49 protein-coding genes and 1 tRNA gene (2 of these 50 cut by a window edge) are annotated in these 57,526 nt (G+C 67.3%); 22 read left to right on the forward strand and 28 right to left on the reverse strand.

Going from position 1 to position 57,526, the window contains the following annotated elements; all coding sequences use genetic code 11:
* A protein-coding gene (locus tag ABLE38_RS13750; protein WP_348974796.1) for a Type II secretory pathway component PulK-like protein crosses the window boundary here: on the forward strand, positions 1–290 show its end. It extends 586 nt beyond the left edge of the window; only the last 290 of its 876 coding nucleotides appear in the window; the start codon falls outside the window, past its left edge; its stop codon occupies positions 288–290.
* A 64-nt stretch (positions 291–354) separates the two neighbouring features.
* Positions 355–1,419, forward strand: coding sequence for an acyltransferase (locus ABLE38_RS13755; protein ID WP_348974797.1), 1,065 nt, complete (start codon positions 355–357; stop codon positions 1,417–1,419).
* Here the strand turns inward: ABLE38_RS13755 and ABLE38_RS13760 are convergent.
* Together ABLE38_RS13760 and ABLE38_RS13765 are read right to left on the reverse strand one after the other, a co-directional pair.
* A complete protein-coding gene (locus ABLE38_RS13760; RefSeq protein ID WP_348974798.1) occupies positions 1,416–2,741 on the reverse strand; it encodes an ATP-binding protein in 1,326 nt (441 codons plus the stop codon). The two genes, ABLE38_RS13755 and ABLE38_RS13760, sit on opposite strands and share 4 nt — an antisense overlap.
* Positions 2,731–4,131 (reverse strand): sigma-54 dependent transcriptional regulator, encoded by a 1,401-nt coding sequence (locus ABLE38_RS13765; RefSeq protein ID WP_348974799.1) that lies wholly within the window; start codon positions 4,129–4,131, stop codon positions 2,731–2,733. Before ABLE38_RS13765 ends, ABLE38_RS13760 begins: the two co-directional genes overlap by 11 nt.
* A 216-nt stretch (positions 4,132–4,347) precedes the next feature.
* Here ABLE38_RS13765 and ABLE38_RS13770 point away from each other — a divergent pair, with 216 nt between their 5' ends.
* From ABLE38_RS13770 to pelA, 6 genes are all read left to right on the forward strand, one after another.
* The gene (locus ABLE38_RS13770; RefSeq protein ID WP_348974800.1) at positions 4,348–4,539 is read left to right on the forward strand and encodes a hypothetical protein; all 192 of its coding nucleotides are present in this window, start codon (positions 4,348–4,350) and stop codon (positions 4,537–4,539) included.
* Positions 4,540–4,602: 63 nt separating this feature from the next.
* Positions 4,603–5,904, forward strand: a complete 1,302-nt coding sequence (locus ABLE38_RS13775; RefSeq protein WP_348974801.1) for an efflux RND transporter periplasmic adaptor subunit — start codon at positions 4,603–4,605, stop codon at positions 5,902–5,904.
* 20 nt (positions 5,905–5,924) lie between these two features.
* Positions 5,925–6,605, forward strand: coding sequence for an ABC transporter ATP-binding protein (locus ABLE38_RS13780; RefSeq protein WP_348974802.1), 681 nt, complete (start codon positions 5,925–5,927; stop codon positions 6,603–6,605).
* A 26-nt stretch (positions 6,606–6,631) separates the two neighbouring features.
* Entirely contained in the window at positions 6,632–9,130 is a 2,499-nt protein-coding gene (locus ABLE38_RS13785; RefSeq protein ID WP_348974803.1) for an FtsX-like permease family protein, read from the forward strand.
* A 26-nt stretch (positions 9,131–9,156) separates the two neighbouring features.
* Positions 9,157–11,637, forward strand: coding sequence for an ABC transporter permease (locus tag ABLE38_RS13790; RefSeq protein ID WP_348974804.1), 2,481 nt, complete (start codon positions 9,157–9,159; stop codon positions 11,635–11,637).
* A gap of 466 nt (positions 11,638–12,103) precedes the next feature.
* Entirely contained in the window at positions 12,104–13,387 is a 1,284-nt protein-coding gene (pelA, locus tag ABLE38_RS13795; protein WP_348974805.1) for a pectate lyase, read from the forward strand.
* Between the two features lie 165 nt (positions 13,388–13,552).
* On the opposite strand, the gene ABLE38_RS13800 is transcribed toward pelA, so the two are convergent.
* The 3 genes from ABLE38_RS13800 to ABLE38_RS13810 form a co-directional block, all read right to left on the reverse strand.
* A complete protein-coding gene (locus ABLE38_RS13800) occupies positions 13,553–15,409 on the reverse strand; it encodes an ABC-F family ATP-binding cassette domain-containing protein (RefSeq protein WP_348974806.1) in 1,857 nt (618 codons plus the stop codon).
* A 96-nt stretch (positions 15,410–15,505) separates the two neighbouring features.
* Positions 15,506–15,582, reverse strand: a tRNA-Pro gene (locus tag ABLE38_RS13805).
* An 89-nt stretch (positions 15,583–15,671) separates the two neighbouring features.
* Entirely contained in the window at positions 15,672–16,967 is a 1,296-nt protein-coding gene (locus ABLE38_RS13810) for an FAD-dependent oxidoreductase (protein ID WP_348974807.1), read from the reverse strand.
* A gap of 99 nt (positions 16,968–17,066) precedes the next feature.
* On the opposite strand from ABLE38_RS13810, the gene pnuC reads away from it, so the two are divergent.
* The 3 genes from pnuC (at position 17,067) to ABLE38_RS13825 (ending at position 20,663) form a co-directional block, all read left to right on the forward strand.
* Positions 17,067–17,621: a nicotinamide riboside transporter PnuC gene (pnuC, locus tag ABLE38_RS13815; RefSeq protein WP_348974808.1), complete on the forward strand. Its 555-nt coding sequence runs from the start codon at positions 17,067–17,069 to the stop codon at positions 17,619–17,621.
* Positions 17,618–18,169, forward strand: a complete 552-nt coding sequence (locus tag ABLE38_RS13820) for an ATP-binding protein (protein WP_348974809.1) — start codon at positions 17,618–17,620, stop codon at positions 18,167–18,169. The genes pnuC and ABLE38_RS13820 overlap by 4 nt, the downstream gene beginning before the upstream one ends.
* 181 nt (positions 18,170–18,350) lie before the next feature.
* Positions 18,351–20,663: a TonB-dependent receptor gene (locus ABLE38_RS13825; protein WP_348974810.1), complete on the forward strand. Its 2,313-nt coding sequence runs from the start codon at positions 18,351–18,353 to the stop codon at positions 20,661–20,663.
* Positions 20,664–20,768: 105 nt separating this feature from the next.
* On the opposite strand, the gene ABLE38_RS13830 is transcribed toward ABLE38_RS13825, so the two are convergent.
* Complete coding sequence (locus ABLE38_RS13830) at positions 20,769–21,749, reverse strand: CsgG/HfaB family protein (protein WP_348974811.1); 981 nt, start codon at positions 21,747–21,749, stop codon at positions 20,769–20,771.
* Positions 21,750–21,837: 88 nt separating this feature from the next.
* The gene (locus ABLE38_RS13835) at positions 21,838–22,557 is read right to left on the reverse strand and encodes a DUF72 domain-containing protein (RefSeq protein WP_348974812.1); all 720 of its coding nucleotides are present in this window, start codon (positions 22,555–22,557) and stop codon (positions 21,838–21,840) included.
* A 67-nt stretch (positions 22,558–22,624) separates the two neighbouring features.
* Here ABLE38_RS13835 and lepA point away from each other — a divergent pair, with 67 nt between their 5' ends.
* Positions 22,625–24,433, forward strand: a complete 1,809-nt coding sequence (lepA, locus tag ABLE38_RS13840; protein WP_348974813.1) for a translation elongation factor 4 — start codon at positions 22,625–22,627, stop codon at positions 24,431–24,433.
* A gap of 75 nt (positions 24,434–24,508) precedes the next feature.
* On the opposite strand, the gene ABLE38_RS13845 is transcribed toward lepA, so the two are convergent.
* From ABLE38_RS13845 to ABLE38_RS13910, 14 genes are all read right to left on the reverse strand, one after another.
* On the reverse strand, positions 24,509–24,688 hold the full coding sequence (locus tag ABLE38_RS13845; RefSeq protein WP_348974814.1) for a hypothetical protein: 180 nt from the start codon (positions 24,686–24,688) through the stop codon (positions 24,509–24,511).
* A gap of 96 nt (positions 24,689–24,784) precedes the next feature.
* Complete coding sequence (locus tag ABLE38_RS13850) at positions 24,785–24,961, reverse strand: hypothetical protein (RefSeq protein WP_348974815.1); 177 nt, start codon at positions 24,959–24,961, stop codon at positions 24,785–24,787.
* Entirely contained in the window at positions 24,958–25,173 is a 216-nt protein-coding gene (locus ABLE38_RS13855) for a hypothetical protein (protein WP_348974816.1), read from the reverse strand. Before ABLE38_RS13855 ends, ABLE38_RS13850 begins: the two co-directional genes overlap by 4 nt.
* Positions 25,174–25,208: 35 nt before the next feature.
* Positions 25,209–25,421 (reverse strand): hypothetical protein, encoded by a 213-nt coding sequence (locus ABLE38_RS13860; protein ID WP_348974817.1) that lies wholly within the window; start codon positions 25,419–25,421, stop codon positions 25,209–25,211.
* Between the two features lie 112 nt (positions 25,422–25,533).
* Positions 25,534–25,701 carry a hypothetical protein gene (locus tag ABLE38_RS13865; RefSeq protein ID WP_348974818.1) on the reverse strand — a complete coding sequence of 56 codons (168 nt, stop codon included), beginning with the start codon at positions 25,699–25,701 and terminating at the stop codon, positions 25,534–25,536.
* A 46-nt stretch (positions 25,702–25,747) separates the two neighbouring features.
* Entirely contained in the window at positions 25,748–25,933 is a 186-nt protein-coding gene (locus ABLE38_RS13870) for a hypothetical protein (protein ID WP_348974819.1), read from the reverse strand.
* 128 nt (positions 25,934–26,061) lie between these two features.
* Positions 26,062–26,256 (reverse strand): hypothetical protein, encoded by a 195-nt coding sequence (locus ABLE38_RS13875; RefSeq protein ID WP_348974820.1) that lies wholly within the window; start codon positions 26,254–26,256, stop codon positions 26,062–26,064.
* 89 nt (positions 26,257–26,345) lie between these two features.
* The gene (locus tag ABLE38_RS13880; RefSeq protein WP_348974821.1) at positions 26,346–26,516 is read right to left on the reverse strand and encodes a hypothetical protein; all 171 of its coding nucleotides are present in this window, start codon (positions 26,514–26,516) and stop codon (positions 26,346–26,348) included.
* Between the two features lie 52 nt (positions 26,517–26,568).
* On the reverse strand, positions 26,569–26,775 hold the full coding sequence (locus ABLE38_RS13885) for a hypothetical protein (protein WP_348974822.1): 207 nt from the start codon (positions 26,773–26,775) through the stop codon (positions 26,569–26,571).
* 18 nt (positions 26,776–26,793) lie between these two features.
* Entirely contained in the window at positions 26,794–27,033 is a 240-nt protein-coding gene (locus ABLE38_RS13890; RefSeq protein ID WP_348974823.1) for a hypothetical protein, read from the reverse strand.
* 218 nt (positions 27,034–27,251) lie between these two features.
* On the reverse strand, positions 27,252–29,405 hold the full coding sequence (locus ABLE38_RS13895; RefSeq protein WP_348974824.1) for a peptidase domain-containing ABC transporter: 2,154 nt from the start codon (positions 29,403–29,405) through the stop codon (positions 27,252–27,254).
* A complete protein-coding gene (locus ABLE38_RS13900) occupies positions 29,402–30,655 on the reverse strand; it encodes an HlyD family efflux transporter periplasmic adaptor subunit (RefSeq protein WP_348974825.1) in 1,254 nt (417 codons plus the stop codon). The genes ABLE38_RS13895 and ABLE38_RS13900 overlap by 4 nt, the downstream gene beginning before the upstream one ends.
* A gap of 361 nt (positions 30,656–31,016) precedes the next feature.
* Positions 31,017–33,632: a transferrin-binding protein-like solute binding protein gene (locus tag ABLE38_RS13905; RefSeq protein WP_348974826.1), complete on the reverse strand. Its 2,616-nt coding sequence runs from the start codon at positions 33,630–33,632 to the stop codon at positions 31,017–31,019.
* A 13-nt stretch (positions 33,633–33,645) separates the two neighbouring features.
* Positions 33,646–34,968 carry a surface lipoprotein assembly modifier gene (locus tag ABLE38_RS13910; protein ID WP_348974827.1) on the reverse strand — a complete coding sequence of 441 codons (1,323 nt, stop codon included), beginning with the start codon at positions 34,966–34,968 and terminating at the stop codon, positions 33,646–33,648.
* 191 nt (positions 34,969–35,159) lie between these two features.
* On the opposite strand from ABLE38_RS13910, the gene modA reads away from it, so the two are divergent.
* The 3 genes from modA to ABLE38_RS13925 are packed head-to-tail and all read left to right on the forward strand — an operon-like array spanning position 35,160 to position 37,166.
* Positions 35,160–35,885 carry a molybdate ABC transporter substrate-binding protein gene (gene modA / locus ABLE38_RS13915; protein ID WP_348975217.1) on the forward strand — a complete coding sequence of 242 codons (726 nt, stop codon included), beginning with the start codon at positions 35,160–35,162 and terminating at the stop codon, positions 35,883–35,885.
* The gene (gene modB / locus ABLE38_RS13920) at positions 35,882–36,568 is read left to right on the forward strand and encodes a molybdate ABC transporter permease subunit (protein WP_348974828.1); all 687 of its coding nucleotides are present in this window, start codon (positions 35,882–35,884) and stop codon (positions 36,566–36,568) included. The genes modA and modB overlap by 4 nt, the downstream gene beginning before the upstream one ends.
* Positions 36,558–37,166 (forward strand): ATP-binding cassette domain-containing protein, encoded by a 609-nt coding sequence (locus ABLE38_RS13925; RefSeq protein WP_348974829.1) that lies wholly within the window; start codon positions 36,558–36,560, stop codon positions 37,164–37,166. Before modB ends, ABLE38_RS13925 begins: the two co-directional genes overlap by 11 nt.
* 220 nt (positions 37,167–37,386) lie before the next feature.
* Here the strand turns inward: ABLE38_RS13925 and ABLE38_RS13930 are convergent, their stop codons facing one another.
* The 4 genes from ABLE38_RS13930 to ABLE38_RS13945 form a co-directional block, all read right to left on the reverse strand.
* Positions 37,387–38,130 (reverse strand): GGDEF domain-containing protein, encoded by a 744-nt coding sequence (locus ABLE38_RS13930; RefSeq protein ID WP_348974830.1) that lies wholly within the window; start codon positions 38,128–38,130, stop codon positions 37,387–37,389.
* A gap of 29 nt (positions 38,131–38,159) precedes the next feature.
* Positions 38,160–39,029, reverse strand: a complete 870-nt coding sequence (locus ABLE38_RS13935) for a 2-dehydropantoate 2-reductase (protein ID WP_348974831.1) — start codon at positions 39,027–39,029, stop codon at positions 38,160–38,162.
* Positions 39,029–39,535: a DUF1993 domain-containing protein gene (locus ABLE38_RS13940; RefSeq protein ID WP_348974832.1), complete on the reverse strand. Its 507-nt coding sequence runs from the start codon at positions 39,533–39,535 to the stop codon at positions 39,029–39,031. Before ABLE38_RS13940 ends, ABLE38_RS13935 begins: the two co-directional genes overlap by 1 nt.
* A 231-nt stretch (positions 39,536–39,766) precedes the next feature.
* Positions 39,767–41,530, reverse strand: coding sequence for a methyl-accepting chemotaxis protein (locus tag ABLE38_RS13945; protein ID WP_348974833.1), 1,764 nt, complete (start codon positions 41,528–41,530; stop codon positions 39,767–39,769).
* 127 nt (positions 41,531–41,657) lie between these two features.
* On the opposite strand from ABLE38_RS13945, the gene ABLE38_RS13950 reads away from it, so the two are divergent.
* From ABLE38_RS13950 to ABLE38_RS13960, 3 genes are all read left to right on the forward strand, one after another.
* Positions 41,658–42,827 (forward strand): carbohydrate porin, encoded by a 1,170-nt coding sequence (locus ABLE38_RS13950; RefSeq protein WP_348974834.1) that lies wholly within the window; start codon positions 41,658–41,660, stop codon positions 42,825–42,827.
* Positions 42,828–43,045: 218 nt separating this feature from the next.
* Positions 43,046–43,972: a sulfotransferase domain-containing protein gene (locus tag ABLE38_RS13955; protein ID WP_348974835.1), complete on the forward strand. Its 927-nt coding sequence runs from the start codon at positions 43,046–43,048 to the stop codon at positions 43,970–43,972.
* Positions 43,973–44,018: 46 nt separating this feature from the next.
* A complete protein-coding gene (locus ABLE38_RS13960; RefSeq protein WP_348974836.1) occupies positions 44,019–44,282 on the forward strand; it encodes a hypothetical protein in 264 nt (87 codons plus the stop codon).
* Between the two features lie 4 nt (positions 44,283–44,286).
* Here the strand turns inward: ABLE38_RS13960 and ABLE38_RS13965 are convergent, their stop codons facing one another.
* From ABLE38_RS13965 to rpoB, 3 genes are all read right to left on the reverse strand, one after another.
* Positions 44,287–45,954: a hypothetical protein gene (locus tag ABLE38_RS13965; RefSeq protein ID WP_348974837.1), complete on the reverse strand. Its 1,668-nt coding sequence runs from the start codon at positions 45,952–45,954 to the stop codon at positions 44,287–44,289.
* 171 nt (positions 45,955–46,125) lie between these two features.
* A complete protein-coding gene (rpoC, locus tag ABLE38_RS13970) occupies positions 46,126–50,415 on the reverse strand; it encodes a DNA-directed RNA polymerase subunit beta' (protein WP_348974838.1) in 4,290 nt (1,429 codons plus the stop codon).
* Between the two features lie 78 nt (positions 50,416–50,493).
* Positions 50,494–54,651, reverse strand: coding sequence for a DNA-directed RNA polymerase subunit beta (gene rpoB / locus ABLE38_RS13975; protein WP_348974839.1), 4,158 nt, complete (start codon positions 54,649–54,651; stop codon positions 50,494–50,496).
* A 345-nt stretch (positions 54,652–54,996) separates the two neighbouring features.
* On the opposite strand from rpoB, the gene ABLE38_RS13980 reads away from it, so the two are divergent.
* The 4 genes from ABLE38_RS13980 to ABLE38_RS13995 form a co-directional block, all read left to right on the forward strand.
* Positions 54,997–55,506, forward strand: coding sequence for a DUF2975 domain-containing protein (locus tag ABLE38_RS13980; protein WP_348974840.1), 510 nt, complete (start codon positions 54,997–54,999; stop codon positions 55,504–55,506).
* Positions 55,506–55,727 (forward strand): helix-turn-helix transcriptional regulator, encoded by a 222-nt coding sequence (locus ABLE38_RS13985; protein ID WP_348974841.1) that lies wholly within the window; start codon positions 55,506–55,508, stop codon positions 55,725–55,727. Before ABLE38_RS13980 ends, ABLE38_RS13985 begins: the two co-directional genes overlap by 1 nt.
* Positions 55,724–56,470: a hypothetical protein gene (locus tag ABLE38_RS13990; RefSeq protein ID WP_348974842.1), complete on the forward strand. Its 747-nt coding sequence runs from the start codon at positions 55,724–55,726 to the stop codon at positions 56,468–56,470. Before ABLE38_RS13985 ends, ABLE38_RS13990 begins: the two co-directional genes overlap by 4 nt.
* A 168-nt stretch (positions 56,471–56,638) precedes the next feature.
* A protein-coding gene (locus tag ABLE38_RS13995) for a hypothetical protein (RefSeq protein ID WP_348974843.1) crosses the window boundary here: on the forward strand, positions 56,639–57,526 show its 5' portion. Its footprint extends 435 nt past the window's final position; only the first 888 of its 1,323 coding nucleotides appear in the window; it begins with the start codon at positions 56,639–56,641; its stop codon lies beyond the right edge, outside the window.

Consider the following 57,526-nt stretch of genomic DNA (forward strand, 5'->3'; position numbering starts at 1 on the left):
TGTTCCGCGATCCGCTCGCCGCCCAGCGCCTGGCCGAGATCCGCACGCGCAACGGCAAGCTCACGCTCAAGGACCTGACCGACCTCAACCTGTCGATGCCCTGGGGCACCAGCTTCCGCTCGGGCACCTTCTGGGTGCATACCCGCGCGACGATCGGCGGCACCAGCCAGCAGGCCGCGGTGCTGATCCAGCGCGTCCTCCGCCCCGACGGCAAGATCGCGGTCGGCGTGGTCGAGCGCTGGCGCGGCGCAAGCATCCCGCCCGAGGCTCCGCCGTTCCCCGCCCGGTGACTCGATCCTTCGCGTCCGCGCGGGCTTAAGCAAATCCAAATATCCCCGCGCTAGAGCTGCCGGAATGAGCGGCCGGGGCACGGACATAGCAGCGGGGCGGAGCGGCGGCGGAAGCCACTTCCTCGCGCTCGATGGCCTGCGCGGAGTCGCGGCGCTGTTCGTCGTCGCGCACCATGTCGAGGATTCGGGTTTCGATTTCGGGCTGTTCTCGCGCGGGTACCTGGCCGTCGACTTCTTCTTCATGCTCAGTGGTTTCGTCCTGTCGCACGCCTATGACCGCCGCTTCGCCGCCGGGCTGGACTGGACGGCGTTCATGAAGCTGCGGCTGCTCCGGCTGTGGCCGGTGATGGCGATCGGCGTGGCGCTGGGCGTCGCGGTGGCATGGGGCGGGGCGGTCGCCCCCGATCTGCTCGCCATCCGCGCCGCGGCGGCGTTGCTGTTCATCCCGTTGCCGCTCGCGACGATCCACCTGTTCCCGCTCAACGGCGTGCAATGGTCGCTCTTCTTCGAGCTGTTCGCCAACGCGCTGCATGGCGGTCCGCTGAAGCGCGTGCCGGTCGCGGCGCTGGCCCGGCTGCTCGCCGCCTCGGTGCTCCTGCTCTTCGTAGTCGCCTTCCTGCACGGCGATCTCAAGCTCGGCCATGTCGTGGGCGGCTGGCTCGGCGGGTTCGCGCGCGTGCTGGTCGGCTATATTAGCGGCATGCTGCTCTATCGGCTGTGGTGCCGGGTCGGTGCCCAGGCGCCGCGCCTCGATGCCCGCTGGGTATGCGTGGCACTGGTCGCCGCGCTGGTTGCGCCGGCCCTGTCCCCGGCAGGCTGGTGGTGGATCGATCCGCTCGTCGTCGTCACGCTCTTCCCGGCGGTGTTGTGGTTCGGCGCGACGGCGGCGGTCTCCGCCCGCTGGCGCGGCCTTGCGGCGGCGAGCGGCGCGATCTCCTATCCGCTCTACGCATTCCACCTGCCGCTGCTCGAGCTGGGCGAGCGGCTCGGCGACGGCGTCGGCGGGGCGGCGGCAGGCGGGTTCCGCCTGGCGGCGGCGCTGCTCGCGATCGCTCTGGCCTGGTGGTGGTCGCGGGCCGACTGGCGCTTCCTGCGTCCGTCGCCCGGCCGCTCGCTGGCCTGGCCCTAGAGCAGGATCCGGAACACCGCGCCGCCACCGGCGGCATCGTCGATCGCGATGCTCCCGCCATGCGCCACTACGATCTGCCGCGCCAGGTTGAGCCCCACGCCGGTTCCCGTCGCGCGCGTCGTGAAGAAGGGCAGGAACACGTCCGCCCTCAGCCCCTCGGGCACGCCCGGGCCATTGTCCTCCACTTCGATCGCCAGCGCGTCGCGATCCGCGAAGATGCGCAGCGCCAGCGCCGGCGCACGCTCCCGGCCCGCCATCGCCTGCCCGGCATTCTGGAGCAGGTTGATCAGCACCTGGGCGAGCAGGTCGGGGTCCGCATCGATCTCCAGCCGCGCCGGCCGCACCTCGATCGCCAGCGGCAGCCCGGGCGCGCGCGCCGCGAAGATCCGGCCGAGCTGCTCCGCCCAGGGGCCCGCCGCGAACACTTGGCGCTTGATCTCGGGCGTGTGCGCCACCGCGCGATAGGCCTCGATGAAATGCCCCAGCCCGTGCGCGCGCCGGGCGAGCGTGGTCACCGCCGCGCGCGCGTCGCCGATCCGCGGATTGGCCGCCAGGTCGGGATCGTCGAGCAGGTCCGCCGCCGTCGCCGCCAGCGAGGTCACTGGCGTCAGTGAATTGAGGATTTCGTGCGTCAGCACGCGCACCAGGTCGGTCTGCGCCGCCATCTCGACCGCATCGAGCGTCCCCTGGATCGGCTGCACCGTCACGGCGCGGATGCTGCGCCCGAGCCGCTCGAGCGTGCCCGAGCGGACCAGCACGCGCTGCGTCCGTCCCTCGATCGTCAGCAGCAGGATCTCCTCCGCCGCGTCGCCCCCCGCCAGCCGCTTGGCCAGCGTCGCGCCATAGGCGGCATAATCCTCGGGCCGGGTGCCGGGCGCGTCGCGGAACAGCCGCCGCGCCGCCTTGTTGGCCGGCGCGACGTGGCTCGTCCTGTCCACCGTCAGCAGCGCTACCGGCATGTCGTCGACCAGCGCCTCGAGGAAGCGCATCTCCGCCGCGCTCGCCGACTGGCGCACGCGCAGCCGGTCCATCGCCTCGTCCAGCGCGCCGCCCAGCTCCTCGAACCCGCCGCCGCGCGTGCCGCCGAAGCGCGCCGCGGTATCGTCGAAGCGCAGCGCCTCGATGAAGCGCGCCACCGCGAAATTGGTGCGCGAGACGTGCCACCACAGCCCCCAGATCGCCCCGGCGACCAGCAGCATCGCCACCAGCCGCGCCGCGGCGAGGCCAGGCGTCAGCCAGGCCAGTGCGCTCGCCGCCAGCGCGCCCGAAAGCGCGGCGATCCACGCGATCAGGCCCAGCGTGAAGCGCCGGTCAAAGCCCATGCTTCTCCATTCGGCGATAGAGGGCCGCGCGCGACAGCCCGAGTTCGGCGGCGGCGAGCGAGATATTGTAGCCGTGCTTCTTCAGCGCTTCCTCGACCAGCCTGCGCTCGACCCGCTCGAGGTTGAGGTCGTCGCTGGCCGGGGCAGGGGCGGCGGGGGCGACTGCGGCGGCCGGCACGATCCGCGGCATCGCGCGCACCAGCGCGAAATCCTCGGGCTCCAGCGCGACCTCGCGCGCCAGGATCACCGCGCGCTCCAGCGCATGGCGCAGCGCGCGGACATTGCCGGGCCAGTCATGCTCGAGCAGCGCCATCCGCGCCGCCGGGCTCAGCACCGGCACCGGCCGGCCATAGCGCTTGGCATAATGCTGGAGATAATGCTCGATCAGCTGCGGCACGTCCTCGCGGCGCTCCCGGAGCGGGGGAAGGTCGATCTCCACCGTGTTGAGCCGGAACAGCAAGTCCTGCCGGAAATGCCCCTCGTCGCGCAGCTTCTCGGGCGGCAGGTTGGTCGCGGCGATAACTCGGATATTGACCGGCACCGGCTTGTTGGCGCCCACCGGTGTCACCTGGCGCTGCTCGAGCACGGTGAGCAGCTTCGGTTGCAGGCGCAGCGGCAGGTTGCCGATCTCGTCGAGGAACAGCGTGCCGCCGTCCGCCGCCTGGATCCGCCCGACTCGGTCGGTCCGCGCATCGGTGAAGGCGCCCTTCACATGGCCGAACAGCTCCGAATCGATCAGGTCCTCGCTGATCGCGCCCAGGTCGACGGTCAGCATCACCTGGTCGGCGCGCAGCGACTGGCGGTGCAGCTCGCGCGCCACCAGCTCCTTGCCGGTGCCGTTCTCGCCGAGCACCAGCACATTGGCGTCGGTCGGGCCGGCGCGGCCGATCAGCGAATGGACGCGCGCCATCTCGGGCGAGGCGCCGAGCAGCGGCGAGGCGCCCGCCTGCTGCGCAGGGGCCGGGGCGGCGCCTTTGCCCCCCGCGGCCGTGCGCGAGCGGCGCAGCGAGGCGGCGGTGCGCACCGTCGCCAGCAATTTCTCGTTCGACCAGGGCTTGGAGACGAAGTCGGTCGCGCCGCGCTTCATCGCCGACACCGCGACCTGCACGCCGCCATGCGCGGTGATCATCACCACCACCATCTCGGAATCGAGCGCGAGCAGCTTGTCGAGCCAGGCCAGCCCTTCGGCCGCATCGGTGGCGCCGCGCGCGAAATTGGCGTCGAGCAGCACCGCATCGGGCGTGCGCGCCTGGATCAGCGGCAGCGCCTCGTCCGGGCTGCGCACCGCCTCCACATCCTTGAACAGGCGCCGCAGCAGCAGCCGCGACGCCATCAGGATATCGTCGTCATCATCGATCACGACGCAGAAATCGAATTCCGGCTCGCTCATCCCGCCACTCCCGTACAGCCACTGTGCGGAACCGGACAATCAATTTGCGTGCCAAGCGCCGCGATTGTCCGGAAAGTCTGCGTATCTAGGCAACTTCCCATCACCCCGGCTCACAGCCGGGGTGATGAAGCGGCACTTGGCACGCCTCGTGCTGGGATATCCGCATAGCGGAGACAGGGCATGCAACGGCCAGGATCGGGGAAAAGCAGGGCGAGGATGCTCGCGGCGCTCGCCGCAGCGGCCATTTTCCTCGCATTTGCGCCGCAGGGCCGTGTCGGGCTCGACCTGCGGATGAACGCCGCCGGCGGCCATGCCGCCCTCGATCTCGGCCTGGTATCGTTTCGGCTGGCGTTCGATTTCGGACGCGCCTGTCCGGAATCGAACAGTTGCACGGGCATCCTGCGATGAGCGCCCACAGGGAAATGCAGCTGGCACGGCTATTGCTGGGTCAGGGGGCAAAGGAAACAGGGCATGACGATCTTGCGGATGCAGAGGAACGAGGGCGCGGTGTCCGGCGCCGGCATGGATAAGCTGGTCGAGACGCGCAGGCTGCCGGCCCGGGCGAAGATCGCGCTCGGTGTTGCCGTCGCGCTGCTCGCCGCGCTCGCCTTCTGGTGGTTCGCCCCCACCGGCGCCAGCCAGACGATCGGCGCGGACCGCGTGACGATCTCGCCGGTCACCCGCGGCACCTTCGACGATTTCATCCCGCTGCGCGCCCGCGTCACGCCCTTGCTCACCGTCTATATCGACGCGGTCGAGGGTGGCCGGGTCGAGAAGATGCTGGTCGAGGACGGCGCCACCGTCGCCGCCGGCCAGCCGATCGCGCTGCTCTCCAACGCCGAGCTCCAGCTCTCCACGCTCGCCCGCCAGACCGAGGTCGAGCAGCAGATCAACAACATGCGCAGCCAGGAGCTGGCCCTCGTCCAGACCAAGCTCGCCAACGAGCGCGCGGTGCTCGCGGCGGAAACCACCTATGACAAGGCCCGCCGCCAATATGAGCGCGAGAAGCCGCTGGCGGACAAGGGCTTCGTCTCGGGCAAGCAGTTCGCCGACACCCAGGCCGATTACACGCTGAGCCAGCGCAACCTCGCCGCGCTCCGGGCGAGCCAGAGCACCGATGCGAAGCTCCAGGGCAGCCAGCTTTCGCAGCAGGCGGCGGCGGCCAAGTCGATGCAGTCGGGCCTCGCCATCGCGCGCGCCAATCTCGATGCGCTCCAGCTGCGCGCGCCGGTCGCCGGCCAGCTCTCGGGCTTCTCGGTCCAGGTTGGCCAGTCGCTCAGCCGCGGCGAGCGGGTGGGGCAGATCGACAGCCCGGGCCGCAACAAGCTGATCGCCGGGGTCGACGAGTTCTACCTCGGCCGCGTCCAGGTCGGCCAGCAGGCGGCGCTCGACTGGAACGGCAAGCGCTACGGCGCCAAGGTCACCAAGATCTATCCGCAGGTGCAGAACGGCCAGTTCCAGGTCGATCTCCAGTTCCAGGGCACCGAGCCGCCGCAGCTCCAGCGCGGCCAGACGATGCAGGCGCGCCTGACGCTCGGCGATCCGGCCCCGGCGCTGCTCCTGCCGAACGGCGCCTTCTACAACGATACCGGCGGCAGCTGGGTGTTCGTCGTCGCCCCCGGCGATGGCTCGGCCCAGCGCCGCAACGTTCGCCTCGGCCGCCGCAACAGCGATTTCGTCGAGGTGCTCGAAGGGCTCGATCCCGGCGAGCGGGTGATCACCTCGCCCTATACCGGCTTCACCGACAAGACGCGCCTCGACCTGACCAAGTGACGAACAAGAAAGGGAATTCCATGCTGCAGATGCGCGAACTCTCCAAGGTCTACCGCACCGACACGGTGCAGACGACGGCGCTCGACGCGATCGACCTCGAAATCGCCGATGGCGAGTTCGTCGCGATCATGGGCCCCTCGGGCTGCGGCAAGTCGACCCTGCTAAACATGATCGGCATGCTCGATAGCCCGTCCTCGGGGTCGTACCTGTTCAACGGCCAGGAAGTCGCCGGCCTTACCGAGAGCAGGCTCGCCGATGTCCGCAAGGAGAATATCGGCTTCATCTTCCAGAGCTTCAACCTGGTCGACGAGCTGTCGGTCCGCGACAATGTCGAGCTCGCGCTGCTCTACCACAATGTCCCTGCCGCCGAGCGCAAGCGCCGCGTCGACGAGGTCATGGACCGCACCGGCATCGCCCACCGTGCTCGCCACCGTCCCAGCCAGCTCTCGGGCGGCCAGCAGCAGCGCGTCGCCGTCGCCCGCGCGCTCGTCGCCAGCCCCAAGCTGATCCTCGCCGACGAGCCCACCGGCAATCTCGACACCCAGCATGGCGAGGAAGTGATGCACATGCTCCAGACCCTCAATGCCGAGGGCTCGACGATCGTCATGGTCACCCACTCGCCCGCGCATGCCGATTATGCCGGCCGCATCGTCTCGATGCTCGACGGCCGCGTCCTCCACGAACGCCGCCGCGCGGCCTGAGCGAAGCGGGAAGGGGGAGAGCGGCCATGTGGCGCAACTATCTGCTGATCGCGCTCAGGCTACTGGCGCGCAACCGCGTCTATGCCGCGATCAACATCGGCGGGCTGGCGCTCGGCCTGGCCGGCTGCCTGCTGATCCTCAACTATATCGGCTATGAGCGCAGCTACGACCGCTGGCTCCCCGGCGGCGAGGGCGTCTACCAGCTCCAGTCGACCTGGCACGCCACCGGCCAGCCGATCGCCCGCTCGCAGAACAGCCCCTATCCGGTCCACGACACGTTTGCCGCGGGCTTCCCGCAGATCGAGGCACTCAGCGTGATGAGCAGCGGCCAAACCGTCACCACCCGCGGCGGCCAGGCGATCTTCCTCGATTCGACCACCGTCGATCCCAGCTTCTTCCAGGTCTTCCGGCTGCCCTTCGTCGCCGGCTCGGCCGAGACCGCGCTGCCCAACATGAACTCGATCGTGCTGACCGAGACCGAGGCGCGCCGCGAATTCGGCCGCACCGACGTCGCCGGTCGGCTGATGACGCTCGGCGCCGGCACGGGGAAGGTCGACTTCCGCGTCACCGGCGTGCTCAAGGACCTGCCGAAGAATTCGAGCATCAGGCTCGGCGTGATCTTCCGCTACAATCCCGCCAACGATGCCGGCCTGCCGCCCGCCTTTCGCGGCTGGGGCGCGATGAACCAGGCGCATTATGTCCGGCTGCGCGCCGGTGCCGACGTCGCCGCGATCAACGCCGCGCTGCCCGCCTGGGAAAAGCGCGCGATCCCGCCCACCTTGGTCGACGGCCGGCTGCGCTCCAAGGCCGACATTCTCGACCTGAAGCTGGTGCCGATCGCCGATGTCCATCTCGGCACCGCGCAGGAGAGCGCGCTCGTCCCCGGCGGCGATCCGCGCACGCTCGCCACCTTCGCGATTGTAGCGCTTCTCGTCCTCGGCATGGCGGCGATGAACTTCGTCAACCTCTCCACCGCTCGCGCCACCCAGCGCGCCCGCGAGGTAGCCTTGCGCAAGGTGCTCGGCGCCACCCGCGGCCAGCTGATCGGCCAGTTCCTCGGCGAATCCCTCCTGATGGCCGGCGCCGCGATGCTGCTCGCGCTCGCGCTGGTCGAGCTCGCCACGCCCTGGCTCGCCGCCTGGATCGATGCCGATCTCACGGTCCGCTATCTTGGCGCCGGCGGCATGCTGCTCCCGGCGATCGGCCTGTTCCTCGCCACCGGCCTGCTCGGCGGCCTCTATCCCGCTTTCTATCTCAGCCGCTTCCAGCCCGCCGAAGTGCTGCGCGCCAACAAGTCCGCCGCCGAGACCGCCGGCAGCGGCCGCCTGCGCTCGGCGCTGGTCGTTCTCCAGTTCGCCATCGCGATCGGGCTGATCGCCTCCACCGCGGTGATCTGGAGCCAGACCCGCTACGTCCAGACCGTCGATCCCGGCTATCGCCGCGACGGGCTGATCCAGATCGACAATGCCTGGCGCTTCGCCGGCGACAACGGCGAGTACGAGGCCGCCCGCCGCGAGCTGCTCGCCGTCCCCGGCGTCGTCGCCGCCGGCCGCACGTCGCTCGGCGTCGCCACCCAGAACCGCAACATCCTCGCCGTCCGCGCGCCCGGCGCGCCGGAATCGCTCTCGATGGGCGTCTACGGCGTCGATGCCGAGCTGTTCCGCACGCTCGACATGCGCCTGCTCGCCGGCCGCTTCCTCGGCGACCAGCGCGCTAATGACGCCATGCCGCGCGCGAAGGACGGCATCCCCGCCGAGGCCGCTCAGGCCGCGCTCGTCCAGCGCGGCGTCAACATCGTCGTGAACCGCAACGCCGCGGCGATGCTCGGCTTCGCCTCTCCCCAGGCGGCGATCGGCAAGACGGTCAAGGTCGGGGTCGACGGCGCCGCGATGGTCTCCTCGACCATTGTCGGCGTCGTCGAGGACACGCGCTTCCGCACCGCGCGCGATCCGGTCGAGCCGCTGGTCTACACCAACGACAGCGACAAGACCGCCACCGTCCTCGTCCGCTATGCCGCCGCCCGCCCGGGCGAGGTGCTGGCCGGGCTCGGCAAGGTCTGGCGGAAGTTCGAGCCCGAGATCCCGTTCGAGGCGCGCTTCGCCGAGGACATCGTCGCCCAGGTCTATGCCGCCGATCGCGCGCGCGGCACGCTGTTCGCCGGCTTTGCCGGGCTGGCGGTGCTGATCGCCTGCCTCGGCCTCTATAGCTTGGCCGCCTTCGCCACCGAGCGACGCACCAAGGAGATCGGCATCCGCAAGGTGCTCGGCGCCAAGGTGCGCGACATCGTGCGGCTGCTCGCCTGGCAATTCTCCAAGCCGGTGGTGCTCGCCAACCTCGTCGCCTGGCCGGTGGCGTGGTGGGCGATGCGCGACTGGCTGAACGGGTTCGACACGCGCATCGCGCTCACGCCGACGCCCTTCGCGCTGGCCGGGGCGCTCGCGCTCGGCATCGCGCTCGCCACCGTCTCGGGCCACGCCTTCCGCGCCGCCCGCGCCAATCCCATTCACGCCCTTCGCTACGAGTAGGAACCCGATCCATGTGGCGCAATTACGTGACCGTAGGCCTCCGGGCCCTGGCAAAGAACAAGGTCTATGCCTTCATCAACATCTTCGGGCTGTCGCTCGGCATCGCCGCCTGCCTGCTGATCCTCACCTATGTCCGCTACGAGTTCAGCTACAATGCCTGGCTGCCCGGCGCGGAGAACACCTACCAGTTCCAGACCTGGTTCCACGCGACCAAGGGCGGCCGCCCCGCCGGGCAGTCGCAGACTACTGCCTACACTGCCAAGGCCGCGCTGCTGAAGGATTTCCCGCAGATCGAGCATGCGGTCTACACCACCGGCCAGGGCGCGATCTATGTCCAGGACGGACAGCCGACCACCACCCGCGTCGGCCTGCTCACCGATGGGCCCCTGTTCGACGTGATCCAGGTGCCCTTCGTCTATGGCGACGGCAAGCACGCGCTCGATGATCCGCACGCGCTGGTGATGAGCGAGAGCGAGGCCAGGCAGCGCTATGGCAACGTCAATCCGATCGGCAAGACGCTCACCGTGATCAGCGGCGACATGACCGCCGACTACCGCGTCACCGGCGTGTTCAAGGATCTGCCCAAGAACAGCGTGATCCGCATGACGATCGTCGTGCGCATCGATCCGCAGGACTATTTCCGCCGCCTGCCGCTCACCGTCACCTCCTGGCGCTGGCAGAACGGCCAGATCTGGGTGAAGCTCAAGCCCGGCACAGATCCCACCGCGATCAACGCGCAGCTGCCCGCCTGGGAAAAGCGCAACATCCCCGACGATCTCGGCCCCGGGCCGCGCGTCAATCCGGCGGACGAGGAGGATTTCGGCCTCGTCAACATCCGCGACATCCATATCGGCAGCTCGAAGGGGCCGGCGGTCACCACCGAGCCGGGCACGGTGCTCACCTTCGCGGTGGTGGCGCTGCTGATCCTCGCCATGGCCTGCATGAACTTCACCAACCTCGCCACCGCCCGGGCCTCGCAGCGCGCCCGCGAAGTGGCGCTGCGCAAGGTGCTCGGCGCGACGCGGCGCCAACTGGTCACCCAGTTCATCGGCGAATCGATGCTGGTCTCGGCGATCGCCACGCTGATCGCGCTTGCGATCACCGAGCTGGCGCTGCCGCTGCTCAACGCCTTTCTCGATACCGGCATCACCTTCAGCTATTTCGGCGTGCACGGCGTACTGCTCCCCGTGCTCGGGCTGACGCTGCTCGTCGGCCTCGCCGGTGGCCTCTATCCGGCGCTCTATCTCTCGCGCTTCCAGCCGGCCAAGATCCTCAAGGCCAACAAGTCCGCGGCGAACGCCGAGGGGAGCGGGCGGCTGCGCAGCCTGCTGGTGATCACCCAGTTCGCGGTGTCGATCGGGCTGATCATCTGCACCGCGGTGGTCTACGGCCAGACGCTCTACGCCCGCAGCGTCGACGCGGGCTACAAGCGCGACGGCCTGCTCCAGGTCAGCGGCACCGGCCGGCCCCAGGTCCAGGCGGTGATGGGCTCGCTGCTCGAGGAACTGCGCCGCACCCCCGGCGTGGTCGATGCCGCGCAGGTGGTGCTCGGCCTCCAGACCGGCAACAATTCCAGCACCAGTGTCCAGCGCCCCGGCGGCGAGCAGGTCGAGCTCGGCATCTACGGGATCGACGCGCATGCGATCCCGACGATGGGCATGCGCCAGGTCGCCGGCCGCAACTTCTCCGATGCGATCGCGATGGACGATGCGACCACGCCGACGCCCACCGATGTCGCGTTCGAGAACAAGCTGGTCGCGCGCGGGATCAACGTGATCCTCACCGAGGAGGCGACACGCCGGCTCGGCTTCAGCGATCCCGCCGCGGCGGTCGGGCAGCAGGTCCAGGCCGACATGATGAGCCCCGGCGTCGCGCTGATGCCGGCAACCGTGGTCGGCGTGGTCGGCGACGTCCGCTACCGCACCGCGCGCGATCCGATCCAGCCGATCATCTATTTCTACCAGAACAAGGGCTATTCGCAGATGATGGTGCGGATCAACGGCGACCCGAAGCAGGTCAACGCCCGCATCGAGCAGGTCTGGAAGCGGCTCGTCCCCGATATCCCCTACAAGGCCGATTACGTCACCGATCTCGTCCACGACGTCTACAATGCCGACGAGACGCGGGCGCAGCTGTTCGGCGTGTTCGCGGTGCTCGCGGTGGTGATCGGCTGCCTCGGCCTGTTCGGCCTCGCCGCCTTCACCGCCGAGCAGCGCACCAAGGAGATCGGCATCCGCAAGGTGCTCGGCGCGCGCACCGCCGATATCGTGCGGCTGCTGGTCTGGCAGTTCAGCCGGCCGGTGCTGATCGCCAATCTGATCGCCTGGCCGGTCGCCTGGTGGGCGATGCGCGGCTGGCTCAACCAGTTCGACACGCGGATCACCCTCGGCCCGGTCCCCTTCGTCGCCGCGGGCGCGGCGGCGCTGGTGATCGCCGTGCTAACCATCGGGGCACACGCATTCCGCGTCGCCCGTACCAATCCGGTTCACGCTCTGCGCTACGAGTAGGCGCGTCAGTGCAGGGCTGCGGAGCGGGCGAGGGGGCAACTCCTCGCCCGTTTTGCATTCCACCCAATTCCTCCCCGAGCTAGCTCGGGGAGGGTGACCGCCGCCGAAGCGGTGGTGGAGGGGCCGGCGCGCGCCACCCGGGGACGGCTTTGGGCTGACCAACCCTCTAGCTTTCGCTCCCGGCGAATTCCGGCGCCCAGGGTTTCTCTGCCGCGTCGCTCCCTTTCCCGTCGTCCCGGCGAAAGCCGGGATCTCGTGCGGCTCCGGTCCCGCGCCTTCGCCTGAGATCCCGGCTTTCGCCGGGATGACGGAAGGGCCGGACGAAGCGCCGGCGACCCTCCGTGCCTCTGCGCGAACAATCCTTCTCTTCGCGCCTTCGCATGCGCCATTTTCATCCCCTAGCGAGGGGTATGGACGGAAATCCATCACCCGCTATTCTCTGCGCAAACCAAAATCGGAGGGGACAATGATTCGTATCGCCAAGATCGCGCTTCTCGCAGCTGCAGCGATGACACCGGTGGCATATGCTGCGGTCGAAGTCATCGGCCACATGACCCCCGCCGAGCCGATCACCAAGGCGCGGATTGCCGCGCTCCCCATCGTCCAGCAGCGCGCCTGGAACGTCTATCTCGATCGCTCGACCGCGCTGATGGCCGCCGACAAGGCGGCGCTCGCCGCCGAGCGTCAGGGCCTTACCGAGGTCCCCGCGCCGCCGGCTCCCGGCAAGTCGGGCGGCAGCGGCATGGACGCCAAGCAGCCCGCCGCCTTCTATGCCAGCGCCACCGCGCGCCGCGTCGCCGACAATATCGTCAGCTTCCAGACGCCCGCGGGCGGCTGGGGCAAGAATGTCGATCGCGACGGCCCGGCCCGGGTGAAGGGCCAGCTCTATGTCGCGGTCGAGCATCTCCCCGCCAATGCCCGCACCGGCGATGACGAGGACTGGAGCTATGTCGGCACGATCGACAACAACGCCACCACCTCGGAGCTGCGCTTCCTCGCCCGCGTCCAGGCGGCGGTTCCGGGCGCCGAGGGCGACAAGTATCGCGAGAGCTTCCTCAAGGGCATTCGCTATCTCCTGAACGCGCAGTTCCCCAATGGCGGCTGGCCGCAAATCTATCCGCTCCAGGGCGGCTATCACGATGCGCTCACCTTCAACGACGATGCGCTCTCCTCGGTGGTGACCGTGCTCGCCGATGTCGCGCGCCGCCAGGGCGACTATGCCTTTGTGTCCGAAGCGCTCGCCGGCGAGGCGCGGGCGGCGTGCAACCGCGCGATCCAGGTGATCCTCAAGACCCAGGTGGTGGTCGACGGCAAGCGCACCGTCTGGGGCCAGCAGCACGATGCGCTCACCCTCGCGCCCGCTGGCGCGCGCAATTTCGAGCCGATCGCTCTGTCCTCCGACGAGAGCGCCGACCTGCTGATCTTCCTGATGAAGCAGGCGGGCCGCTCGCCCTCGGTCGTCGCCGCGGTGAATGACGGTGCCGCCTGGCTCAAGGCGCATGCGGTGTACGGTGTGGTCTTCGAAAAGGGCAGTGACGGCCGCAAGCTGGTCGACAAGCCTGGCGCGGGGCCGCTCTGGTCGCGCTATTACGACATCCAGACCGGCAAGCCGATCTTCGGCGACCGCGACCGCTCGATCCACACCGAGGTCAACGAGCTCAGCCAGGAGCGCCGCAACGGCTATAGCTGGTACAATACCGGTCCCGCCAAGGCGCTGGCGGCCTACGACAAATGGGCGGAGATGAAGTAAGCGGCTTCATCCCTCCCAGCATGCGTCGGGAGGGAACGTGTCTATACATAAGCGTCCGTAGTGTCCGGTCGTCGGGGGATTTCGCTCTCCCCGGCGTGGTCCGCCGACCAGCGCGGGGGACCAGGCCTGGGCCTGTACGCAGCGTCCTTTCGGTGTCCGGAAGGTCTAGTTCGCCGACTCGAGCGTCTCGGTCGCCCGCAGCCAGGTCGCCTCGGCTTCCTCGAGTTGCCCCTCGACCTCGCCGCGACGCTTCATCAGCTCGCCCATCGACAGTGTTTTCAGCCACTTGGGCGGCTTGCCGGCCAGCGCCGCGTCGAGCTCGGCCAGCGCCTTCTGCGCCTTGGAGATGCTGTCCTCGGCGTCGCTCACTGCCTTGCGCAGCCCGGCCGAAGCCTCGCGCGCCTGGGCGCCCGCCTTGCGTTCGTCCTTCTTGCTGGCCGCAGGCGTGCCCGGCGCCGGCTTCCCGGATACGACAAAGGCGGCGTAATCCTCTATGGTTCCATCATATTCCCGGGCGGTCCCCCCGTCGACGAGGAACAGCCGGTCGGCGACAAGCTCGAGCATGTGCCGGTCGTGGCTGACCAGCACCACCGCGCCCTTGAACTCGGCCAGCGCCTGGACCAGCGCCTCGCGGGTATCGACGTCGAGGTGGTTGGTCGGCTCGTCGAGGATCAGCAGGTGCGGGGCGTTATGGGTGACCAGCGCCAGCGCCAGCCGCGCCCGCTCGCCGCCCGAAAGCTTGCCGACCTTGGTCAGCGCCTTGTCGCCCGAGAAGCCGAACCGGCCGAGCTGGCTGCGCACCTGCACCGGCGTCGCGGTCTTCATCACCCGGCCCATCGTCTCGATCGGCGTGGCGTCGGGATCGAGTTCCTCGACCTGATACTGGGTGAAATAGCCGACCGTCAGCTTGGTGGCGGTGGTCATTTCGCCCGACATTACCGGCAGTTCGCCGGCGATCATGCGCGCCAGCGTGGTCTTGCCGTTGCCGTTGCGGCCAAGCAGCGCGATCCGGTCGTCGGGGTCGAGCCGCAGCCCCAGCCGCGAGAGGATCGGCTTGCCTTCCTCATAGCCGACCGCGGCGTGATCGAGCGTCAGCAGCGGCGGGCGCAGGCCTACGGGGCTCGGGAAGTCGAAGCGCATGCTCGGATCCTCGGCCACCGCCGCGATCGGCTGCATCCGCTCCAGCGCCTTGACGCGGCTCTGCGCCTGCTTGGCCTTGCTGGCCTTGGCCCGCCAGCGATCGACAAAGGCCTGCAGCTTCTCGCGCTCGGCCACCTGCTTCTCGCGCGCCGCCGCCTGCTGCGCCAGCCGCTCGGCCCGCTGCCGCTCGAACGCGTCGTATCCGCCGACATAGAGCGTGGTCTGGCCGCGATCGAGGTGGAGGATATGGTCGGCGACGTTGTTGAGCAGGTCGCGCTCGTGGCTGATCAGCAGGATCGTGCCGCGATAGGCGCGCAGGAAGCCCTCGAGCCACATCACCGCCTCGAGGTCGAGGTGGTTCGAAGGCTCGTCGAGCAGCAGGATATCAGGGTTGAGGAACAGCAGCGAGGCCAGCGCCACGCGCATCCGCCAGCCGCCCGAGAACGAGTCCATCGGCCGCGCCTGCATGTCCTCGTCGAAGCCCAGGCCCTTGAGGATGCGTCCGGCGCGGGCAGGGGCCTCATAGGCGTCGATCTGGTCGAGCCGGTCGTAGATCTCGCCCAGCCGGTCCGGATCATGCTGCGTCTCGGCCTCGAGCAGCAGCGCCGCGCGCTCTACATCGGCTTCGAGCACGGTGTCGAAGGCGCTGGTCTGGCCGCTGGGGGCGTCCTGGCGGAGATAGCCGAAGCGGGCGGTCTTCGGGATGTCGACCGAGCCGTTGTCGGTCTCGATCATCCCGGCGATCGCCTTCATCAGCGTCGACTTGCCGGCGCCGTTGCGGCCGATGAAGCCGACTCGGGCGCGCGGCGGGATCGCCGCGGAGGCGTTCTCGATGATCGCGCGGCCGCCAAGCCGGATGGTGATGTCGCGGAAGGAAAGCATGCGCGGGCGCCTAGCAGCAGATGGAGGCGCACCCAAGCGCCCCGTGACCCCTGGTGGTCACACCGCTGTAAGTGCTGAAATTAGCGGGAAAGAAATTGGTCGGGGAAAGAGGATTCGAACCTCCGGCCCCTGCCTCCCGAAGACAGTGCTCTACCAGGCTGAGCTATTCCCCGACCGGCGCCTCCGGGGCGAACCCCGACTGCGAGGGGGCGCCTATAACCACGCTATTTGAGTCACGCAAGCCGCTGAATCAGCTTTCGCATCAGCTTTTCCTCGCACCCAGCATCGCATCGACCGAAACGAACTTCTCGCGCGGCGCCCCGATGCGGGCCGCGGCGATCTCGGCGGCGTCGATCTTCTGCCAGTCGCGGAAGGTGACGAGGTCCACCCCGCGCCGTTCGAGCAGCGCGTCGAGCCCCGGCCGCCCGGCCTTGCCCGAACCCTCTGCGATATCCTCGGCAATCTTCTCAGCGATCGCGAAGCCGTCGGGCCGGTTGGTGCCGATCGTCCCCGTCGGCCCGCGCCGCGCCCAGCCGACCGCGTAGAGGCCGGGCAGCACCCGCCCGTCGAGATTGGCGAAGCGCCCCGCCTTGTCGTCATAGGGCACGCCCTCGATCGGCGGGGTGCGATAGCCGATGCAGCTCACCACCAGGCTGGCGGGAATCGCATAGGTCTCGCCGGTGCCGTGCGCGCTGCCGTCCAGACCCAGCGCGGTACGCTCGACGATCACCCGCTCGACCTTGCCTTCGCCTTCGATCGCGACCGGCATCGCGAAGAAGTCGAAGACGATGCGGATCGGCTTCTCGGGCATGCCCTGGGCATAGCGGCGCAGATGGCCGACCGACTTGCGCTGGCCGGGGTCGAGCACGCCATCGTCTTCCACCGGCGGGAAATCGCTGGGATCTACCACGGGCACGGCGTGTGCCAGCTCGCCGAGCTCGCCCAGCTCCTTGGGCGTCATCGCGATCTGGTGCGGCCCGCGCCGACCGAGCAGGGTGATGCTGTGGACATGCGAGCCGTGCAGCGAATCGAGCGCATGGAGCACGATGTCCGAGCCTTCCAACTCGTCCTCGGCCTTGGCGAGCACGCGTGCCACGTCGAGCGCGACATTGCCGTTGCCGATCACCACCGCGGGGCCGTCGAGCGGTGGGTGGAGATCGGCATAGTCGGGATGGCCGTTATACCAGCCGACGAATGCGGCCGAGCCGACCACGCCGGGCAGTTCGGCGCCAGGAATCTCCAGCTTGCGGTCATGCGGCGCGCCGGTGGCGAGCACGACGGCGTCGTACAGCTCGCGCAGCTCGTCGAGCGAGACGTCCTTGCCCAGCGTGACATTGCCGACGAAGCGGACATTGTCGGTGAGCGCCACCGCCTCGTAGCGCCGCGACACGCCCTTGATCGACTGGTGATCGGGCGCCACGCCGGTGCGGATCAGCCCGAAGGGCACCGGCAGCCGGTCGAGGATATCGACCCTCACTTCGTCGCCGAACACCTTCTGGCAGGCCTCGGCCGTATAATAGCCTGCTGGTCCCGAACCGATCACCGCGACATGACGCAAAGGGCCTCTCCTCCCGCGATCTAGGCGCTCACCGTAGCGGCAAGGCAGGGGAGGGCAACCCTCTCGACGGCGCGCCCGGATTGTTGCTAGGCCGTATCAGTGAGCTCGATCGAAATCGCCGCTGCCGTTCTTGTGCTGGTCAACGTGGCGCTCGTCGTGCGGCGGAGCATGTGGAACTATCCCTTCGCGCTGGTCGCGGTCTCGCTCTACGCCTGGGTCTTCTTCGGGCAGAAGCTCTACAGCGACGCGCTGCTCCAGCTCTTCTATCTGGCGGTCAACCTCTATGGCTGGTGGAACTGGGCCCGCTCGCGCGCCGAAAGCGGCGAGGTGCAGGTCGAGCGGCTGAGCGGGCGCGGACGCATTCTCGCGGCCGGTATATGCGCCGCCGCCGCGGCAGGCTGGGGCTGGCTGATGCACACGCACACCGACGCAGCCTATCCATGGTGGGACGGCAGCATCGCCGTGATCAGCATCGCCGCGCAGATCCTGCAGTCGCGCCGCAAATGGGAAAGCTGGGTGCTGTGGATCGCGGCGGACCTGTTTGCGGTGCCTTTGTTCGCCGTAAAGGAAATCTGGCCTACGACGATACTCTATGCGATTCTCCTGGTCCTCGCGGTCCGGGGACTCCTCGACTGGATCAAGAAGACGGCATGAAACTGCGTTCCATTTGCCTTCACGGGCCCGAAAGCACCGGCAAGTCCACGCTCGCCCCCCGCATCGCCGCACATCTCGGCGGCGAGGTGGTCGACGAATATGGCCGCGAATATGCCGAGGCGCGGGGCATCGACTTCACGATGCAGGACCTGCTCGAAATCGCGAAGACCCACGATGCCGGCATGCGCACGATGATCGCAGCGGGGTTCAGGCCGCTGGTGCTCGACACCGATCCGCTGATGACCGCGGTCTGGGCCGACATGCTGTTCGGCGAGCGCGATCCCTGGTTCGACGAATGGCAGGGCACCGCCGATCTCTACCTGCTGTTCGATATCGACATGGCCTGGCGCCCGGACGGCACGCGGATGTTCGGCACGCAGGAATTGCGGCAGAAATTCTTCGACCTGAGCAAGGCCGAGCTCGAGCGGCGCGGGGTGCGCTGGGCGCTCGTCTCGGGGCAGGACGAGGAGCGCTTCGCCAAGGCGATCGCCGCGATCGAGGCAGTGCAGGCTGAATTGGCGCAGATCGACGAGTCGTCCACAGCTTGATGTTGCAGGTGCGAAAAATTCCGCAATTCTGTCACGCCGCGTACACAATCCGATCCTAACCGCCCGGGCAAGGAGCTGACAAAAGCTTCGAAAACAGGATGTCCGGCGTGGTGATCACGCGATTCCGTGCATGCGGGATCGCGGGCTTTTGCGCGCCGGCCGCACAGCAGGGAAACACCAGATGCATACCCGGATCACCAAGACCGCGCTCTATCTCGGCGCGGCTTTCGGCGCGCTCGCGATCAGCGGCACCGCCCAGGCGCAGGACAGCGCCACCCCCGCCGCCGACAACGAGCCGACCGAGATCGTCGTCACCGCCGAGCGCCGCTCCGAGAACCAGCAGACCACCCCGGTGTCGGTCGCGGTGATCGGTGGCCAGGACGCGCGCGACTTCGCCGCCGCCGGCGACGACACGCTGCTCTCGCTCTCGGGCAAGGTGCCGAGCTTCTACGCAGAGACGACTACCGGCCGCATCTTCCCGCGCTTCTACATCCGCGGCCTCGGCAATATCGATTTCTACCTGGGCGCCTCGCAGCCCGTGTCGATCATCCAGGACGACGTGGTGCTCGAGCATGTCGTGCTCAAGTCGAACCCGGTCTATGACCTCGATCACGTCGAAGTGCTGCGTGGCCCGCAGGGCTCGCTGTTCGGCCGCAACACCACCGCCGGCATCGTCAAGTTCGACACCGTCCGCCCGACGCTCGACGCGCTCGATGCGCGCGGCACGCTGAGCTATGGCAGCTACAACAGCATCAACGCCGATGTCGGCATCGGCGGCCCGCTGGCCGACAATGTCGCGATCCGCGTTTCGGGCCTGTACCAGCACCGCGAAAACTATGTCGACAACGCCTATGCAGGCCCGAGCCTCGACGGCACCAACGGCCCGCGCAAGAACGCGATGGGCGGCTTCGACGAGCGCGACGCGCGCATCCAGCTGCTGGTCAAGCCGACCGAGGACTGGACCTCGCTCTTCTCGGCGCACATGCGCAACTACAATGGTACCTCGACCCTGTTCCTGCGCCAGGCGCTCAAGAAGGGCTCGAACGACGTCTCCAACGTCTCGCGCACCACGGTCCGCTTCGACGAGGCGATGGACAATCCGCAGGATTACAACACCTACGGCATGTCGTGGAACAACAGCTTCGATTTCGGCCCGGTCACGCTGACCTCGATCACTGCCTATGAGACCTCGTCGGGCTATAGCCGCGGTGATACCGACGGCGGCGCTGCGGCGGACTTCCCAGTCGGCGGCTCGCCCAACGGCTATGGCGAGTCGATGGGCCGCCTGGCCGATCTCGACCAGTGGACGCAGGAACTGCGCCTCTCCAGCAACGGCGAGGGCCCGTTCAAGTGGCAGATCGGCGGCATGTATTTCGACAGCCGCGACATCACCGAGTTCTACCAGCGCGCCTGGTTCCTGCTCGGCGCCAACAACAACCCGAACAACTGGGTGCGCCTGCACGACGTGAACACCAGCTGGGCGGGCTTCGGCCAAGCGAGCTACCAGATCACGCCGAAGTTCCGCCTCACCGCCGGCGTGCGCGTGACCGAGGACACCAAGACCACCGATCTGCTCAAGACCGCCAACACCGCGACGAACGCCGTCACCTATACCGGTCGCCGCCATGTCCGCATGTCGGACACGCAACCCAGCTGGGACGTGAGCGCGCTCTATGAGGCGAGCGACGATCTGAGCGTCTATGCCCGTGTCGCCCGCGGCTTCCGCGGCCCGACGATCCAGGGCCGCTCGGCCGTGTTCAACTCGGACTTCACCACGGCGAATTCCGAGACGATCCTCTCCTACGAAGCCGGCATCAAGTCGCGCCTGTTCGACAACAAGGTGCGCTTCAACCTCACCGGCTTCTACTACAACGTCAACGACATCCAGCTGAACGGCAACGACTCGAACGGCAACGGCGTGCTGTTCAACGCCGACAAGGCCGAGGCCTACGGTGTCGAAGCCGAGCTGAACATCCACCCTGTGCGCAACTTCCAGGTCTCGCTGGGTGCCAGCTGGCTCCACACCGAGATCAAGGACAAGCGCGTCTATGCCCAGGCCTGCGCGCTCAATGGCGTGCTCGTCTGCACGGTGAACGATCCGATCGTGACCCGTACCGTGTTCGGCGCCCCGGCCTATTTCGCGCAGATCGACGGCAACCCGCTGCCGAACGCGCCGGAATACAACCTCAACGCCACGGCGCGGTATGACATCCCGGTCAGCGACAGCTCCAAGGTCTTCATCTCGACCGACTGGAACCTGCAGGGCTACACCAACTACGTGCTCTACAAGACCGACGAGTTCTACTCGAACGGCAACTTCGAGGGCGGTCTGAAGATCGGCTACACCGGCGGCAACGGCAGCTGGGAAGTCGCGGCCTTCGCCCGCAACATCACGAACGAGAAGAACCTCAAGGGCGTGATCGAGAACTACATGGCCGCCGTGCTCAACGAGCCGCGCGTCATCGGCGTCTCGCTGACCGGCCGCACCCGCTAAGCTGGGATCACGAACAGAAAAGGGCCCGGTGGCAGATCCGCCACCGGGCCCTTTTTCGTTTCCGGGAAACCGGGCGAGCGCCGCATCGCGCCGCCCGGTTTTGCCTCAGTTGGACGGTGCCAGCTTGGTGTTCAGCACCCAGCCGACATTGTCGTTCTCGTCGGCGACTTCCCACCACAGGCCGTTCTTGTTGCCCGTCGGATAGACGATCGAGCCGACCGGCAGCGTGCGGATGATCTTGCCCGTCGCGGCGGGAGCGGTGCGCATCGCCACGGGGCCCTGCGCCGTGAAGGTCTTGGCCGGGGCAGCCTGCGCGGTGCCGGCGTCGCCGGGCTGGACGAGGCCGAGATCGATGACCATCTTCGAATAGGCCTGGATGAACGACAGCGTCACGATCCGGCCGATATCGGTGTTCTCATAGCCGCCGCCAACTGCACCGAGCGCACCGCCGAGGAAGCCGACGCCGCCACCGGCGCCGAACGAGATGTCGTTCTTCGCGTAATAGCCGTCCTGCACCGCGATCGTCTCGGTGGTGCGGACATTGGTGAGCGAGAGCACGGTGTTCGCCTCGAGCTTGCGCGACTTGATGCCGCCGCCGATCGCTGCGCCCGTCCGGCCGCCGAGCAGGCCGCCGATCGCACCACCCAGGCCGCTGCCGCTCGAATTGCTGTTGGCGCCCTGCACCTCGGCGACGAGCACATAATCGGCGGCCTTGATCTGGCCCTGGCCGACATTCGAGCCGCGCTGCAGGCCGAGATTGCCGCCAATCGCGCGCTCGCGCGACGCAGCCTGCAGGCCCGAGCCGCGGTCGACGAGGTTGAAGCAGCCCGAGCGCTGCACCAGCACCTTCAGCAGCTTGGCGGGCGGCGCGAGCTGATACTGGGTCCAGCCGCTGGGATCGTCGCCGTCGACGATCGAGAGCGTGCCGAGCTTGCGCGCGCAATGCGGCACGTCGGTCACGGCGGCTTCCTGCATCTTCTGGCCCTTGGTCGGCTTGGCTTGGCGCTGGGCATAGGCCTGGCCGGCGCCGAGCAGCGCGGCCGAAGCCATGAGCAGCTTTGCGATGCGTGCGGACTTCGAGGTCATGATAGTTCCCCCTCTCTTTTGTGGACCGACGCGCGATAGCGGGAAAAGCGTTTCGGAGGAATTGCAGAAGTCGCAACGGCGCAGGGGCCTAGGCCGAGGTTTCGTGAGAAAAGGCGAGCGCGTCCTTCGTGGCGGCACCGCTGGCGGTGTTGTCGAATATGACCCAGCACTCCCTGGCGCCAGTGGCGCACGCCTTTTCCATCCAGCCGGCGCGCGCCGTTGCGTCATAGGCGGACCAATAGATGCGCGGACTGCCGTGCAGCCGGAAATAGGCGAGGCCGGGCCAGCCGCCGGGCACTGCCGCCTCGGGTACCGGCGCGGGATCGGCGGCGACGCGGGCGATGCGGTGGGCGACCAGCAATGCCTCGGCTTCAGGCGCGAACCAGCTCGCGTGGCGCGGCTCGAGCGCAACCGAGCCGCCGACGATCTCACTCAGCTGGGCAAAGAACCGTTCCGCCGGCACAGCGTCGAAAGCGAAGCTGGGCGGCAGCTGCACCAGCACCGGACCGCGCTTGCCGCCGAGTCCAGCGGTCTCCTCGGCGAAGCGGGCGAGCGCCGCCGCGCAATTGACGAACCGTGCCTCGTGGGTGATCGACCGGGGCAGCTTCACGGCGAAGCGGAAGTCGGCCGGCACGCTCGCTGCCCAGCGTTCATAGGTAGCGCGGCGGTGGGGGCGGTAGAAGCTCGAATTGATCTCGGTCGCGCGCAAGCAGCCGGCATAGCGCGCGATATTGCTGGCGCCTGGCGGGAAGCTGTCGCGCACGTCGCGGGGCAATGCCCAGGCAGCGGTACCGATGCGCAGTTCCATGGCGATGCAATCCGCGATGACGCCGGGGGTTCCGGCACAGCCCCGCGCCTGCTAACGCGCGCGGATTATGGCGACTGAACTTTCCAAGATCCGCAACTTCTCGATCATCGCGCACATCGACCACGGCAAATCGACGCTGGCCGATCGGCTGATCCAGCGCACCGGCGGCCTGTCCGAGCGCGAGATGTCCGCTCAGGTGCTCGACAATATGGACATCGAGAAGGAGCGCGGCATCACCATCAAGGCGCAGACCGTGCGCCTGGAGTGGAAGGGCCATGTCCTCAACCTGATGGACACGCCGGGTCACGTCGACTTCGCCTATGAAGTCTCGCGCAGCCTGGCCGCCTGTGAGGGCGCGCTGCTGGTGGTGGACGCGGCGCAGGGCGTCGAGGCGCAGACGCTGGCGAACGTCTACCAGTCGATCGAGCATGATCACGAGATTATCCCGGTCATCAACAAGATCGATCTCCCTTCGGCCGAGCCCGAAAAGGTGCGCCACGAGATCGAGGAGATCATCGGTATCGACGCGTCGAACGCGGTGCTCGCCAGCGCCAAGTCCGGCATCGGCATCGACGAGATCCTCGACGCGATCGTCGAACGGATCCCGGCGCCCAAGGGTGATGCGGATGCGCCGCTTAAGGCGATGCTGGTCGACAGCTGGTACGATCCGTATCTCGGCGTCGTCATCCTGGTCCGCGTGATCGACGGCACGATCAAGAAGGGCCAGCAGATCAAGTTCATGGCCGCGGGCACCACGCACCTGATCGACCGCGTCGGTGCCTTCCGTCCCAAGATCGAGCAGCTGCCCGACCTCGGCCCCGGCGAGATCGGCTTCATCACCGCACAGATCAAGGAAGTCGCCCAGGCCCGCGTCGGCGACACGCTGACCGACGCCAAGCGGCCCGCTGCCGAGGCGCTGCCGGGCTTCAAGGAAGTCCAGCCGGTCGTCTTCTGCGGCCTGTTCCCGGTCGATGCCAACGATTTCGAGAAGCTGCGCGAGAGCATCTCGAAGCTGCGCCTTAACGACGCCAGCTTCTCGTTCGAGATGGAAACGTCGGCCGCGCTCGGCTTCGGCTTCCGCTGCGGCTTCCTTGGGCTGCTACACCTGGAGATCATTCAGGAACGCCTCACCCGCGAATATGACCTCGACCTGATCACCACTGCCCCCTCGGTGGTCTATCGCCTGCGCCTGTCCAAGGCGGCCGGCGAGGCCGAGGCGCGCACGATCGAGCTGCACAACCCCGCCGACATGCCCGACCCCAATCGCATCGACGAGATCGAGGAGCCATGGATCAAGGCGGTGATCTACGTGCCCGACGAATATCTCGGCTCGATCCTCAAGCTCTGTCAGGACCGCCGCGGCATCCAGCGCGACTTGACCTATGTCGGTGGTCGCGCCCAGCTCACCTATGAGCTGCCGCTCAACGAAGTGGTGTTCGACTTCTACGATCGCCTCAAGTCGATCAGCCGTGGCTATGCCAGCTTCGACTATGAGCAGATCGGCTATCGCGAGGGCGACCTCGTCAAGATGTCGATCATGGTCAATGGCGAGCCGGTCGACGCGCTGAGCATGATCGTCCACCGCGGCACCGCCGAGACGCGCGGTCGCGGCATGTGCGAGCGACTGAAGGACCTGATCCCCCGCCATCTGTTCAAGATCCCGATCCAGGCGGCGATCGGCGGCAAGGTGATCGCCCGCGAGACCATCGCGGCGATGCGCAAGGACGTGACCGCCAAATGCTATGGCGGCGACATCACGCGTAAAAGGAAGCTTCTGGAAAAGCAGAAGGAAGGCAAGAAGCGGATGCGCGAGTATGGCTCGGTGCAGATCCCGCAGGAGGCCTTTATCGCGGCGCTCCGGATGGGCGAGGAATAGGCTCGGTCGATCTGTCTTGCCGACGGAAAAGGCGCGGAGTTGCCTCCGCGCCAGTTTCTTGTCGAGCTGCCGCGCTTAGTTGAACGGAAGTTCCGGCGGCAGCGGGAAGGTCGGTCCCGGCAGGCCCGGGCCGGGGAAAGGATCCCAGGGGCCGGGGAAGGGATCCCACGGGCCAGGGAACGGATCGCCCGGGAAGGTCGGAATATGGTCGTTGCTCAGGCCGCCATTCGCCTGCTCGATTTCGATGTCGTTCAAAGTTCGCATGTTTCGTCCCACCAGTTCGAGGGATGACGGACGGCGCGGCTCGGCCGCGCGGCCCGGGCACAGCCGCCCGCCATCTTGCCGATCGGGTCAATCGTGCTTTGCGCGGTGCCGAGTCCACAGCAGGACCGACAGGGTTCCGAGCGTCAGCACGATGACCGGGATTGCCAGCGCCGGACCGGCGTGCAGCGTCCCGGCGATCAGCAGCAATCCGCCGCCGACCTGTACCGGGAACGCCTTGGCCCTGGCCTCGGCCTGGTTGCTCAATTGAGCACGCCGTCGCGGCCGAGCGCGACACCCCAGGCGCCATAGGCCGCCCCGATTACCACCGCACCGGCGGGCCCGGCGATCAGGAAGCCGATGGCGCCGCCAACGGCCGCGCCAGCGGCGAAGTTATAGGCGTCGTCCATGTTGCCGCCGTCGACGAGGTCGAATTCGGCAGGGGTGAGTTCGGCGATGAGGTTCTGCTGCGTGATCATGATTTCTCTCCTGAAAATTTGTTGTGGTTGTTAAATCAGCGCATTTCGTAGAGCGCGACGCCGACAAGGCCGCCGACGAGCACGCCCACTGCGGCGCCCTCGGGGCCAGCAAAGCCGCCGATCAATGCGCCCGCACCGGCGCCGATGAGAAATGCCTCGGCCACTTCGTGCGAAGCGCCCGAAATCGCGTCGACTTCCGCGAGTGAGAGTTCGTGGATGTCGCTGTTGGTCATTGCAGTCGTCGTCATGGTCATCCCCTTTCTAGTCTGCATGTCGTGACGAATGCCGGGTGCAGAAGCCGGCATCCCTTGCGCCGGAACGGGCGCGCCGGACGTTTCCGGCGACCCGTTTCGGTGTGCCTCAATTGTAGGGAAGCTCCGGCGGGAGCGGATTGGTCGGCCCGGGCATGCCGGGGCCGGGGAAGGGATCCCACGGACCAGGGAACGGATCGCCCGGGAAAGTGGGAATATGGTCGTTGCTCAGGCCGCCATTGGCCTTTTCGATTTCGGCTTCGTTCAAGTCGCGCATCATGCTCTCCTTGGCGCTGTGAGGAATGGGAGGGACGGCACGGCGATCAGAGCGCCGGCTCATCCGGAAAGAATGGAGGTTCGGGCGGCCCCCAGGGACCCCAGGGGAACCAGGGGTCCGATCCGGTCGGGTCGAAGCCCGGCGGATAGGGGCATGTCGGCGGTGTGACGGACGCGCCGGCGGCAACCAGGGCGATCTCGTCGACCGCCAGATTCTCGATGACATGAGACATGGCGAACTCCTTCCAATGGCTGCCGTGTGAACGCGCGGCAGGGTTCGTTCCCGCCGCCTTTCGGCGGGAGCGTTTCGCTTCTTTCGATTGCCTGCTGTCGGCGGGGCTCGGCTCCCCGCCGGCCAGTGCTAGAGGGCCAGTCCGGCCGCGGCGTCTCCGGCTGCGCCCCCAGCGGCCGCCGCGGCGCCTGCGGCTGCCGCGATCGCCCCCGCAAGGGCCTGGGCAGCTTCCGCCACCGGGATCATCACCGGGATGATGATCAGGCCGCCCGATACGGCATTGACTTCATTGGCCGAGAGCGGCGTTCCTTTGGAATTGTGCATGACGAGTTCCTTCCTTGCCGGCCGGCGACCTGCATGATCGTCGCGCGGCCGATGGTCTGAATTTGCGATGCGGTGGCATTCAGCTCCGATCAGCGGCCGGTCTGACCCCTTGTCCGATTCCGGTTCTGCCAAGCCACGACGAGCCAGCCTGCCAGCAAGGCGGCAGGGAGAACCGCATAGGGCCAGGCATGGGTGCGGGCGAAGAGCTCCACGAACAACAGGATCGCTCCTGCTACGATCAGATTGGCAACCACTTTCATCGGTACCTCATTCGAAAATCTCCCGGGGCTGCCAGGAGATTCTTCCGCCGGATCAGTTGAAGGCGTTCCACAGGCCGGTGCTGACGATGCCGGCGCTCGCCGCGCCGCCGATCGCGCCTGCGGCTACGCCCGCGGCGATCGCGGGCGCTGCAATAACGCCAAAGGCCGCCCCAAGAACGACTGCGCCGCAAACCAGGGCAGCGCCCTGAAGCGACGCGCCGTCGATCTGCTCGATTTCCCGAAGGGTAAGTTCCTGCATGATATTTCCCCCGTGATATCAGTCGGTAATGTAGTAGAGCGCGACGCCGACAGCGAAGCCGCCGACCAGGACGACCGCCGCGCCAGTTCCTCCCGAAGACGCGCCGGCAAGAGCGGCAACAGTCCGCGCTGCGCTCATGCCTGCGACACCGGCCATGAATGCTTCGGTGACGCTGCTGCCGCCATCGACAAGGTCGATATCTTCAATGGTAAGGGCGCAAATCGTAGAAGGCATGGTAATCACCCTATTGTCGTTCAATAAATGCTGCGATTCGCAGTAGAATTGATGATGTTATCAGGGCTTTGTTCTGTCAAATGATGTTTCTTAATTTGATATTGGTTTTGCAAGTTTAACTAGATCAGTTTGGTGTTATTCAAATTAATGCGAATATAACGAAAAAATCTCGGCAAAATATTCACGGAATAACACCGATCGAAAAGGGCGAAGTCTTGATGTGCTGATCCCATCAGCCTTGCTCATCCCGCGTTGGCCCTCAGCTGTTCGCGAATGGGAGCGAATTGACTGGTGATGTCCTCGAGCACGCCGCCGCGCGCCGCATAGATGCGCTGCGCCGACAGGATCGTCTCAAGCCGGTGCGCGATGATCACCCGGGTGATGCCGAGTTGCGCCACTGCGGCGTTGACCGCCTGCTCGCGCGCGGGGTCGAGGTGCGACGTCCCCTCGTCCATCACCAGCACGCGGGGCTTGCGATAGAGGGCGCGGGCTAGCAGCAGGCGCTGCTTCTGGCCGCCCGACAGCGACGAGCCCATGTCGCCGACCAGCGTTTCATAGCCCATCGGCATCGCCGCGATGTCGTCGTGCAGCGCCGCGACCGTGGCCGCCTCGGCGATCCGCGCCATGTCGGGCGCATCGTCGAACAGCGCGATATTCTCGGCCAGGCTGCCTGCGAACAGATGGTCGTCCTGCAGCACCGCCCCGATCTGGTCGTGATAGTTCTTGTGGCCGAAGCGGTGCAGCGGCACGCCGTCGATCAGCACTTCGCCTTCGTCGGGTTCGGCCAGGCCCAGCAGGATCTTGACCAGGGTCGACTTGCCTCCGCCCGACGGCCCGGTGATCGCGACATGATCTCCCGGAGCAACGTCCAGGTCGAGTCCGTTGAGCACGAGAGGGTCGGTCGGGCTGTAGCGGAACTTGATGCCGCGCAGCGCGATCGCGCCCTCCATTGGGGTTTCGCGCGGCAGTGCCTCGCGCGTGAAACTCACATCCTGGTCGGCGAGCGCGATGTCGGAAAGCCGCTCGAGGTGCAGCCCGAGCATCTTGAAGGCGATCCCCTGGTCGATCAGCGACGCGGCGCGCTGCAGGAACTGCGTCTTGTAGGCCATATAGGCGAAGATCATGCCGACGCTGAATCCGCCATCGAGCACGAAGCCGATGGCCAGCCAAGTCGCGACGATCATCTCGACCCCGAAGATCAGCGTGTTCGCGGTCGACTGCCATGCGGCGAGGCGCGAGAGCGACGCACTGGCATTCATCGCATCGGTGAGCCGCGTCTGCCACAGCGCGTGGCGCGCCGCTTCCCGGTTGAACAGCCGCAGGGTGACGATCCCGCGCAACGACTCGATCATCGTCGACTGTTCCTTGCCCGACATCATGATCGCTTCTTCCTGCGCCTCGCGCTGGGCAGCGAAGGTGAGCGCACGGACAAGGCCGTAAAGGCCGAAGGCGATGAGCGCGACGAGTGCCAGCGCCGGGCTGTAGAAGAACATGATCGCGAGCGTGAAGATCGCGAGGCTGCCGTCGAGCACCGAGCCCACGGCGCCTTCGGTGAGAAACTGGCGGATCGGCTGGATCGACTGGAAGCGCGACAGCACGTCGCCGACATGGCGCTTCTCGAACCATGACACCGGCAGGCGCAGGAGGCGCCGTGCGACGTTCGCGGCGACGCCGTAGCCCAGCGCCGTGCCTGCCGAGAGCAGCACGAACGAGCGCAATAGCGACGCACCCGCATTGATCAGCGTGAACAGTCCGAAGCCGAGCGCCAGCACTGCGAGCAGATCGCGGTCCATTGCGGGCAGCACGCTGTCCAGTGCCACCTGCATGTAATAGGGCGAGGCGAGCACGAAGGCCTGCATCACCAGGCTCAGCACCAGCGTCTGCACCATGGCGCGCTTGAGGCCGGTGATGTGTCGCCAGAGCTGCCGCAGCCGCAGGTGTTGGCGCTGGTTCGCCGGCGTGAAATCCTCCGCCGGGCGCAGTTCGAGCGCGACGCCGGTGAAGTGGTTCGAGATCTCGCTCAGCGAAAGCCAGCGCGAGCTGCCCTCGGGATTATGGACCAGCGCCTTGCCGCCACGCACGGTCTCGAGCACCACATAGTGGTTCATGTTCCAGTGCAGGATCGCGGGCAGGTGGAGATTGCCGAGCTGATCGAGCGGCAGCTTCACTGCACGCGAGGTGAGCCCTACCGCGTCGGCCATGCCGATCAGCGACTTGAGCGCGGCACCGCGCAGCGAAGGCTGGAAGCGCCGACGCAGCGTGCCGAGATCGGTGCCGAAGCCATGGAAATTGGCCACCATGGCGAGCGAGGCGAGGCCGCATTCCGCCACCTCGGTCTGGCGCACCAGGCGAACGCGGCGGCGGCCGAACAGGCCCAGATCAAGTCCATGGCTCATCGATTGCGTACCGCGAAAAGAGGTTCGAACAACCACTGGATCAGGCTCCGTCGCTCGGTGACGATCCGCGCGGTCAGCGTCATGCCGGGCAGAAGCGGTTGCTGGCGCCCAAACGCCCGCACCCAGGGATGCGCGAGCTGGACGGTGACGAGATAGAAGGGCGTCGGCCCGTTCGGCCCCTGGCGCGAAATCGGCGCCCCCGCGATTTCGCTGATCTTGCCGGTGATCGTGCCGAATTGCTGATAGGGAAAGGCGTCCACGGCCAGGCGCACTTCCTGGCCGGGCGCCAGGAAGCCTGCGGCAGCGGTGGGGACGTAGAGCTCGACCCGGGTCTGCGCACCGTCGGGAACGATCGTCATCAGCGATTGCTGGAGCGCGGCGGGCTGGCCCAGGCGCGCGGTGAGGGCGCTCACGGTTCCGCCGATCGGCGCGGTGAGCTGATAGCCCCGCGCGACGTCCGCCTGCGCGATCTGCTGCAGGAGTTCGGCGCGGTTCGACTGGTTGCCGGCCATCTGTGCCTCCGCCTGCGCTGCGGACTGCGCGATCGCCCGCTGGGTCTTGAGCAGGTCCGAGCGCTTGCTCGCGCGCAACTGCTCCAGCTGGGACAGTTGCTGCTGGCGTGAAAGCAGCGCGGCTTCGCGCGTGTCGAGATCGCGGCGGCTGATATAGCCGCGGTCGGCGATCTGACGGGCACTTTCGAAATCGGTGCGGGCGCTGGCGACCAGGCGTTGCTGATCGGCCAGCTGCGCTTCAAGGCTCTGCAACTCGCCGGCAAGGCCCGTCGCCTGCGCAGCCAATTGCGCGCGCTCGGCGTCGGCCGCCTGGAGGATGAACTCGCCCTGGCGCGACAGGCGCTGGTCCTGCACGCCGAGGGCGTCGCGGATTCGCTCGGGGGCGGTCGCGCCGTTCGACTGCGATTCCTCCGCGCGGATGTCGAGCAGCGGCGCGTTCGCCGCGACGCGCTGGCCTTCGCGAACGCGGACCGCAGCGACGATGCCGGCGCGCGACGGCACGATGGTCGCCATCCCGGTATCGAGCGTGATTGCGCCGCTCACGGTTGCGACACGGGCATAGGAAGCAGTGGCGAGGAACGCCAGCGCGATGCCAAGTGCGACGATTATCAAGAAGCCAATAGCCTGCCAGGATAACGGAACGGCGATATTTACTTCGCCGTGCAGTCTATCGGCACGATATTTGACTGCTTCCTCGCGGAAGAGTGCATGAGACGCAGACAAGAACGGAATCCCCACCCCGTAGAATCAGATATTTCTTGTTTTTTGTGCGACTTAATACATGGGTCGCAAAAGGCGCTGGGGATTGCAACGGTAAATTTAGCGCGGTTTCGGTGTGTTCCGCCACCGAAACCATTCCGGACTATTGTTACGTTGTGTGAACTATATTGAGGGAATTATTCGTTGTAGGTTCGATATAACCAGATTGGATCGCGTTCTGCCAATTTATCTTGGCTCTCCAATATATTGAAACCTAAGTGGTTGTCCCGTGCGCCATTCGCCGGATCGGGCGAGATGCTGCCAGGCCGCGCCAGTTGATCGCCGAGCCGCTCGATGCCACGACGGGCGCCGGCGCGTGGCTCGGCGATAGGACTGCGGGTCAGTTCTTCTTGCCCACTGTCACCCCTGCGAAGGTCGAGGAGGAGCCTGATTGACCGTTCGGGCTGTCGATGTTCAGCGTGAAGTTCGCGCCAAACTCCGCGGCGTTGGGGCCGAAGAACTTGCCGAACGCGGAGCCGCTGGCCGCGCCGTAGGTCGTCAGGAAGAAGGAATTGGTGACGCAGCCATTGCAGCCGCCCACCACGCTGTTGGCGAACTGGAACGTTCCCAGCGCCCGCGACGCGCCATTCGTGCGGTCGGTCGAGCTAAGGTTGAGCGCCAGTCCCATGGTGCCGGTACCGAAATTGACGTCGAAATTGCTCGTGCCGCTGAGCGTGGCTTCGTGCTTGAAATTGCCGTCATAGCCGCTGCCATAGGCGACGCCGGTATAGGTCGCGGTGCCGGTCTTCGGCATCTGGAAGTTCGGCGTCTGCCCGCCGAACGGGACGTAATATTCGGTCCGGGTGGCGCGCCCGTCCTTCACGGTGGACTGGGTGATGTTGGCGAAGCTCGTATAGGTCAGCGCGACCTGGCTGTTGCCAGCCCCAGGCTTGAAGATCCGCGCGTCGTAATTGGCGCCGTGATAGACGTCGAACAGCGCGTCGCTGTGCGCGGCATCCAGGTCGCTCCGGGCGACCGTGACCGAGATCGGCACCGCGGTGCCGAAGCCGACGCCCGTCGTCACCGATTGGAAGACATAGGATTTGTCGGCGGGATCATAGGTGACTTCGATGCTGCCATCGACAGTGACCTGCTGAGACGGGCTGAGGTCGGGGACCACATAATATTGCGCGTCGGTGCCCGTCAGCGTCGTCCGCGTGGTGAGGCCGAGCAAGCCGGTCTGCGACGCGGTGGTGTCGCTGCCGCGCTTGCCGGCAAGAGTGCCGGTCGCGATCGCCCCGCCGGCCGAGCTGGCCTGGAAGGCGGCGCCGACTTCGTCCGCCGCCGGGCCGAAGAACTGGCCCGAGGCATTGCCGCTATAGTTGGTGGCGCCGGCCAGCGCGATGCTGCTGGTGAAGGCGTTGCTCGTTGCCGAGATGGTGCCGCTGCCGGTCCAGGAGCCGCTGTCGGCCGTGCTGCCGCCACCCAGGCCGAGCCCGGGCACGTTGTTGGTCACCGTATAGGTGCCGAGCGTCGAGAGCGCGCCGGTCGCGAAATTGGCGGTCACGCTGCCGAAGCCCGACAGCGTCTGAAGCTGTGCGCCCGGGGCCGCGACGCCACCGTTCATCGTGACGTTGAACGCGGCCGATCCGGTGCGCGGCACGTTCGCGTTCGGCGTGTCGAAGCCATAGAGGAAGGCGTCGAACTGGTTGAGGCTGGTGCGCCGGTCGAGCGCCAGACCGGCGCGCAGATAGGACGCGTTCACGTCGGACATCTGGTAGACCATCGTGAAGCCCGGATTGGCGACCGGCGACGAGATATGGCCGTCGGCGCCGAACAGGGTAGTCGAGGTGCCGTTCTGGCTCTTGTAGATCGCCGCCAGCTGCGGCGCCTGCGCAGCGCTGGTCACCTTGCTGCTGCCGTCGAGCTGCGCCGTCATCGAGCGCGAGATCGGGTGATAGAAGGTGTCGCTGGTCGGATTGTCGAGCAGGGTGCTTGGCTGATTGAGCAGCGTGCTTCCGCGCGCGCCATAGATGGTGCCGGTCGAGGCCACGTCCGAGCTCGGGTTGGTCGAGAAGGTCGCGCCGACTTCCTCCGCGCTGGGGCCGAACAGCGCACCGTGGAATTCGCCGCTGCCGGCATCGTCGAGCGAAATCGTGCCGGTGAAGTTGTTGCTGCTCGACGAGAGCATCGCGGTCGCCTTCCAACCCAGCCCGGTCGGGCCGGCGCCGTTGGTCGTGTTGGCCTCGTTATAGCGTCCGCTCGCGACGATGGCGCCGCTCTGCAGGTCGACGTTCAGCACGCCTGTTCCAGCGAGCGCGTAGATGTCGCTGCTGAAGCTGCGAACGCCGAGCAGGTTGACGTCGAAGCTCGCCGTGCCGGTGCGCGGCAGCGATCCGTCGGGGGTCTTCACGCCGTAGGAGAAGGAAACGAAGGTTCCGTTCACCGTCGATGCGCCGTCGACCTGGCGCTGCCAGAAGCCGCCACCGACATATTTGGTCTTGCCCGTGCCGGTGCCGGGGGTCGTGATGCTCAGATATTCGGTCGTGGTGCCCGAACTGAACTTGTAGGTGGTCAGGGTCGCGGTTGATTGCGAGGGATCGATCGCGCCGGGCCCGAAGGTGCGCGTGAGCGTGCCGTCGGAGACGGTGTAGGCCTGGCTGGCGGCATCGTAGGAGAAGGTCAGCGCGACCGTGCCGGCCGAGGTGCTGACCACCGCGCCGCTCTTGGGAACGCTGACGCTGCCCTTCGAGGCGACGTTGCGAAAGCTTTCGCTGACCAGCGGCGCGATCAGATCGTCATTGGCGGTTGCCGTGGGAGTTGGGCTCGGGCTGGGCGAGGGGCTCGGCGTCGGCGAAGGGCTGGGGCTCGGCGAGGGGCTCGGGCTCGCCGACGGGCTGGGCGTAGGCGCCGGCGTGGTGTTGACCCCACCACCGCCGCCGCCGCCACCGCCGGAACAGCCCGCGAGCGTCAGTCCAAGCGCGGTGCAACAAGCGAGCGCAATCTTCCTGTTCATCGTTCCCCCCTTTTTAGAACGCTGCAGCAATGCCGAATTCAGCAGATATTCTGCTGTAATCGTAGAGTTCTAGCGTAGATTTGTTACGTTCCCAGCGCAGCCTGGCCAAGGGCGCGAACGCACCGATCCGGATGCTTCTGAACGTGCCCGACAGGCTGGCGCTGAAGCGATCGTCGCGGCGCCTTTCGGGATAGAGAAACAGTCGCGCATCGGCTTCGAGATGAGTGTAGCCCGCCGTCACGACTGCGGTGGTCCGGCCCATCTCGCGAAAGAAATAGGCGTTGAAGCCGCCGCTCGCCGTTGCATAGCCGGGATCGCGCGCCGCCTCGCGGGTGCCGGAAAGCTGGATGCCGCCGCCGAAGCGTGCCGAGAGGCTGCGATCGATCGACACCGCCAGCGCATAGCTGCCGCCGTCCTGGAGATCGTTCAGCTTGTTGTCGACCGAGGCCGCCGCGCCGTCGATGCGCAATTGCGCTCGCTTGCCCAGCGGATGCTGCCAATTGGCGCTTCCCCCCAGCGTGAAGCTGTAGGGATGCAGGCCGTACCAGCGCTGGCCGGGGCCGAAGGCGATGCTGAACCGGTCGGCGCCCAGGCTCAGTTCGGGGCCGACTTCCAGCGAGGTGGCGATGTCGTCGAATTCGGAGGCGCGATAGAGCGTGCCGCTGGCCGAGGCGCGGACGAGCAGGTTGACGCGGCGATCGATCGGTTTGCGCCAATAGGCCTGGCCGCGCAGCCATCCGCCGACGCCCGAGCGGGCGCGGGCGCTGCTGTCCAGCGAGAAGTCGCCGATGATCGTGCCGAGCGTCTCGGACTTGGTGGCGCGATTGATGTTGCTGTCGGGCGCGATGCCGCCTTCGACGGAGAAGCCGATCGGCTTCCGCGCATTGAGCGCCGCGGCGTAGAAGCGGACTAGCTGGTCCACCTCCTTCGGCAGGCCGCTTGCCTGCGCCGCGCGAAGCTCCTTCTGCGCGGCGCCGACATTGCCGAGCAGCGCATCCATCCGCGCCAGCTCCAGCCGAACGCGGGCGGCGCCGGGCTTGTCGTCGAGGATGCGGCGGAATTCGATCGCGGCGTCGCGATATTTGTGCTGGCGATCGGCCAGCATCATGCCCAGCCGGAAGCGTGCCTCGGTGCGCAGTTCCGGGTCGGGATCCGCGGCGAGCGCGCGATAGGCCGCCTCGGCATCCTCATAGCGGCCCGCGTCGCGCGCCGCGTCGGCAAAGGCGAAGAGCTCGGCCGCCGTCATCCGGGCACCGCCCGCCGGACGTTGCTGTGCATGACCCGGCGTCGCGCAGGCAAGCCCCGCGAGCACCGCGCAGCCGATTGCTCGGTTCACGTGATTCCCCCTTGAAAGGGGAGGTATGTCAGGCGGTTGGTCCTGTCCAGCCGGTGTTCGGAGGCCGCCTGTTCAAAAATGGTGCCGGCGTTTCGCGGCGAAGCAAGAGCCTTGCCTCGCTGCGTGGCGGCTGTCAGGCAAGGGGCATGACGATCGAGCGAGAGATCGGCCGGCGCGCGCTGCTCGCCGGCATGGGCGCGACGGCGCTGGCGCCGCTTGTGGCCCACGCCGCGCCGCGCCCGCCGCTGGTGCTGGCGGCGGCGAGCCTGCAGGAATCGATGCTTGCCGCGTCGGACGCCTGGGCGGCGAAGGGCCATGCCAGGCCGGTCTGCTCGTTCGCGGCGTCCTCGGCACTGGCGCGGCAGATCGCGGCCGGGGCGGCGGCGGACCTGTTCGTCTCGGCCGACGAGCCGTGGATGGACGATATCGAGAAGCGCGGGCTGATCGTGCCGGGCACGCGGGCGGCGTTCCTCGGCAACCGGCTGGTGATCATCGCCCCCGCCGGCACGCCACCGGCCCGACCCTATGACGAATTGCGGGCGCTGGGAACGACGCGGGTGGCGATCGCCGACCCGGACTCGGTACCGGCGGGGCGCTACGCCAAGGCCGCGCTCGAGCGGAGCGGGCGCTGGGCGGCGGTGTCCCCCAATGTGGTGCGGGCCGAGAGCGTGCGCGCGGCGCTGGCGCTGGTCGAGCGTGGCGCCGCCCCGCGCGGCATCGTCTACGCCACCGACGCCCGGGCATCCAGCGCGGTCCGCGTCGTCGCGGTCTTCGCCGTGAACAGCCACCCGCCGATCCGCTATCCCATTGCCCGGCTCAAGGCCTCGACCAGCCCCGATGCCGAGCCCTTCCGCCGTTTCCTGCTGAGCGGCGAGGGGCGGGCGATCTTCCGCCGCTTCGGCTTCCTGCCGCTGTGACACCCGAGCTCTGGGGCATCGTCTGGCTGTCGCTCAAGGTCGGCGGCGTGGCGGTGCTGGCATCGCTGCCGGTGGCGTTCGCGCTGGCTTGGCTGCTGGCGCGCGGGCGGTTTCCGGGCAAGCTGCTGCTCGACGGCGTGGTGCACCTGCCGCTGGTGGTGCCGCCGGTGGTGACCGGCTGGCTGCTGCTGCTCGCCTTCGCGCCGAGCGGGCCGATCGGCAGCTGGCTGGAGAGCTGGTTCGGCGTGTCGGTGCTGTTCCGCTGGACCGGCGCGGCGATCGCCTCGGCCGTGATGGCATTGCCGCTGATGGTGCGCGCGATGCGGCTGTCGATCGAAGCGGTGGACCGGCGGCTCGAACAGGCAGCCGCGACGCTGGGAGCTGGGCGCTGGCGGGTGTTCGCAAGCGTGACGCTGCCGCTCAGCCTGCCCGGCGTGCTCGCCGGGGCGGTGCTCGGCTTCGCACGCGCGCTGGGCGAGTTCGGCGCGACGATCACCTTCGTCTCCAATGTCCCGGGCGAGACGCAGACCCTGCCGCTCGCCATCTACGCCGCGCTGCAGATGCCGGGCGGCGAGGGGCAGGTGCTCCGGCTGGCGGGGATCTCGGTGCTGCTCTCGCTCGGCGCGCTGCTCGCCTCCGAGCTGATCGCGCGGCGCGCCGGCAGGGGGCTGCATGTCCTTTGACCTCGACCTGACCAAGCGCCTCGGCGAGGCCGAGATCGCCTGCCGGATCGAAGCGGGCCAGGGGCTGACCGTGCTGTTCGGCCCTTCCGGTGCCGGCAAGACCAGCGTGCTGAACATGGTCGCCGGGCTGGTCGAGCCCGATGCCGGGCATGTGCGCGTCGGCGGCGAGACGCTGTTCGAGGCGGCGGCGGGGGTCGATCTGCCGGCGGCCGAGCGGCGTGCCGGCTATGTCTTCCAGGAGCCGCGGCTGTTCCCGCACCTGCGCGTGCGGGCTAACCTGCTCTACGGGCGGCGCGGCGCGGACGGGCTGGATGTCGACGAGACGATCGCGCTGCTCGGCATCGCGCACCTGCTCGATCGCTGGCCGCGGACGCTCTCCGGCGGCGAGGCGCGGCGGGTGGCGATCGGGCGGGCGCTGCTCTCCAACCCGCGCTTCCTGCTGCTCGACGAGCCCTTGTCCTCGCTCGACCGGGCGCGGCGCGAGGAGATCATGGCGCTGATCGAGCGGCTGCGCGACGCGCTCGGCCTGCCGATCCTGATGGTCACGCATGACCGCGAGGAAGCGGCGCGGCTGGGCACGCGGATCGCCGAGATCTGAGATCCTACAACGCCGATGACAGCGAATCGCCAAAGGTCACGAAGGTGGCACCAATGGCGATTTTCTCGGCTTCCTAGGTTGACACAGTTCGCGGAAATGCGCCGCATCTCGCAACATCCTTGCGCGAGACCGGCCCTATATTTCCAACATTTGAAAGAGCGGCCGGCAGCGTGCCGGACCGCGCAAGCCAAGCAGCCGAAATCCTACATTGCAAGGGGAGTCAGGCTTCGAGCTCGGGCGCGTAGAGGCGCCATGCAACGCCGTCGCTGCGCTTCGCGGCATAGAGCGCGCGGTCGGCGCGGCGGGTCTGCTCTTCGGGCGCAAGGTCCCTGCCGCGAGCCAGCGCGATGCCGATGCCGGTGCCGACGTGCAGCGTACGGCCTTCGACGAAGATCGGGCGGGCGATGCTGGCGGCGAGGCGCGCGGCGATCGCCTTGGCAGTCTCGGGATTGTCGAGCCCGGGCGCGATCACGGCGAACTCGTCGCCGCCCAGCCGCGCCGCGGTGTCGCCATCGCGCACCGCGCCGGCGATGCGATCGGCGACCACGCGCAGCACTGCGTCGCCGGTGCCGTGGCCATGCGTGTCGTTGATCGCCTTGAAGCCGTTCAGGTCGAGCATCAGCACGGCGTGGAGCCCCTGCGCCCGGGCCAGCGCCTCATCGAAGGCGCGGCGATTGGGCAGGCCGGTGAGCGCGTCGTGATAGCCGAAATCGCGCGCGTCGCGCTCGGCCCGCAGCCGCTTCTTGCGCTCGCGCAGCCGCCCGTGATGCTGGTTGAGCCCGAAGCCGAACAGCAGCAGCGTCAGCGCCGAGCCGTAGAGCAGGAATTCATCGACCTCGATCCGCATGCGGCGGCCGGTGATCGTGCCGCCCTCGTCCTGGAACAGGTCGAAGGCGAAGATGCCGTACAGCCCCGCCAGCGCGGCGAGCAGCAGGAGGCCGAAGCTTCGATTGAACAGCAGCATGCGCATCGCCTTGTTCTCGGCAGGCGCGGTTAATTCCGGGTGGACGCGGCAATCAGTAGAGATGCGAGCGCGCGGTTCATCGGGGTGTCGATGCCGTGCTTCGCGCCCCGCCGGACGATCACCATGTTGCGCGCATCGACTTCGCTCATCCGCCCGGCGGCAAAGTCGGCGTGGAGCGAATTGACCGACTGCGGATGGGCGCGCGTGGTCCACTCGACCACCTTGTCGGCAAGCCCGTCCTTGAGGTCGGCGCCCTCGGCGCGGCCCACCGCGATGCACTCGCGGACCAGCACGCGCATCACCTCCGCCACGCCCGGGTCGTTCGCCACTTCGGCGGGGCGCAGGGTGAGGGCGCTGACGATGCCCGAGCAGTTGATCGCAAGCTTGCGCCAGGCGGCGGTGGTGAAGTCCGGCGTGGTCTGCGCGTCGATCGGGGTGTCGGCGAACAGCGCGACCAGTGCCTCGCCGGCTTCGCCTTCGGGCACATGGATCGTGCCGTTGCGGCGCTGGATCATGCGGCCCGGCGCACTGCGCTCGGCGGGCAGGTCGATGATCACCGGCACGGTACGCTGGGCGGGCACCTGCGGGAAGCGCTCGCGCTGCTCGACGCCGTTCTGGATCACCGCGAGCCGCGTCGTCGGCCCCATCAGGCGGGGCAGCCAGGCCGCGGCGGCGTCGCAGTCATAGGTCTTGGTGGTACACAGCACCCAATCGGCCTGGGTCGCGAAGGCGGGGTCGGTAATGATGTGCGGTGCCGCGCGGATCAGTCCCTCCGGCGTCTCTACCTCGAGATTGCCGAGCGAAGAGCGCGCGCAGACCGTCACGTCATGCGTCTGGGCGAGCCAGGCGGCGAGGGTGCCGCCAATGGCACCCGCGCCGATCACCGCGACCCGGACCATCAGATCCCGCCCAGATAGTCCATCTTGCCGACCGGTGCGCCCTTGTGGCGCAGGATCGCGTAGGCGGCGGTCATGTGGAAATAGAAGTTCGGCAGCACGAAGCCGGTGAGATAGGGCAGCCCCTTAAAGTGGAAGCTGCGGTTGGGCGTCTTCACTTCGACATCGGCATCCTCGCGCCCGTCGATCGCCTCGCGGGGTACGGAGTTGAGGAATTCCACGGTCGCGGCGATGCGCGCCTGGAGGTCGTCGAAGCTCGCCTCGGTGTCGGCCATTGCCGGCGCCTCGATCCCGCCGAGCCGCGCGACCGCGAACTTGGCGCTGTCGCTGACGCGCTGGATCTGGGAGGTGAGGGGCGCCATGTCCTCATGCAGCCGCGCCGTGAGCAGCTCGTCATGCGCGATGCCCTGCTCGTCGGCCCAGGCGCGTGCCTTGTCGAGGAATGCCGCCAGCGCCTTGAAGCCGCGCAGGAAGACGGGGACGGTGAGGTCGTAGAGTTCGGTTGCCATGCGCGCGCAGATAGGCATCTGCCGGGCCATGCGCAACGGGTGCGCAACGAAGGGTCAGCATTGGGCTGTTCCAATCTCCCCTCCCTGCAAGGGAGGGGCGGGGGTGGGTTGCGAGCGCAGCGAATGCCGGGGGCGCCCGGCGAGACGGCAGCCGGAACAGAAAAGGCCGGGCATCGAGCCCGTCCTTTTCTAACCCACCCCTAACCCCTCCCTTGCAGGGAGGGGAAACCATTAGTGGACAGTCGTCCCGGTGATCGTCGCGCGTGCCGCCAGGGCCGTGCTGCGGCCCTGCGGTGCGGCGATCGTGAAGCTGGCGGTGTTGTCCGCCAGGCCGTCGACTTCCTGGGTCAGGTTGCGCGCGGCCGCGGAGGTTTCCTCGACCATCGCGGCGTTCTGCTGGGTGCCGCGATCCATCTCGCCGATCGCCTCGCTGACCTGGCTGATCGCGTGGCTCTGGGCGTTGTTGTCTTCGGCCATCGTGCCGATCAGCGCGTGGACCTGGCCGACATCGCCCGAGATATCGGCAAGCGCGCCATCGACCTTCATCACGGCTTCGACGGCGGTGACGACCTCGGCCTGGGTGTGGGTCAGCTGGTCGCGGGCGCGGCCGGCCTCTTCCTCGGCACGCATCGCGAGCGCCGAGACGAGGTCGGCGACGACCGCGAAGCCGCGGCCCGCCTCGCCGGCGCGGCCGGCTTCCACCGCCGCGTTCATCGCGAGAACCCGGGTCTGGAAGGCGATCTTGTCGAGGCCCTCGATCACCGAGTCGATGCCCTTGGCGCTTTCGCTCACCCGGTTCATTGCCTGCACCGCCTCGTCGGCGATCGCGCGGCCATTGCCGACCACGGCGATCGCGCCATCGGCACGGCCCAGCGTCTCGTTGGCGGAAAGCGCGATCGACTTCAGCCGGTGATCGATCGCATTGACCGCGGCATTGGTCTCTTCCAGCGTCGCGGCATTGCGCTCGGTGCGGCGGGCGAGATCCTCGGAGGCCGAAGCGATCTCGTTGGCGCCGGTGCGGATATTCTCGGTGCCGGTGACGACATTGCCGATCAGCTTGCGCAGGCCCTGCGCGGCATCGTTGAAGCTGCGCTTGAGGCCGGCGAACGGCCCGGTGAGGTCGGCGTCGATCTCGACGCTGAGGTCGCCGCGCGCCATCGCGTCCAGGCTGGTGCCGATCGTATCGACGATCAGGCGGGTCTGCGCTTCCTTGGCGGCCTCGGCGGCGTTGAGCTTGTCGCGGAAGGCGTCGATCGCCTTGGCCATGCCGCCCAGCTCATCCTCGCGGGTGGTGTGCGGCACGGTCACGGTCAGGTCGCCGCCGTCAAGCGCGCGCATCGTGCCGGCAAGGTCGAGCAGCGGCTGGACGAGCAGGCGTCGCGCAGTGTGGGCGAGCAGCAGCGCGGCGGCCAAGCCGGCGAGCAGCGTGATGCCCAGGATGATCATCGCGATCGTGCCGAGCGTCGCCGAGCTGGCGGCGACCTGCTTGGCATTCGCCTCGATCGCCTTCGACGCGGTCTCCATCGTGCCCTCGAGCACATGGAACTGGTCCATGAAGCCGGGCAGCTGCGCGCGCGCGGCGCCGGCATCGTTGCCGGCGGCGTCGACGATCTTCTGGGCGGCATCGGTATAGCTCAGCACCGGCGCCTTGAGCTTGCTCGTCGCCGCGACGACGCTCGCATCGCCCTCGAACGCGGCATCGGTGTCGATGTTCTTGGACAGCGTCGCGAGGTGATCCTTGAGGTCGGCGACCACTTGCTGGCGCGCGGCGCCGTCGCCGCCGACCAGCGCGTTGAGCACGTCGGCGCGCACCGCGTCGTGCATCATGTCCGCTTCCATATGGTTCTGGAGCAGAGCCGCGGACGAAGCCTGCCCGGCGATCGCCGCGTTCTCCTTGGCGACGATGAACAGCCCGGTGCCGCCCGAGATGGCGGTGATCGCCACCAGGATCGCGGCGGCCTGCGTCGTTGCCTTGTTGAGCGACGTGATCTTCACAAGAGTCTCCCGTGCAGCTGCCGCACCGGCACCCGCCCCGAAGCCAATTATAGGGGGCAACCGGGCCGCTTCGGGCCGAAGCCTCTATTATTGTGTCAGGGGATGCCGCGAACTGGGGCATTGGGACATGCGTGGGACTTTCGGCGGGGGCTCGACGGCCCTGGCGCTGCTTTTTTCGACTTCGGCGTTCGCGCAGGAAACGAAGGAGCCTGCTTTCGACCTCGGCGCGACCTATCGCGTCGATCTATCGGGCGTGGCTGCTGACGGCCGCCGCATGCGCAGCTTCGGGCTCGACGACCTCAACGTCGAAGCCAATGGCGATCTCGATCGGCTCGTCGGCTGGAAGGGCGCGAGCTTCCATGTCGATATCCTCAACAATCTGGGCGATCGTCCCAATGATGCGGCGGGCACGCTGCAGGGCATCGACAATATCGAAGTCGCATCGCCCAAGCTGCGCCTGTTCGAGGCATGGGTGGAGCAGAAGCTTGGCAGCCGCACCACGCTGCGCGCCGGCCTCTATGACCTCAACAGCGAATTCTATTCGAGCGACGCCTCGGGCCTGCTGATCGCCCCGGCGTTCGGCGTCGGCTCGGAGATCGCCGCGACCGGGCCCAACGGCCCGTCGATCTTCCCGACCACCGCGCTGGCGGTGCGGGTCGAGCAGCGCTTCGGCGGCGCCGGCTTCGCACGCGTCGCGGTGCTCAACGCCACCGCCGGCGCGCTGGGCGACGAACATGGCTCTGCGCTCGATTTCGATCACGGCGTGCTGCTGATCGGCGAGGCCGGGGTGGAGAAGGACGGCGACAAGCTCGCGATCGGCGCATGGGGCTACAGCCAGCGGCAGGACGATATCGCCGCGGTGGATGGCGCCGGCGATCCCGTGCGGCGCAAGGCACGCGGCGTCTATGCGATCGCGCAAAAGGCGATCGGCAACCAGGACGGTCCGTTCGCGGCCAGCCTGTTCGTCCGCGCCGGCATCTCCGACGGCAAGACCACGCCCTACAAGGGCGGCTGGCAGGCGGGCGTCCTGGTCAGCAAGATCGTGCCGGGGCGTGACGACAGCCAGTTCTCGCTCGGCGTCAACCAGGCCTATCTCTCGGGCGGCTACCGCGATCTGCTGCGCGGCGGCGGCACGCATACCACCGCGAGCGAAAACGCGATCGAGCTAAGCTATGCGGACAAGCTCACCAAGTTCCTGACATTGCAGCCCGATTTGCAGTTCATCTGGAACCGCGGCGGCGAGGCCGATGCCGAGCGTGTCACCGTCGCCACGTTGCGCGCGACGATCGAGTTCTGATCGTGCCAGGCGAAGCGATTTGCCAGAATCAATATGCAAATCACTGTTTGGTATACGGAAATTTATTCTAGGTGGATGGGGTGTCGCGTCGATATTTACTGGCATAGCACTTGGCTATGCCTTGCATTCATCTTGATAGCATCTGGCGTGAATCGCAAATTGACGCTGGTGTGTTACGTGAATAAATCGCCTCCCTTCGCTCTTTGAGGAACAGGAAGATGCCAGTCAGTTTCGCGCCGGAGGCCATTTCGGCGACGCGGCCGCGCAAGGTGCGTGAGATGCACAATCACCACTTCGATTCGACCGTGTGGAACGACCTGGTCTTTCGCGACGACGATGTGATCGTCTCCACCTATGCCAAGTCGGGCACGACCTGGACGCAGCAGATCGTTGCGCAGCTCGTGTTCGGCGGCGATCCCGAGGTGTCGGTTGCCGAGATCTCGCCCTGGGTCGACCTGCGCCTGCCGCCGGCGTTGATGAAGCTCGCCGCGCTCGAGGCGCAGACGCACCGCCGCATCATGAAGACGCACCTGCCGGTCGATGCGCTGCGCTTCAGCGAGAAGGCCAAATATCTCTATGTCGCGCGCGACGGACGCGATGTGGCGTGGAGCCTGCACAACCATCATTTCAACGCGACCGATGCCTGGTTCGCGGCGCTCAACGACACGCCGGGCCGGGTCGGCCCGCCGATCGCGCGTGCCAATCCGGATGTCGCGGCCTATTTCCGCGAGTGGCTCGAGCGCGACGGCGCGCCCTTCTGGTCGTTCTGGGAGAATGTCCGCAGCTGGTGGGCGGTGCGCGACCTGCCCAACGTCCATCTCGTCCATTTCGAGGCGCTCAAGCGCGACATGCCGGGCGAGATCCGCAAGATCGCCGACTTCCTCGACATCGATGTTTCGCCCGAGGTCTGGCCGCATGTGCTGCGCCATTCGAGCTTCGACTGGATGAAGGCCAATGCCGCCCAGTCCGCACCGCTTGGCGGGGTGTTCTGGGACGGCGGCGCCGAAACGTTCATCAACAAGGGCACCAATGGCCGTTGGCGCCAGGTGCTCACGCCCTATGACGTGGCGCGCTACGAGGCGGTGGCGCTGGCCGAGCTCGGCCCGGATTGCGCGCATTGGCTTGCGAGCGGCGTGGGGGCGTAACGCCCACCCGCTTGCAGATCGGGGTCCATGCGCCGAAGTAGGACGCATGGACCTCGACGCATTGCTCACCCATTATTTCGACACCGACGAGCCCGAGGCGCTGGCGCCGGAAGCGCGCGCCCGCGGCGAGGAGCGGCTGCGCATCGATTTCGGCGTCGAGCAGGAGCCGTCACGCAAGTTCGCGCTGTGGGTGGTGATGGAAGGGCTCGGCATCGCGCCGCTCCCCGCCGAGGCGTTCGAGAAGCACCCCGCGCTCAAGGCCGCAGCGGATCGCTATCTCGACGCGGCGTGGAAGCTCGAGCGCGATTGAGCCGCTAGCGCCCGGTTGCCGGGAACAGCGCCTGCGCAGCCTTCTTCTCGGGGGAATCGTCGGCGCCGTAGAGCACGGGATAGAGGATGTTGCGCGCCAGCTCGGGATTGCCCTGGCGGACCAGCTCGGCGCCGAGATAGAGGCGCGGCGCGGGGGCCGCGGGCACCTGGCGGATCACCCGCGCCATGCCGAGTATCGCCGGCTCGGGCACCTTCTCGCCGGCCTTGGTGAAGCTCTGGAACCATGCGATCAGCGCGAGCGGCGACTGGCTGTCGGCCTGGATCGCGCGCGCGATCGCCTTGCGGGCGTCGGCAAGCGTCGCGGCGCGGTCCGCGGCGGCGCCGGCCACCGCCCGGTTGGTTAGCGCCACGCCCTTCCACGCCAGCGCGCGGGCGTCGTCGGGCGTGCCGGCGAGCACGCGCTCGGCGGCGGCGAGGCAGGCCTCGTCCTGCCCCGCGCGGCATTCCGCCTCGGCAAGGAGCAGGAGCGCATCCGCATCGTGCGGGATCTTCGCCACCTTGTCGCGAAGTCCGGCGATCCAGTCCGCATTTCCCTGCGAACCGAGCTGAATCTTCGCCTCGATCAGCGCGGCACCGCCCAGCGACAGGGTCGCGATCAACGGGTCGCTGCCGAAGGGCTGGTGCTTCGCGGTGCGCGCATAGGAGGTGGAGTTCGACGCGTAGATGTTGAGCTCGCTCTGCAGCCGCCGCATGTCGCCGAATATCTTCGCGGCCTGCGCCATCGGCACGCCCTGGTGGATCGCGGTCATATACGCCTTGAACTGCAGCGCCCGCGCCGGATTGAGCTTTGAATAGGTGAAGAAGTGCGCGAGCAGCCAGGCGTGATAGGGCGTCCAGTCCATCACCCGGGTCTTGGTGGTGCTGGGCTCGAGATAGGCGCCGCTCAGCACTGCCTTCACGTCGAGATCGCCATAAGCGTTGAACACCTGGCGATAGTCATCCGGCGCGCGGGCATAGTCGATCGAGCCGTCGCCATGCACCTCCATTGTCGAGAACAGCGCGCCTACCCCATCGACATACCAGCGCGGATAGACCGCCCGGGTGTAGGTCAGCAGGAAATGCTGGGCAAAGGCGGAGTAGAGCACCGATTCCCAGGAGCGCGCGGTCGGCACCGGCGGCAGGATCTCGTTGCAATTGCCGCCTTCGCCCAAGACCTTGTCGCACTCCTTGTCGAAGGCCTTCTTGGTCGCGAGCTTGATCACCTGGTCGCTGCGCGACACCGCGAGCACCTCGCCGTCCTCGCGCGGGTCATAATAACGCTGGCCGGCGAAGCTGGGCGGGTAGGGGCCTTCCTGCCAGCGCTGACCCTGCAGATCCATCTTCTCGAAAAACCGCGCCGAATCGAACAGCGTCACTTGCAGCTTGGCGGTATCGTCCGACGTGTCGCCCTTGCGATAGAGCCGCGACATCAGAGTGTAGAGCCGCTCGAGATTGTTGGTGACGCGCTTCAACTCGGCGTCGCTGCCGTCGCTGTAGACGATGACGTGATCGCTTTCCGCGCGCTTCCAGTTGCTCTTCTTCGCCTCGATCCCGCCGTTGACGACGATCGTGCTCTCGCCAGGCGCCGGCTGGCGCGGCGGGCTCGTCTGCGCCGCAACGGGCAGGGCGGTGATGAAGCACAGGCCAGCGACGCACCAACGAACGAGCATCATAACCCACCCTCGCAATCAGCAATGCGAGCTTCTGGCTAAATCGCGCATGTTACAAGGCGATTTCCGCGCAGGTGAACGCCAGTCCACATGCGGCGCCCAAAAGAAAAACCGCCGCCCGGTTTCCCGGACGGCGGCGTTTCTTTTCTTGTCGGTGACTGCCGACCGGGGAGATCACTCCTCGGTCAGATAGTCCCCGGCGTCCGCATCGGTGCCATGGCCCGAAGGCACGACCGACGCGAGCGGGTCGCTGCCGGTGCCCTCGGCGTCACGCGTCGAGCGGGCATGCTCGGCCTGGCGCTCCTCGGCGGCCGAGTTCGGCGCCACCAGCGCGTTCTGCAGCGCACGCTGCTGGACGCGGAGGGCGGCGTCGCGGCTCGACGCGGCGACACGCAGGCGGTTCATGCCCGCGCCGGTGCCGGCGGGGATGAGACGGCCGACGATCACGTTCTCCTTGAGGCCGATCAGCGTGTCCTGCTTGCCCTGGACCGCCGCCTCGGTGAGGACGCGGGTGGTCTCCTGGAACGACGCCGCCGAGATGAAGCTGCGGGTCTGCAGCGACGCCTTGGTGATGCCGAGCAGGATCGGCTTGCCGGCCGCGGGTGCCTGGCCCGGAGCGAGCTTCTCGTTGACTTCGTCCATCTCCGAGCGATCGAGCTGCTCGCCCACCAGCAGGGTGGTGTCGCCGCTCTCGATGATCTCGACCTTCTGCAGCATCTGGCGAACGATCACCTCGATGTGCTTGTCGTTGATCTTCACGCCCTGGAGTCGATAGACTTCCTGGATTTCCGACACGAGATATTCCGCGAGCGGCTCGATGCCGAGCACTTCGAGAATGTCATGCGGATCCGGGCTGCCGCCGATCAGGTTGTCGCCACGCTTGACGTAGTCGCCTTCCTGGACGTCGATCACCTTCGACTTCGGAACCAGATACTCCACGACCTCGCCGCCGTCCTCGGGCATGATCCCGATCTTGCGCTTGGCCTTGTAGTCCTTGCCGAACACGACGCGGCCCGAGACCTTCGCGATGATCGCGTTCTCCTTGGGCTTGCGCGCTTCGAACAGCTCCGCGACGCGCGGCAGACCGCCGGTGATGTCGCGGGTCTTGGCGGACTCGCGGGCAACACGGGCAAGCACGTCGCCGCCCTTGACCGTCGCGCCGTCCTCGACCGAGAGCACCGCGCCCGGCGCCAGCATGTAGCGGGCGGCTTCGGAGGCACCTTCGCCGGTCAGGGTCAGGCGAGGACGCAGGTCCTCCTTCGACTTGGAAGCAACGCGGTACTCGGTGACGACGCGCTGGGCGATGCCCGTCGCTTCGTCGGTCTGCTCGGTGAGCGTCTTGCCCTCGAGCAGGTCCTGGTACTTCACGACGCCGCCGGTTTCCGTGATCACCGGCATGGTGAACGGATCCCACTCGGCCATCCGGTCACCCTTGGTGACGATATGGCCGTCGTCGAACAGCACGTACGCGCCGTACGGGATCTTGTGCACGGCGAGCTCGCGCCCATCCATGTCCACGATCGCCAGCTCGGCCGAACGGCTGAGCACCACGCGGCGGCCGCGCTGATCCTCGATGATGCGCACGTCGCGGAACTCGATGGTGCCGTCGACCGGCGCCTCGAGGTTCGACTGCTCGTTGAGCTGCGCCGCACCGCCGATGTGGAAGGTACGCATCGTCAGCTGCGTGCCCGGCTCACCGATCGACTGCGCCGCGATGACGCCGACGGCCTCGCCGATGTTCACCGGCGTACCGCGGGCGAGGTCACGCCCGTAGCACTTGCCGCAGACGCCGATCTTGGCTTCGCAGACCAGCGGCGAGCGGATCTTCATGCCCGGAATGTTGAGCGCTTCGATCTTCGCGACCGCAGCCTCGTCGAGCAGCGTGCCCGTCGGGATGATGACCTCGCCGGACTTCGCGTCGACCACGTCCTCCGCGGTCGTGCGACCGAGGATGCGCTCGCCGAGCGAAGCGATCGTCGAGCCGCCCTGCACGATCGCGCGCATTTCCAGCGCCCGCTCGGTGCCGCAGTCCAGCTCCATGATCACGCAATCCTGCGACACGTCGACCAGACGGCGGGTCAGGTAGCCCGAGTTCGCCGTCTTGAGCGCCGTATCCGCCAGGCCCTTACGGGCGCCGTGGGTGGAGTTGAAGTACTCAAGGACGGTCAGGCCTTCCTTGAAGTTCGAGATGATCGGCGTCTCGATGATCTCGCCCGACGGCTTGGCCATCAGGCCGCGCATGCCGGCAAGCTGCTTGATCTGCGCCTGCGAACCACGCGCACCCGAGTGGGCCATCATGTAGATCGAGTTGATCGGCTTCTCGCGGCCCTTGTTGGGGCCGTCCTCGTAGCGCTTGACCGCCTTGATCTCGTCCATCATGGCGCCCGCCACCTGGTCGCCGCAACGGCTCCAGGCGTCGATCACCTTGTTGTACTTCTCCTGCTGCGTGATCAGGCCGTCCTGATACTGCTGCTCGTAATCCTTCACGAGCGCACGGGTCTCGTCGACCAGGCCAACCTTCGCGTCCGGGATGATCATGTCGTCCTTGCCGAACGAGATGCCCGCCTTGAACGCGTGGCGGAAACCGAGCGCCATGATCGCGTCGGCGAACAGCACGGTCTCCTTCTGGCCGGTGTGGCGATAGACCTCGTCGATCACGTCGCCCACGTCCTTCTTGGTGAGGAGGCGGTTGACGGTCTCGAACGGCACGCGGTGCGACTTGGGCAGCGTTTCGCCCAGCAGCATGCGGCCCGGAGTCGTCTCGTAGCGCTTGAGGTACTGCTTGCCGTCCTCGTCGGTCTGCGGGACGCGGCTGATCACCTTGGTGTGCAGCGTGACCGCGCCGGCCTCGAGCGCCTGGTGCACTTCGGCCATGTCGCCGAGCAGCATGCCCTCGCCGGGCTCGCCTTCCTTGAGCATCGACAGATAGTAGAGACCCAGCACCATGTCCTGCGACGGCACGATGATCGGCTTGCCGTTCGCGGGGCTCAGGATGTTGTTGGTCGACATCATCAGGACGCGCGCTTCCAGCTGGGCCTCGAGGCTCAGCGGAACGTGGACGGCCATCTGGTCACCGTCGAAGTCGGCGTTGAAGGCCGAGCAGACCAGCGGGTGCAGCTGGATCGCCTTGCCCTCGATCAGCACGGGCTCGAATGCCTGGATTCCGAGACGGTGAAGCGTCGGCGCGCGGTTCAGCAGAACCGGGTGCTCGCGGATCACCTCGTCGAGGATGTCCCAGACTTCCTTGCGCTCCTTCTCGACCCACTTCTTGGCCTGCTTCAGGGTCATCGAGAGACCCTTGGCGTCGAGGCGGGCGTAGATGAACGGCTTGAACAGCTCGAGCGCCATCTTCTTCGGCAGGCCGCACTGGTGCAGCTTGAGCTCCGGACCGGTGACGATCACCGAGCGACCCGAATAGTCGACGCGCTTGCCGAGCAGGTTCTGGCGGAAGCGGCCCTGCTTGCCCTTGAGCATGTCGGACAGCGACTTGAGCGGACGCTTGTTGGCGCCCGTGATCGTGCGACCGCGACGGCCGTTGTCGAACAGCGCGTCGACGGCTTCCTGCAGCATGCGCTTTTCGTTGCGGACGATGATGTCCGGCGCGCGCAGCTCCATCAGGCGCTTGAGGCGGTTGTTGCGGTTGATCACGCGGCGATACAGATCGTTGAGATCCGAGGTCGCGAAGCGGCCGCCGTCCAGCGGCACCAGCGGGCGCAGCTCGGGCGGGATGACCGGAACGACGTCGAGGATCATCCACTCGGGGCGGTTGCCCGAGTCGATGAAGCTCTCGACGACCTTCAGGCGCTTGATGATCTTCTTGGGCTTCAGCTCGGACTTGGTGACCGCGAGCTCCTCGAGGAGCTCCTTGCGCTCGCCTTCCAGGTCGAGATCCATGAGCATGATCTTGACCGCCTCGGCGCCGATGCCGGCCGAGAAAGCGTCCTCGCCATATTCATCCTGCGCGTCGAGCAGCTCGTCCTCGGTGAGGAGCTGGAACTTCTCGAGCGGGGTGAGGCCCGGCTCGGTGACGATGTAGCTCTCGAAATAGAGCACGCGCTCGAGCTGCTTGAGCTGCATGTCGAGCAGCAGGCCGATGCGCGAGGGCAGGCTCTTCAGGAACCAGATGTGCGCGACCGGGGCGGCCAGCTCGATATGGCCCATGCGCTCGCGGCGGACCTTCGAAACCGTGACTTCGACACCGCACTTCTCGCAGACGATGCCCTTGTACTTCATGCGCTTGTACTTGCCGCACAGGCACTCGTAATCCTTGATCGGACCGAAGATGCGCGCGCAGAACAGGCCGTCACGCTCGGGCTTGAACGTGCGGTAGTTGATCGTCTCGGGCTTCTTGATCTCGCCGAACGACCAGCTGCGGATACGGTCCGGCGACGCGATCCCGATCTGGATCTGGTCGAAGGTCTCCGGCTTGGCGAGCGGGTTCGCGAAGTTGGTAAGTTCGTTCATATTCTTTCGTCCCTCAGGAGGGTCAAATCTTCTGGGCGGGGAGGGGCGGGCGCTACCCGGAGGCAGCGCCCGATCCCGTTATTCCGCCGCCTCGGCCAGCTTGTTGCCGTCCTCGTCCACCTCATCGACGGACTTGAGTTCGACGTTGAGGCCGAGCGAGCGCATTTCCTTGACGAGCACGTTGAAGCTCTCCGGGATGCCGGCCTCGAAGGTGTCGTCGCCCTTGACGATCGCTTCGTAGACCTTGGTGCGGCCGACCACGTCGTCCGACTTCACCGTCAGCATCTCCTGCAGCGTGTACGCAGCGCCGTATGCCTGGAGAGCCCAGACCTCCATTTCGCCGAAGCGCTGGCCGCCGAACTGCGCCTTGCCGCCCAGCGGCTGCTGGGTGACGAGCGAGTACGGACCGATCGAACGGGCGTGGATCTTGTCGTCGACAAGGTGGTGGAGCTTCAGCATGTAGATGATGCCCACGGTCACCTTGCGGTCGAACGTGTCGCCCGTCCGGCCGTCGAACAGCGTCGACTGGCCCGAGGTGTCGAGACCCGCCAGGCTCAGCATGTCCGAAACATCCGCCTCACGCGCGCCGTCGAACACCGGGGTGCCCATCGGAATGCCCGTGCGGATATTGTAGATCAGCTCGCTGATCTGCTCGGGGCTGCGCGCCTCGATCTCGTCGGCATAGTGATCGCCATAAACGGTCTTGAGACGATCCTTCACGGCAGCCGGCATCTCGCCCGCCACTGCGTCCGGATTGGCTTCGCGCCAGTCCTGCAGCGCCGAGGCAACCTGCATGCCGAGGTTGCGGGCAGCCCAGCCGAGATGGGTCTCGAAGATCTGACCGACGTTCATGCGCGAAGGCACGCCGAGCGGGTTCAGCACCAGGTCGACCGGCGTACCGTCCTCGAGGAACGGCATGTCTTCGGCCGGCAGGATCCGCGAGATGACGCCCTTGTTGCCGTGACGGCCGGCCATCTTGTCGCCCGGCTGCAGCTTGCGCTTCACCGCGACGAAGACCTTGACCATCTTGAGCACGCCCGGCGGCAGCTCGTCGCCCCGCTCCAGCTTCTCGCGGCGGTCCTCGAACTTCTCCTTGATGCGCTTCACGGCCTCGTCATACTGGCCCTTCACCGCTTCGAGGTTCGACTGCATCGCGTCGTCCTGAACAGCGAACTTCCACCATTCGTGACGATCGACGCTGTCGAGCAGGTCGCCGTCGATCTCGGCACCCTTCTTCAGGCCCTTCGGCGTCGCGGTCGCGACCTGGCCGAGCAGCATCTCGCGAAGCCGCGACCAGGTGGCGCGGTTCAGGATGTTGCGCTCGTCGTCCGAGTCCTTCTTCAGGCGCTCGATCTCCTCGCGCTCGATCGCCAGCGCGCGCTCGTCCTTGTCGATGCCGTGACGATTGAAGACGCGCACGTCGACGATCGTGCCCGACACGCCCGGGGGCAGGCGGAGCGAAGTGTCGCGGACGTCCGAAGCCTTCTCGCCGAAGATGGCGCGGAGGAGCTTCTCTTCCGGCGTCATCGGCGATTCACCCTTGGGGGTGATCTTGCCGACCAGGATGTCGCCCGGCTCCACTTCGGCGCCGATATAGACGATGCCGGCCTCGTCGAGGTTGCGCAGCGCTTCCTCGCCGACGTTCGGGATGTCGCGGGTGATGTCCTCCGGCCCGAGCTTGGTGTCGCGGGCCATCACTTCGAACTCGTCGATATGGATCGACGTGAACACGTCGTCCTTCACGATCCGCTCGGAGATCAGGATCGAGTCCTCGTAGTTGTAGCCGTTCCAGGGCATGAACGCGACGAGCGCGTTGCGACCCAGCGCCAGCTCGCCGAACTCGGTCGAGGGACCGTCGGCGATGATGTCGCCGGCGTTGACCGTCTCGCCGACCTTCACCAGCGGACGCTGGTTGATGCAGGTCGACTGGTTCGAGCGCTCGAACTTCATCAGCGTGTAGATGTCGACGCCGCTCTCTTCCGCCGAGACCTCACCGGTCGCGCGGATGACGATGCGGGTCGCGTCCACCTGGTCGACCACGCCGCCGCGGCGCGCCGCGATGGCAGCGCCCGAATCGCGGGCAACGGTCTCTTCCATGCCGGTGCCGACGAAGGGCGCTTCCGCCTTCACCAGCGGCACGGCCTGGCGCTGCATGTTCGAGCCCATCAGTGCGCGGTTCGCGTCGTCGTTTTCCAGGAACGGAATGAGCGACGCGGCGACCGAGACGAGCTGCTTGGGGCTGACGTCCATCAGCGTCACCGTCTCCGGCAGCGCCATCAGGAATTCGCCGGCCTGGCGCGCCGAGATCAGCTCCTCGGTGAAGCGGTGCTCACCATCGACCTCGGCCGAAGCCTGCGCGATCGTGTGCTTCGCCTCTTCCATCGCCGACAGGTAGACGACGTCGTTGGTCACCTTGCCGTCGACGACCTTGCGGTACGGCGTCTCGATGAAGCCGTACTTGTTGACGCGGCTGAACGACGCGAGCGAGTTGATCAGGCCGATGTTCGGGCCTTCCGGCGTCTCGATCGGGCAGATGCGGCCATAGTGCGTCGGGTGAACGTCGCGGACTTCGAAGCCCGCACGCTCGCGCGTGAGGCCGCCCGGCCCGAGCGCCGAGACGCGACGCTTGTGCGTCACTTCGGAGAGCGGGTTGGTCTGGTCCATGAACTGCGAGAGCTGCGACGAGCCGAAGAACTCGCGAACCGCGGCAACCGCCGGCTTCGCGTTGATCAGGTCGTTCGGCATCACGGTCGACACGTCGACCGAGCTCATGCGCTCCTTCACGGCGCGCTCCATGCGGAGCAGGCCGACGCGATACTGGTTCTCGAGCAGCTCGCCCACCGAGCGGACGCGGCGGTTGCCGAGATTGTCGATGTCGTCGACTTCGCCCTTGCCGTCCTTCAGGTCGACCAGCGTCTTGACCACGGCGAGGATGTCCTCGGTGCGCAGCGTCGTGACGGTGTCCTCGGCGTCGAGGTCGAGGCGCATGTTGAGCTTCACGCGGCCGACGGCCGAGAGGTCATAGCGCTCCGGATCGAAAAACAGGCCGGCGAACAGCGATTCCGCGGTCTCGAGCGTCGGCGGCTCGCCGGGGCGCATGACGCGGTAGATGTCGCTCAGCGCCTGCTCGCGCTCCTCGGCCTTGTCGGCGGCGAGGGTGTTGCGGATCCACGGACCGGTCGAGATGTGATCAATGTCGAGCAGCTCGACGCGGTCGATCCCGGCCTTGTCCAGCTTCTCGAGGTTCTCGGCCGAGACTTCGTCGCCGGCTTCGATGTAGATCTCGCCGGTCGCCTCGTTGATGAGGTCATAGGCCGAATAGCGGCCGAAGATCTCGTCGGTCGGGATCAGCAGGGTCTCGAGGCCGTCCTTCTGCGCCTTGTTGGCGGCGCGCGGGCTGACCTTCTGGCCGGCCGGGAACACGACTTCGCCCGACTTGGCGTCGACGATGTCGAACATCGGCTTCGCGCCGCGCCAGTTGGTCGGGTCGAACGGGATCTGCCAGCCGTTCGGGCCGCGGACGAAGGTCACGCGGTTGTAGAAATAGTTGAGGATGTCCTCGCTGTTCAGGCCCAGGGCATAGAGCAGCGTCGTCACCGGCAGCTTGCGCTTGCGGTCGATACGGACGTTGACGATGTCCTTGGCGTCGAACTCGAAGTCGAGCCACGAGCCGCGATACGGGATCACGCGTGCCGCGAAGAGATACTTGCCCGAGGCATGCGTCTTGCCGCGGTCATGGTCGAACAGCACGCCCGGCGAGCGGTGCATCTGCGACACGATCACGCGCTCGGTGCCGTTGATGAAGAAGGTGCCGTTGCCCGTCATCAGGGGCATGTCGCCCATGTAGACGTCCTGCTCCTTGATATCGAGCACCGACCGGGCTTCCGTATCGGGATCCACCTCGAACACGATGAGGCGCAGCGTGACGCGCATCGGGGCCGCATAGGTGATGCCGCGCTGACGGCACTCTTCGACGTCGAACTTCGGGTTCTCGAGCTCGTAGTTGACGAAGTCGAGCTCGGCGGTGCCGGCGAAGTCGCGGATCGGGAAGACCGAGCGCAGGGTCTTCTCCAGGCCCGAGATATAGCCGATCGAGGGATCGCTCCGCAGGAACTGCTCGTAGGATTCGCGCTGAACCTCGATCAGGTTTGGCATCTGCACCACTTCGTGGATGTCGCCGAACACCTTGCGGATGCGGCGCTTGAACGTGCCGCCTTCGATCGCTTTGGTTGCCATGGTTGTGTTTTGCCTCGTCAGCCGTGATTTCGGTGCCCCTGATCCGGGGCCGGGACGTGCCACAAGACGCAGAAAAAGCCGCGCGAATCCCATTTCTGGGTTCGGCAGCTTTCAGCGGCTTATGAGACCGCGACCCCAATTCGATCGATGCGCTGCGCGACGACGCATCATTTCCCGGAGCCGTGGTGAGCGCGGGATATAGGTAGCGTGTTGGATTCTGTCAAACCTGGGCGGGGTTGCGGCCCAGTCGGCGCGCATATTATCGTTTATCGATAAATTCCTTGCCCCGCGCGCCGACTCGTCTTATCGATAAACGATAATCATTGCTCTGGGGAGTCGAAACCCGTGCTGAAGCTGACAATCGGCGTGCTGCGCGTCCTGCTCGTGCTCAACATCGCCGCGGCGCTGTTCTTCGTCGTCGTGCTGGCGGGGAGCTATCTGGTCGAGGCGCCGCTGCTCGCGCACCTCGCGCGCAAATATCCCGCGTCGGTCGATATCCGCGCCGTCGTCGACGTCGCCCGGCTGATGCTCGTGCTCGGGCTGGCGGTGGTGCCGCCGGCGCAGATCCTGCTCGTCGCGCTGCTGCGCATGGTCCGCACGGTGGAGCAGGGGGATCCCTTCGTCTCGGCCAATGCCCGCCGGCTCCACGCGATCGGCTGGGCGCTGCTCGTGCTCCAGCTCGGCGACATGGCCTTCGGCGTGCTTGCCGGGTGGATCATGCGGCTCGGCGCCCAGTTCGGCACGGGCTGGAGCTTCTCGCTCACCGGCTGGCTGGGGGTGCTGCTCGTCTTCGTGCTGGCGCGGATCTTCGCGCAGGGCACCGCGATGCGCGAGGAACTGGAGATGACGGTCTGATGCCGGTCATCGTCCGCCTCGATGCGGCGCTCGCCCGGCGCGGGATGACGCTGACCGAGCTCTCGGCCCAGGTCGACCTCACGCTCGCCAACCTGTCGATCCTCAAGACCGGCAAGGCCCGCGCGATCCGCTTCTCGACGCTCGAGGCGATCTGCCGCGCGCTCGAGTGCCAGCCCGGCGACATCCTCGCCTTCGAAGACACCAAGGGGGAAGACCAATGATCCGTGCCTGGACCCGCATCTTTGCCGGGGCGACGCGCTTCGCGCTGCTCTGCCCGCTGCTGTTCCTGCTGCCGGTGGCGGTCGAGCTGCTCCAGCATTGGGCGGAGGTCCATGTCGGCATGTATGCCAGCATCGCCGCCGCCAAGGCGGTGGAGCATGACCCGCTGCGCATGGCGATCGGCCACGCCAAGGTGATCGCGCTGTTCCTGCTCGGCTATTGGGTGGTCCGCTTCCTCGCGCATGGCGACAGCGCGCGCGAGGCGGTGCGCTACGATCGGGTCGCGGTGCGGCTGTTCGCCTGGGTGATGGCCTGGGGCCTGTTCTGGCTGGTGCTGGTCCAGGACGGGCCGGCGCTGGCCCCGGCGCTCGGGCTCAGCCCGCGGGCAATGGCGTTCACCCAGCTCGGGGTGATCCTCGCCAGCATGTTCTTCGAGCTGTGCCTCAGCGCCTGGAAGGCCGCGGCGCCGCTCGGCAACGCGCGGATCACCTTCCTGCGCTCGCTGGCGATGATCCTCGGCAGCTTCTGGTGGGCGGTCGGGCTGATGTTCCTCACCGTGATCCCGCTGCTCGTCGTCCATTACGTCCTGGCCGCGGTGGCGATCGGCAAGGGGCCGGCGGTGCTCTGGACGGTGCTGGCGATCGACGCGGTGCTCGCCGCCTATCTCGGCGTCGTCATGGTGGTGTTCACCTATGTCCTCGCCGAGCGGATGGCGGTGCGGCACGGCGAGACGCTGATGCCGTGAGTCGCGGAACCGATCGAAACGGTCGCGTATCCAATTTTCACGCAATGCAAGGTTGAACCGCAGATGAACTGATCGGCTTGCCGCAAGATTGGCTCGGCTGGTCGCGCATGGCCGGGCCAGAATCCGGGTTCCCACCGTTCTGCCTTCGACATGAAGGAGAGACCCGTAATGCGTACCACCCGTGCCGCGCTGTTCATCGGCGCTGCGTTCCTGGCGCTTCCCGCCTATGCGCAAGACACCCAGCAGGTGACCCCGCCGCCGATCATGACGACGCCGGCGCCTGCCCCCGCACCCGCACCGGCGCCCCAGGCGCAGGTGGTGATCCAGCCCTCGGCACCCGTCGTCCAGTCGGTGCCGTCGGTAGAGGAGCAGCAGCGTGGCGCCGCCGCCGCGAGCGCGCCGGCCCCGGCCGAGCGCCGCGCCACCGCGACCCGCAGCACGACGCGCACGACCACGACCACGACGCGCGCCGCACCGGCTCCGGCCGAGCGCGCACCCGCGCCGGCGCCCGCCGCCCAGGCGCCCGCCGCGCAGCCGGCCTCGCCTGCACCCGCACCCGCAGCCGAGCCCGCGCCGCCGCCTCAGGTCGAGGCTGCACCGGCACCTGATGCTGCGCCGGTCGCGGTCGACAGCTCGACCACCCAGACCAGCCGCACCGGCGTCGCCTGGCCGTGGCTGCTCGGCGGTCTCGTGCTGGTGCTCGGCGGTCTCGCCGCGTTCCTGTTCTCGCGCCGCCGCCGCAACGAGGAGACCGTGACCAGCGAGCCCGCCTATGTCGAGCCTGCCTATGTCGCCCCGGTCGCCGCCGCGCCGCTGGTTGAGCCGGTTGCCGCGCCGGACGCTGCGGTGATCGCCGAGACGCCGCCGGCCGACGAACCGGTCCTCCGCCGCGAGCCAGTGATCGCGCCTGAGGTTGCAGCCTCCGCCCCGATCGCCGAAGCAGTCGAGGAGGCCGAGATCGCCGAGCCGAACAAGGACGACCTTGCCGGCGTCGCCGACGCGGCTGCCCCGGTCGCGCACCGTCCGTGGCTCGAACTGGGCATGCGCCCGGTGAGC

It is taken from the genome of Sphingomonas sp. KR3-1 (genome assembly GCF_040049295.1).
In the GTDB taxonomy this organism is placed as follows: Bacteria; Pseudomonadota; Alphaproteobacteria; order Sphingomonadales; family Sphingomonadaceae; genus Sphingomonas.

Coding starts and splice junctions, on each gene's coding strand:
- ABLE38_RS13755 (WP_348974797.1), top strand. CDS start 355: ATGAGCGGCCGGGGCACGGACATAGCAGCGGGGCGGAGCGGCGGCGGA.
- ABLE38_RS13760 (WP_348974798.1), bottom strand. CDS start 2,741: ATGGGCTTTGACCGGCGCTTCACGCTGGGCCTGATCGCGTGGATCGCC.
- ABLE38_RS13765 (WP_348974799.1), bottom strand. CDS start 4,131: ATGAGCGAGCCGGAATTCGATTTCTGCGTCGTGATCGATGATGACGAC.
- ABLE38_RS13770 (WP_348974800.1), top strand. CDS start 4,348: ATGCTCGCGGCGCTCGCCGCAGCGGCCATTTTCCTCGCATTTGCGCCG.
- ABLE38_RS13775 (WP_348974801.1), top strand. CDS start 4,603: ATGACGATCTTGCGGATGCAGAGGAACGAGGGCGCGGTGTCCGGCGCC.
- ABLE38_RS13780 (WP_348974802.1), top strand. CDS start 5,925: ATGCTGCAGATGCGCGAACTCTCCAAGGTCTACCGCACCGACACGGTG.
- ABLE38_RS13785 (WP_348974803.1), top strand. CDS start 6,632: ATGTGGCGCAACTATCTGCTGATCGCGCTCAGGCTACTGGCGCGCAAC.
- pelA (WP_348974805.1), top strand. CDS start 12,104: ATGATTCGTATCGCCAAGATCGCGCTTCTCGCAGCTGCAGCGATGACA.
- ABLE38_RS13800 (WP_348974806.1), bottom strand. CDS start 15,409: ATGCTTTCCTTCCGCGACATCACCATCCGGCTTGGCGGCCGCGCGATC.
- ABLE38_RS13820 (WP_348974809.1), top strand. CDS start 17,618: ATGAAACTGCGTTCCATTTGCCTTCACGGGCCCGAAAGCACCGGCAAG.
- ABLE38_RS13825 (WP_348974810.1), top strand. CDS start 18,351: ATGCATACCCGGATCACCAAGACCGCGCTCTATCTCGGCGCGGCTTTC.
- ABLE38_RS13830 (WP_348974811.1), bottom strand. CDS start 21,749: ATGACCTCGAAGTCCGCACGCATCGCAAAGCTGCTCATGGCTTCGGCC.
- ABLE38_RS13835 (WP_348974812.1), bottom strand. CDS start 22,557: ATGGAACTGCGCATCGGTACCGCTGCCTGGGCATTGCCCCGCGACGTG.
- lepA (WP_348974813.1), top strand. CDS start 22,625: ATGGCGACTGAACTTTCCAAGATCCGCAACTTCTCGATCATCGCGCAC.
- ABLE38_RS13855 (WP_348974816.1), bottom strand. CDS start 25,173: ATGATCACGCAGCAGAACCTCATCGCCGAACTCACCCCTGCCGAATTC.
- ABLE38_RS13860 (WP_348974817.1), bottom strand. CDS start 25,421: ATGACGACGACTGCAATGACCAACAGCGACATCCACGAACTCTCACTC.
- ABLE38_RS13865 (WP_348974818.1), bottom strand. CDS start 25,701: ATGCGCGACTTGAACGAAGCCGAAATCGAAAAGGCCAATGGCGGCCTG.
- ABLE38_RS13870 (WP_348974819.1), bottom strand. CDS start 25,933: ATGTCTCATGTCATCGAGAATCTGGCGGTCGACGAGATCGCCCTGGTT.
- ABLE38_RS13875 (WP_348974820.1), bottom strand. CDS start 26,256: ATGCACAATTCCAAAGGAACGCCGCTCTCGGCCAATGAAGTCAATGCC.
- ABLE38_RS13880 (WP_348974821.1), bottom strand. CDS start 26,516: ATGAAAGTGGTTGCCAATCTGATCGTAGCAGGAGCGATCCTGTTGTTC.
- ABLE38_RS13885 (WP_348974822.1), bottom strand. CDS start 26,775: ATGCAGGAACTTACCCTTCGGGAAATCGAGCAGATCGACGGCGCGTCG.
- ABLE38_RS13895 (WP_348974824.1), bottom strand. CDS start 29,405: ATGAGCCATGGACTTGATCTGGGCCTGTTCGGCCGCCGCCGCGTTCGC.
- ABLE38_RS13905 (WP_348974826.1), bottom strand. CDS start 33,632: ATGAACAGGAAGATTGCGCTCGCTTGTTGCACCGCGCTTGGACTGACG.
- modA (WP_348975217.1), top strand. CDS start 35,160: ATGGGCGCGACGGCGCTGGCGCCGCTTGTGGCCCACGCCGCGCCGCGC.
- ABLE38_RS13925 (WP_348974829.1), top strand. CDS start 36,558: ATGTCCTTTGACCTCGACCTGACCAAGCGCCTCGGCGAGGCCGAGATC.
- ABLE38_RS13930 (WP_348974830.1), bottom strand. CDS start 38,130: ATGCTGCTGTTCAATCGAAGCTTCGGCCTCCTGCTGCTCGCCGCGCTG.
- ABLE38_RS13935 (WP_348974831.1), bottom strand. CDS start 39,029: ATGGTCCGGGTCGCGGTGATCGGCGCGGGTGCCATTGGCGGCACCCTC.
- ABLE38_RS13940 (WP_348974832.1), bottom strand. CDS start 39,535: ATGGCAACCGAACTCTACGACCTCACCGTCCCCGTCTTCCTGCGCGGC.
- ABLE38_RS13950 (WP_348974834.1), top strand. CDS start 41,658: ATGCGTGGGACTTTCGGCGGGGGCTCGACGGCCCTGGCGCTGCTTTTT.
- ABLE38_RS13955 (WP_348974835.1), top strand. CDS start 43,046: ATGCCAGTCAGTTTCGCGCCGGAGGCCATTTCGGCGACGCGGCCGCGC.
- ABLE38_RS13960 (WP_348974836.1), top strand. CDS start 44,019: ATGGACCTCGACGCATTGCTCACCCATTATTTCGACACCGACGAGCCC.
- ABLE38_RS13965 (WP_348974837.1), bottom strand. CDS start 45,954: ATGATGCTCGTTCGTTGGTGCGTCGCTGGCCTGTGCTTCATCACCGCC.
- rpoC (WP_348974838.1), bottom strand. CDS start 50,415: ATGAACGAACTTACCAACTTCGCGAACCCGCTCGCCAAGCCGGAGACC.
- rpoB (WP_348974839.1), bottom strand. CDS start 54,651: ATGGCAACCAAAGCGATCGAAGGCGGCACGTTCAAGCGCCGCATCCGC.
- ABLE38_RS13985 (WP_348974841.1), top strand. CDS start 55,506: ATGCCGGTCATCGTCCGCCTCGATGCGGCGCTCGCCCGGCGCGGGATG.
- ABLE38_RS13990 (WP_348974842.1), top strand. CDS start 55,724: ATGATCCGTGCCTGGACCCGCATCTTTGCCGGGGCGACGCGCTTCGCG.